Source organism: Sphingomonas sp. ID1715, assembly GCF_013044515.1.
Lineage (GTDB): Bacteria > Pseudomonadota > Alphaproteobacteria > Sphingomonadales > Sphingomonadaceae > Sphingomonas_B.
Genome location: NZ_JABEPR010000003.1, coordinates 273,502 through 327,562 on the forward strand (window position 1 = coordinate 273,502; position 54,061 = coordinate 327,562).

At 66.5% G+C, this 54,061-nt stretch carries 60 protein-coding genes and 1 pseudogene (2 of these 61 running past the window's edge); 21 read left to right on the forward strand and 40 right to left on the reverse strand.

Annotation, left to right across the window (positions count from 1 at the left end; all coding sequences use genetic code 11):
• The 4 genes in view from HJG53_RS10455 to HJG53_RS10470 are tightly spaced (at most 21 nt apart) and all read left to right on the forward strand, a layout consistent with a single transcriptional unit that may run on beyond the window.
• On the forward strand, nucleotides 1–33 hold the final stretch of the coding sequence (locus HJG53_RS10455) for a low affinity iron permease family protein (protein ID WP_171130723.1). Its footprint begins 408 nt before the window's first position; 33 of the gene's 441 nt are visible here — the last part of the coding sequence; its start codon lies beyond the left edge, outside the window; its stop codon occupies nucleotides 31–33.
• Between the two features lies 1 nt (nucleotide 34).
• Nucleotides 35–412, forward strand: a complete 378-nt coding sequence (locus tag HJG53_RS10460) for a histidine triad nucleotide-binding protein (protein ID WP_171130254.1) — start codon at nucleotides 35–37, stop codon at nucleotides 410–412.
• Nucleotides 413–433: 21 nt separating this feature from the next.
• Nucleotides 434–3,172 (forward strand): ATP-dependent DNA helicase, encoded by a 2,739-nt coding sequence (locus HJG53_RS10465; RefSeq protein WP_171130257.1) that lies wholly within the window; start codon nucleotides 434–436, stop codon nucleotides 3,170–3,172.
• Nucleotides 3,169–3,705 (forward strand): histidine phosphatase family protein, encoded by a 537-nt coding sequence (locus HJG53_RS10470; RefSeq protein WP_171130259.1) that lies wholly within the window; start codon nucleotides 3,169–3,171, stop codon nucleotides 3,703–3,705. The genes HJG53_RS10465 and HJG53_RS10470 overlap by 4 nt, the downstream gene beginning before the upstream one ends.
• On the opposite strand, the gene HJG53_RS10475 is transcribed toward HJG53_RS10470, so the two are convergent.
• The 5 genes from HJG53_RS10475 to rpmF all read right to left on the reverse strand — a co-directional run bounded on the left by HJG53_RS10475 (nucleotide 3,702) and on the right by rpmF (nucleotide 6,684).
• Nucleotides 3,702–4,049, reverse strand: coding sequence for a MerR family transcriptional regulator (locus HJG53_RS10475; RefSeq protein ID WP_171130261.1), 348 nt, complete (start codon nucleotides 4,047–4,049; stop codon nucleotides 3,702–3,704). The two genes, HJG53_RS10470 and HJG53_RS10475, sit on opposite strands and share 4 nt — an antisense overlap.
• A gap of 1 nt (nucleotide 4,050) precedes the next feature.
• On the reverse strand, nucleotides 4,051–4,374 hold the full coding sequence (locus HJG53_RS10480; RefSeq protein ID WP_171130263.1) for an integration host factor subunit alpha: 324 nt from the start codon (nucleotides 4,372–4,374) through the stop codon (nucleotides 4,051–4,053).
• A gap of 92 nt (nucleotides 4,375–4,466) precedes the next feature.
• Entirely contained in the window at nucleotides 4,467–5,426 is a 960-nt protein-coding gene (locus tag HJG53_RS10485) for a beta-ketoacyl-ACP synthase III (protein ID WP_171130264.1), read from the reverse strand.
• A complete protein-coding gene (gene plsX, locus HJG53_RS10490; protein ID WP_171130266.1) occupies nucleotides 5,423–6,472 on the reverse strand; it encodes a phosphate acyltransferase PlsX in 1,050 nt (349 codons plus the stop codon). The genes HJG53_RS10485 and plsX overlap by 4 nt, the downstream gene beginning before the upstream one ends.
• Before the next feature lie 32 nt (nucleotides 6,473–6,504).
• The gene (gene rpmF / locus HJG53_RS10495) at nucleotides 6,505–6,684 is read right to left on the reverse strand and encodes a 50S ribosomal protein L32 (protein WP_171130268.1); all 180 of its coding nucleotides are present in this window, start codon (nucleotides 6,682–6,684) and stop codon (nucleotides 6,505–6,507) included.
• A gap of 178 nt (nucleotides 6,685–6,862) precedes the next feature.
• Here rpmF and HJG53_RS10500 point away from each other — a divergent pair, with 178 nt between their 5' ends.
• Nucleotides 6,863–7,291 (forward strand): MAPEG family protein, encoded by a 429-nt coding sequence (locus HJG53_RS10500; protein ID WP_171130270.1) that lies wholly within the window; start codon nucleotides 6,863–6,865, stop codon nucleotides 7,289–7,291.
• Here the strand turns inward: HJG53_RS10500 and HJG53_RS10505 are convergent.
• Entirely contained in the window at nucleotides 7,288–7,884 is a 597-nt protein-coding gene (locus HJG53_RS10505; RefSeq protein WP_171130272.1) for a J domain-containing protein, read from the reverse strand. The genes HJG53_RS10500 and HJG53_RS10505 overlap by 4 nt on opposite strands.
• Before the next feature lie 32 nt (nucleotides 7,885–7,916).
• Between HJG53_RS10505 and HJG53_RS10510 the strand changes: the two genes are divergently transcribed.
• From HJG53_RS10510 to HJG53_RS10520, 3 genes are all read left to right on the forward strand, one after another.
• Nucleotides 7,917–8,204 (forward strand): BolA family transcriptional regulator, encoded by a 288-nt coding sequence (locus tag HJG53_RS10510; RefSeq protein ID WP_171130274.1) that lies wholly within the window; start codon nucleotides 7,917–7,919, stop codon nucleotides 8,202–8,204.
• Nucleotides 8,205–8,384: 180 nt separating this feature from the next.
• Nucleotides 8,385–8,561, forward strand: a complete 177-nt coding sequence (locus HJG53_RS10515; protein ID WP_171130276.1) for a YdcH family protein — start codon at nucleotides 8,385–8,387, stop codon at nucleotides 8,559–8,561.
• Between the two features lie 103 nt (nucleotides 8,562–8,664).
• Nucleotides 8,665–9,582, forward strand: coding sequence for a TerC family protein (locus HJG53_RS10520; RefSeq protein ID WP_171130725.1), 918 nt, complete (start codon nucleotides 8,665–8,667; stop codon nucleotides 9,580–9,582).
• Here the strand turns inward: HJG53_RS10520 and HJG53_RS10525 are convergent.
• From HJG53_RS10525 to gluQRS, 19 genes are all read right to left on the reverse strand, one after another.
• On the reverse strand, nucleotides 9,551–10,390 hold the full coding sequence (locus HJG53_RS10525; RefSeq protein ID WP_171130278.1) for a RimK family alpha-L-glutamate ligase: 840 nt from the start codon (nucleotides 10,388–10,390) through the stop codon (nucleotides 9,551–9,553). The genes HJG53_RS10520 and HJG53_RS10525 overlap by 32 nt on opposite strands.
• A gap of 19 nt (nucleotides 10,391–10,409) precedes the next feature.
• Nucleotides 10,410–11,834 (reverse strand): aldehyde dehydrogenase family protein, encoded by a 1,425-nt coding sequence (locus HJG53_RS10530; RefSeq protein ID WP_171130280.1) that lies wholly within the window; start codon nucleotides 11,832–11,834, stop codon nucleotides 10,410–10,412.
• Between the two features lie 67 nt (nucleotides 11,835–11,901).
• Nucleotides 11,902–12,825, reverse strand: a complete 924-nt coding sequence (locus tag HJG53_RS10535) for an MBL fold metallo-hydrolase (RefSeq protein ID WP_171130282.1) — start codon at nucleotides 12,823–12,825, stop codon at nucleotides 11,902–11,904.
• Between the two features lie 77 nt (nucleotides 12,826–12,902).
• The gene (locus tag HJG53_RS10540) at nucleotides 12,903–13,262 is read right to left on the reverse strand and encodes a tetratricopeptide repeat protein (protein ID WP_171130284.1); all 360 of its coding nucleotides are present in this window, start codon (nucleotides 13,260–13,262) and stop codon (nucleotides 12,903–12,905) included.
• 84 nt (nucleotides 13,263–13,346) lie between these two features.
• Nucleotides 13,347–15,659, reverse strand: a complete 2,313-nt coding sequence (locus tag HJG53_RS10545) for a ribonuclease R family protein (RefSeq protein WP_171130286.1) — start codon at nucleotides 15,657–15,659, stop codon at nucleotides 13,347–13,349.
• Between the two features lie 48 nt (nucleotides 15,660–15,707).
• A complete protein-coding gene (locus HJG53_RS10550; protein WP_171130288.1) occupies nucleotides 15,708–16,061 on the reverse strand; it encodes an iron-sulfur cluster assembly accessory protein in 354 nt (117 codons plus the stop codon).
• 78 nt (nucleotides 16,062–16,139) lie between these two features.
• Nucleotides 16,140–16,604: an SUF system Fe-S cluster assembly protein gene (locus tag HJG53_RS10555; RefSeq protein ID WP_171130290.1), complete on the reverse strand. Its 465-nt coding sequence runs from the start codon at nucleotides 16,602–16,604 to the stop codon at nucleotides 16,140–16,142.
• Complete coding sequence (locus HJG53_RS10560) at nucleotides 16,601–17,785, reverse strand: cysteine desulfurase (protein WP_171130292.1); 1,185 nt, start codon at nucleotides 17,783–17,785, stop codon at nucleotides 16,601–16,603. The genes HJG53_RS10555 and HJG53_RS10560 overlap by 4 nt, the downstream gene beginning before the upstream one ends.
• Nucleotides 17,785–18,945, reverse strand: a complete 1,161-nt coding sequence (locus tag HJG53_RS10565; RefSeq protein ID WP_368039564.1) for a SufD family Fe-S cluster assembly protein — start codon at nucleotides 18,943–18,945, stop codon at nucleotides 17,785–17,787. Before HJG53_RS10565 ends, HJG53_RS10560 begins: the two co-directional genes overlap by 1 nt.
• A gap of 85 nt (nucleotides 18,946–19,030) precedes the next feature.
• On the reverse strand, nucleotides 19,031–19,861 hold the full coding sequence (gene sufC / locus HJG53_RS10570) for a Fe-S cluster assembly ATPase SufC (protein ID WP_171130296.1): 831 nt from the start codon (nucleotides 19,859–19,861) through the stop codon (nucleotides 19,031–19,033).
• The gene (locus HJG53_RS10575) at nucleotides 19,845–20,129 is read right to left on the reverse strand and encodes a hypothetical protein (RefSeq protein ID WP_171130298.1); all 285 of its coding nucleotides are present in this window, start codon (nucleotides 20,127–20,129) and stop codon (nucleotides 19,845–19,847) included. Before HJG53_RS10575 ends, sufC begins: the two co-directional genes overlap by 17 nt.
• Nucleotides 20,126–21,595: a Fe-S cluster assembly protein SufB gene (gene sufB / locus HJG53_RS10580; RefSeq protein ID WP_171130300.1), complete on the reverse strand. Its 1,470-nt coding sequence runs from the start codon at nucleotides 21,593–21,595 to the stop codon at nucleotides 20,126–20,128. The genes HJG53_RS10575 and sufB overlap by 4 nt, the downstream gene beginning before the upstream one ends.
• Nucleotides 21,592–22,083 (reverse strand): Rrf2 family transcriptional regulator, encoded by a 492-nt coding sequence (locus HJG53_RS10585; protein ID WP_171130302.1) that lies wholly within the window; start codon nucleotides 22,081–22,083, stop codon nucleotides 21,592–21,594. Before HJG53_RS10585 ends, sufB begins: the two co-directional genes overlap by 4 nt.
• A 125-nt stretch (nucleotides 22,084–22,208) precedes the next feature.
• Complete coding sequence (locus tag HJG53_RS10590) at nucleotides 22,209–23,078, reverse strand: 3-hydroxyacyl-CoA dehydrogenase NAD-binding domain-containing protein (protein WP_171130304.1); 870 nt, start codon at nucleotides 23,076–23,078, stop codon at nucleotides 22,209–22,211.
• Nucleotides 23,079–23,196: 118 nt separating this feature from the next.
• Nucleotides 23,197–24,159, reverse strand: coding sequence for an L-histidine N(alpha)-methyltransferase (gene egtD / locus HJG53_RS10595; protein ID WP_171130306.1), 963 nt, complete (start codon nucleotides 24,157–24,159; stop codon nucleotides 23,197–23,199).
• Nucleotides 24,156–25,430, reverse strand: coding sequence for an ergothioneine biosynthesis protein EgtB (gene egtB / locus HJG53_RS10600; protein WP_174842750.1), 1,275 nt, complete (start codon nucleotides 25,428–25,430; stop codon nucleotides 24,156–24,158). Before egtB ends, egtD begins: the two co-directional genes overlap by 4 nt.
• A 42-nt stretch (nucleotides 25,431–25,472) precedes the next feature.
• Complete coding sequence (locus tag HJG53_RS18280; RefSeq protein ID WP_174842751.1) at nucleotides 25,473–26,042, reverse strand: cob(I)yrinic acid a,c-diamide adenosyltransferase; 570 nt, start codon at nucleotides 26,040–26,042, stop codon at nucleotides 25,473–25,475.
• Nucleotides 26,043–26,168: 126 nt separating this feature from the next.
• On the reverse strand, nucleotides 26,169–26,396 hold the full coding sequence (locus HJG53_RS10605) for a twin transmembrane helix small protein (RefSeq protein ID WP_171130308.1): 228 nt from the start codon (nucleotides 26,394–26,396) through the stop codon (nucleotides 26,169–26,171).
• A 9-nt stretch (nucleotides 26,397–26,405) separates the two neighbouring features.
• Nucleotides 26,406–27,254: a tRNA glutamyl-Q(34) synthetase GluQRS gene (gene gluQRS, locus HJG53_RS10610; RefSeq protein WP_217352756.1), complete on the reverse strand. Its 849-nt coding sequence runs from the start codon at nucleotides 27,252–27,254 to the stop codon at nucleotides 26,406–26,408.
• A gap of 95 nt (nucleotides 27,255–27,349) precedes the next feature.
• Between gluQRS and HJG53_RS10615 the strand changes: the two genes are divergently transcribed.
• Nucleotides 27,350–27,916 carry an HNH endonuclease gene (locus HJG53_RS10615; RefSeq protein WP_171130310.1) on the forward strand — a complete coding sequence of 189 codons (567 nt, stop codon included), beginning with the start codon at nucleotides 27,350–27,352 and terminating at the stop codon, nucleotides 27,914–27,916.
• A 66-nt stretch (nucleotides 27,917–27,982) separates the two neighbouring features.
• On the opposite strand, the gene HJG53_RS10620 is transcribed toward HJG53_RS10615, so the two are convergent.
• The 4 genes from HJG53_RS10620 to HJG53_RS10635 form a co-directional block, all read right to left on the reverse strand.
• Entirely contained in the window at nucleotides 27,983–28,429 is a 447-nt protein-coding gene (locus tag HJG53_RS10620) for a DUF3035 domain-containing protein (protein WP_171130311.1), read from the reverse strand.
• Nucleotides 28,422–28,925 carry a signal peptidase II gene (gene lspA, locus HJG53_RS10625; RefSeq protein WP_171130313.1) on the reverse strand — a complete coding sequence of 168 codons (504 nt, stop codon included), beginning with the start codon at nucleotides 28,923–28,925 and terminating at the stop codon, nucleotides 28,422–28,424. The genes HJG53_RS10620 and lspA overlap by 8 nt, the downstream gene beginning before the upstream one ends.
• A 108-nt stretch (nucleotides 28,926–29,033) precedes the next feature.
• The gene (gene ileS, locus HJG53_RS10630; RefSeq protein WP_171130314.1) at nucleotides 29,034–31,898 is read right to left on the reverse strand and encodes an isoleucine--tRNA ligase; all 2,865 of its coding nucleotides are present in this window, start codon (nucleotides 31,896–31,898) and stop codon (nucleotides 29,034–29,036) included.
• Nucleotides 31,899–32,053: 155 nt separating this feature from the next.
• Complete coding sequence (locus HJG53_RS10635; protein WP_171130317.1) at nucleotides 32,054–33,235, reverse strand: glycosyltransferase family 1 protein; 1,182 nt, start codon at nucleotides 33,233–33,235, stop codon at nucleotides 32,054–32,056.
• An 83-nt stretch (nucleotides 33,236–33,318) separates the two neighbouring features.
• On the opposite strand from HJG53_RS10635, the gene HJG53_RS10640 reads away from it, so the two are divergent.
• On the forward strand, nucleotides 33,319–34,278 hold the full coding sequence (locus tag HJG53_RS10640) for a glycerophosphodiester phosphodiesterase (protein ID WP_254447680.1): 960 nt from the start codon (nucleotides 33,319–33,321) through the stop codon (nucleotides 34,276–34,278).
• An 83-nt stretch (nucleotides 34,279–34,361) separates the two neighbouring features.
• On the opposite strand, the gene HJG53_RS10645 is transcribed toward HJG53_RS10640, so the two are convergent.
• The 5 genes from HJG53_RS10645 to HJG53_RS10665 form a co-directional block, all read right to left on the reverse strand.
• Complete coding sequence (locus tag HJG53_RS10645; RefSeq protein WP_254447712.1) at nucleotides 34,362–34,832, reverse strand: fasciclin domain-containing protein; 471 nt, start codon at nucleotides 34,830–34,832, stop codon at nucleotides 34,362–34,364.
• A 215-nt stretch (nucleotides 34,833–35,047) separates the two neighbouring features.
• Nucleotides 35,048–35,719: an anti-sigma factor gene (locus HJG53_RS10650; RefSeq protein WP_171130323.1), complete on the reverse strand. Its 672-nt coding sequence runs from the start codon at nucleotides 35,717–35,719 to the stop codon at nucleotides 35,048–35,050.
• On the reverse strand, nucleotides 35,716–36,291 hold the full coding sequence (locus HJG53_RS10655; RefSeq protein WP_171130325.1) for a sigma-70 family RNA polymerase sigma factor: 576 nt from the start codon (nucleotides 36,289–36,291) through the stop codon (nucleotides 35,716–35,718). Before HJG53_RS10655 ends, HJG53_RS10650 begins: the two co-directional genes overlap by 4 nt.
• 57 nt (nucleotides 36,292–36,348) lie before the next feature.
• Nucleotides 36,349–37,083 (reverse strand): methanethiol S-methyltransferase, encoded by a 735-nt coding sequence (mddA, locus tag HJG53_RS10660; protein ID WP_171130328.1) that lies wholly within the window; start codon nucleotides 37,081–37,083, stop codon nucleotides 36,349–36,351.
• 57 nt (nucleotides 37,084–37,140) lie between these two features.
• A complete protein-coding gene (locus HJG53_RS10665; RefSeq protein ID WP_171130330.1) occupies nucleotides 37,141–38,067 on the reverse strand; it encodes a LysR family transcriptional regulator in 927 nt (308 codons plus the stop codon).
• 127 nt (nucleotides 38,068–38,194) lie between these two features.
• Between HJG53_RS10665 and HJG53_RS10670 the strand changes: the two genes are divergently transcribed.
• From HJG53_RS10670 to HJG53_RS10685, 4 genes are all read left to right on the forward strand, one after another.
• The gene (locus tag HJG53_RS10670) at nucleotides 38,195–38,506 is read left to right on the forward strand and encodes a UrcA family protein (RefSeq protein WP_171130332.1); all 312 of its coding nucleotides are present in this window, start codon (nucleotides 38,195–38,197) and stop codon (nucleotides 38,504–38,506) included.
• Between the two features lie 118 nt (nucleotides 38,507–38,624).
• Nucleotides 38,625–39,461: a 3-mercaptopyruvate sulfurtransferase gene (gene sseA / locus HJG53_RS10675; protein ID WP_171130334.1), complete on the forward strand. Its 837-nt coding sequence runs from the start codon at nucleotides 38,625–38,627 to the stop codon at nucleotides 39,459–39,461.
• Nucleotides 39,458–40,654 carry a cystathionine beta-lyase gene (gene metC / locus HJG53_RS10680; protein ID WP_368039565.1) on the forward strand — a complete coding sequence of 399 codons (1,197 nt, stop codon included), beginning with the start codon at nucleotides 39,458–39,460 and terminating at the stop codon, nucleotides 40,652–40,654. Before sseA ends, metC begins: the two co-directional genes overlap by 4 nt.
• A 104-nt stretch (nucleotides 40,655–40,758) precedes the next feature.
• Nucleotides 40,759–41,160, forward strand: a complete 402-nt coding sequence (locus tag HJG53_RS10685) for a hypothetical protein (protein WP_171130338.1) — start codon at nucleotides 40,759–40,761, stop codon at nucleotides 41,158–41,160.
• Between the two features lie 10 nt (nucleotides 41,161–41,170).
• Here the strand turns inward: HJG53_RS10685 and HJG53_RS10690 are convergent, their stop codons facing one another.
• Nucleotides 41,171–41,644 (reverse strand): CHAP domain-containing protein, encoded by a 474-nt coding sequence (locus tag HJG53_RS10690; RefSeq protein WP_254447681.1) that lies wholly within the window; start codon nucleotides 41,642–41,644, stop codon nucleotides 41,171–41,173.
• Nucleotides 41,645–41,870: 226 nt separating this feature from the next.
• Between HJG53_RS10690 and HJG53_RS10695 the strand changes: the two genes are divergently transcribed.
• On the forward strand, nucleotides 41,871–42,803 hold the full coding sequence (locus HJG53_RS10695; RefSeq protein WP_171130342.1) for a bifunctional riboflavin kinase/FAD synthetase: 933 nt from the start codon (nucleotides 41,871–41,873) through the stop codon (nucleotides 42,801–42,803).
• Here the strand turns inward: HJG53_RS10695 and HJG53_RS10700 are convergent.
• From HJG53_RS10700 to HJG53_RS10715, 4 genes are all read right to left on the reverse strand, one after another.
• Nucleotides 42,800–43,825, reverse strand: coding sequence for a glycosyltransferase family 1 protein (locus HJG53_RS10700; protein ID WP_171130344.1), 1,026 nt, complete (start codon nucleotides 43,823–43,825; stop codon nucleotides 42,800–42,802). The genes HJG53_RS10695 and HJG53_RS10700 overlap by 4 nt on opposite strands.
• Nucleotides 43,822–44,691: a UDP-2,3-diacylglucosamine diphosphatase gene (locus HJG53_RS10705; RefSeq protein WP_171130346.1), complete on the reverse strand. Its 870-nt coding sequence runs from the start codon at nucleotides 44,689–44,691 to the stop codon at nucleotides 43,822–43,824. Before HJG53_RS10705 ends, HJG53_RS10700 begins: the two co-directional genes overlap by 4 nt.
• A gap of 68 nt (nucleotides 44,692–44,759) precedes the next feature.
• Nucleotides 44,760–45,380 carry a glutathione S-transferase family protein gene (locus tag HJG53_RS10710; RefSeq protein ID WP_171130348.1) on the reverse strand — a complete coding sequence of 207 codons (621 nt, stop codon included), beginning with the start codon at nucleotides 45,378–45,380 and terminating at the stop codon, nucleotides 44,760–44,762.
• An 82-nt stretch (nucleotides 45,381–45,462) separates the two neighbouring features.
• A complete protein-coding gene (locus tag HJG53_RS10715; RefSeq protein ID WP_171130729.1) occupies nucleotides 45,463–46,446 on the reverse strand; it encodes an NAD(P)H-quinone oxidoreductase in 984 nt (327 codons plus the stop codon).
• Between the two features lie 87 nt (nucleotides 46,447–46,533).
• On the opposite strand from HJG53_RS10715, the gene HJG53_RS10720 reads away from it, so the two are divergent.
• From HJG53_RS10720 to HJG53_RS18725, 3 genes and pseudogenes are all read left to right on the forward strand, one after another.
• On the forward strand, nucleotides 46,534–46,731 hold the full coding sequence (locus tag HJG53_RS10720) for a DUF1192 domain-containing protein (RefSeq protein WP_171130350.1): 198 nt from the start codon (nucleotides 46,534–46,536) through the stop codon (nucleotides 46,729–46,731).
• A gap of 133 nt (nucleotides 46,732–46,864) precedes the next feature.
• Nucleotides 46,865–49,180 (forward strand): ATP-dependent Clp protease ATP-binding subunit ClpA, encoded by a 2,316-nt coding sequence (gene clpA / locus HJG53_RS10725; RefSeq protein ID WP_171130352.1) that lies wholly within the window; start codon nucleotides 46,865–46,867, stop codon nucleotides 49,178–49,180.
• A gap of 152 nt (nucleotides 49,181–49,332) precedes the next feature.
• Nucleotides 49,333–49,515, forward strand: a pseudogene (locus tag HJG53_RS18725) (histidine phosphatase family protein); the annotation flags it as partial.
• A gap of 213 nt (nucleotides 49,516–49,728) precedes the next feature.
• Here HJG53_RS18725 and HJG53_RS10730 read toward each other — a convergent pair.
• Nucleotides 49,729–51,006, reverse strand: a complete 1,278-nt coding sequence (locus HJG53_RS10730) for an MFS transporter (RefSeq protein ID WP_171130354.1) — start codon at nucleotides 51,004–51,006, stop codon at nucleotides 49,729–49,731.
• Nucleotides 51,007–51,078: 72 nt separating this feature from the next.
• Here HJG53_RS10730 and HJG53_RS10735 point away from each other — a divergent pair, with 72 nt between their 5' ends.
• The 3 genes in view from HJG53_RS10735 to HJG53_RS10745 are tightly spaced (at most 56 nt apart) and all read left to right on the forward strand, a layout consistent with a single transcriptional unit that may run on beyond the window.
• Nucleotides 51,079–52,641, forward strand: a complete 1,563-nt coding sequence (locus HJG53_RS10735) for a lysine--tRNA ligase (RefSeq protein ID WP_171130356.1) — start codon at nucleotides 51,079–51,081, stop codon at nucleotides 52,639–52,641.
• Nucleotides 52,642–52,687: 46 nt separating this feature from the next.
• Nucleotides 52,688–53,281 (forward strand): hypothetical protein, encoded by a 594-nt coding sequence (locus HJG53_RS10740; RefSeq protein ID WP_171130358.1) that lies wholly within the window; start codon nucleotides 52,688–52,690, stop codon nucleotides 53,279–53,281.
• A gap of 56 nt (nucleotides 53,282–53,337) precedes the next feature.
• Nucleotides 53,338–54,061: the 5' portion of a class I SAM-dependent methyltransferase gene (locus tag HJG53_RS10745; protein ID WP_171130360.1), read on the forward strand. Its footprint extends 95 nt past the window's final position; only the first 724 of its 819 coding nucleotides appear in the window; its start codon is at nucleotides 53,338–53,340; its stop codon lies off the right edge, out of view.

Sequence of the window (54,061 nt, forward strand, 5' to 3'; positions counted from 1 at the left end):
TATCTCCGCCGCCTGCTCAACTCGCGGAGCTGATATGCCGATCGACGCGCGTGCGCCCTATGATGACAGTAATGTCTTTGCCCGGATCCTGCGGGGCGAGATCCCGTGTCGGAAGGTCTATGAGGATGCGCATGCGCTGGCCTTTCACGACATCAACCCGCAGGCGCCGGATCACATCCTGGTGATTCCGAAGGGCGCCTATGTGTCGTGGGACGATTTCTCGGAGCGCGGCAGCGAGGCGGAGATGGCCGGCTTCGTGCGTGCGGTCGGACAGGTCGCACGCGACGCCGGGCTGGTCGAGCCCGGTTACCGGCTGCTCGCCAATGTGGGCGTCAATGGCCATCAGGAAGTGCCGCATCTGCACGTCCATATTTTCGGCGGCCGTCCCTTGGGGCCGATGTTGGCCCGCTAGGGCGTTGCCAATCTGTTCTGCATGCCCCAGATCGGGCATGTGACGCCTCTCCCCTACCCTGCGCTCCACGCCAGCCATGCCGGCATCTGGATCGCCGTGCCCGGTGGAGAGGCGCGCGCGGTCGGGCGGGGCGAAGCGATCGCGCTGGCGTCCGAAACGCCGGTGATCCTGCTCAATGCGCCGCTCGTCGCCGCGCGGCTCGGCTATCCGGAGCTTTCGGGGCTCGACCTGCTGGAGCTGTTCGCGTTCGTGCATCCCGCTCGCTTCGCGGTGCCGACGCCGAAAGGCCTGGCGCGCGTGCTGGGACTGGCACCGCCGGAGGATGACGCAGCCGCGGCGCCGTTCCTGCTGCGTGCCACGGCGACCCTGCTGGCGCGGACGGAGGGAGCGGACTGGCACGAGCGGGAGGGTGCCTGGACGTCGGCCCAGTCGCTCGGGCGCTTGCGCTGGCCGTGGTCGGCAGCGGTCGCCCAGCGCATTGCCCGGCCCGAGCGGCAGGAGCGCTGGCTGTTCGCGCGGCTGCCGGAGTGGGAGGAGAAGCCGCCGCGCGCCGCGCCCCGCACCATCCATGTTCCGCCCGGCGCTGCGGTTGATCGCCTTGCCGAACTGACCGGACACGGTGCCGAGGAGCGCCCCGGCCAGCGCGCCTATGCCGAAGCCGCGGCCGCGGCCTTCGGGCCACGCGCCTCGAAAGACGGGCCGGCCATGCTGCTCGCCGAGGCGGGAACCGGCATCGGCAAGACGCTGGGCTATCTCGCGCCGGCCTCGCTGTGGGCGCGGGAGGCGGACGGCGCCGTCTGGATTTCCACCTACACCAAGGCGCTGCAGCGGCAGCTCGATCGCGAAGGCGAAAAGCTCTTCCCCGATCGCCGCGCCCGCCGCGAGAAGATGGTCGTGCGCAAGGGTCGCGAGAACTATCTCTGCCTGCTGAATCTGGAAGATGCGCTGCAGGGCGGCTTTCAGGGCCGCGCCGCGACCCTGGCGCAGCTGGTGGCGCGCTGGGCGGCCTATTCCAGGGACGGCGACATGATCGGCGGCGATCTGCCGGGCTGGCTGCCGACCCTGTTCCGCCGCAACGGCTCGACCGCGCTCACCGACCGGCGCGGCGAATGCGTGTTCGCCGGCTGCCCGCATTATCGCAAATGCTTCATCGAACGCGCGTCGCGGGCAAGCGCCGATGCCGAACTCGTCGTCGCCAATCACGCGCTCGTGATGGTCAATGCGGCGCGTGGGCGGGAAGTCGCCAATCGCCCGACCCGGATCGTGTTCGACGAGGGTCATCACCTGTTCGAAGCGGCGGATTCGATGTTTTCGGCCGCGCTGACGGGGCAGGAAACGATCGAATTGCGCCGCTGGGTCACCGGACCGGAAGGAAGTTCGCGCGGACGGCGGCGGGGACTCGCGGCGCGACTGTCGGATGTCGCCAGCTATGATGAGGAAGGCGGGCAGGCGATCGCTGCCGCGTCGGTCGCCGCACAGGCGCTGCCTTCGGACGGCTGGCTGCAGCGGATCGGGGAGGGCCAGCCCTTTGGCGCGGTCGAGGCCTTGCTCGCGGCGGTGCGGGGGACGGTCTATGCCCGCGGCCAGGGCGAGGACGCCGGCTACGGCCTGGAGACGGAGCTCGTCGACCCCGACGGCCCGCTGGTCGAAGCCGCCGCGAACGCCGCCGCTGCGCTGGAGGCGCTGCACCGTCCGCTCGTCCAGCTCGGGCGGCGATTGGAAGCGGTGCTGACCGACACGCCCGACTGGCTCGACGGTCAGGCGCGCGCCCGGATCGAAGGCGCGGTGATGAGCCTGGGCTGGCGACTGGACACGATCGCCGCCTGGATCTCGCTGCTGGGCCGCATCGGCGGGCCGGCCGACCCGGACTTTGTCGACTGGCTCGCCGTCGCCCGGGCCGAGGGCAGGGAATATGACGTCGGCCTGCACCGCCATTGGCTCGATCCGACCCGGCCGTTGGCGGAATTGGTGCTGAAGCCGGCGCATGGCGTGATCGTCACGTCGGCGACGCTGGCCAATGGCGACTGGGCCTCCGCCGAGGCGCGATCGGGCGCGCATCACCTGCCGCGATCACCGCTCCGCTTCGAGGCGCCGAGCCCGTTCGACTATCCGTCCCAGGCCGAAGTGCTGATCGTCACCGATGTCAGGAGGGGCGACCTGCCTGGATTGGCGGGGGCCTATGCCAGCCTGATCGCTGCCTCGGGCGGCGGTGCGCTCGGCCTGTTCACGGCGATCCGCCGCCTGCGCGCGGTCCATGCCCGCATCGCCGATCGCCTCGCCCGCGATGGGCTGCCGCTCTACGCCCAGCATGTCGATCCGATCGACACCGGTACTTTGGTGGACATTTTCCGGGACGACCCACACGCGTCGCTGCTCGGCACCGATGCCTTGCGCGATGGCGTCGATGTGCCCGGCCATTCGCTGCGGCTGGTGGTCATGGAAGGCGTCCCCTGGTCCAAGCCCACGGTGCTGCACGCCGCGCGCAAGCTGGCTGGCGGCGGTTCCGGCTATGAGGACCGGCAGGTGCGCGCGCGCCTGGCCCAGGCGTTCGGCCGGCTGATCAGGCGCGAAGGCGACCGCGGCAGCTTCGTGCTGCTGTCGAGCGCCTGCCCGAGCCGCCTGCTCACCGCTTTCCCGGCCGGCACGCCCGTGCATCGGGTGACACTGGCGGAAGCCGTGGAGCGGATACGATCGCGTCTTTCATCCGTCACCAAAACGGGGCATGCGGCGCGTGAGGATGAGCTGACGGGGCGGACATGAGAACACTCACCCTGCTGCGCCACGCGAAATCGAGCTGGGACGATCCGGTCCAGCGCGATTTCGACCGGCCGGTCAATCAGAAGGGCCTGCGCGCCGCCCGCACCATGGGCGAATATTGCCGGCGCGAGGCCCTCGGCTGGGATCACGTCATTGCGTCGCCCGCCGTGCGCTGCGTCGAAACGTTGGACGGATTCTGGGAAGGCTATGGCAAGACGCTACAGCCCGTCTGGGATCGCCGCGTCTACCTCGCTTCTTGCGTGACCCTGCTCGACCTGATCAATGACGCGCCGTCCGAGGCCGAGAATATCCTGCTGGTCGGCCATAATCCCGGGCTCGAAGACCTGGTCCTGTTGCTGGTGCCCGACGAGGGCGAGGAACTCCGCGACGCGCTCGAAGAGAAATTCCCGACCGCCAGCCTTGCCGTCATGGCAATCGAGGAACCGTGGGAAGATCTGGCGGCACGCAAGGCAAAGCTCACACGCTTTGTCCGGCCGCGCGACTTGGACCCGGCGCTGGGGCCCGATCAGGCTTAGGCCGCGTCCTGCTCCAGCGCCTCTGCAAGCAGGTTGCGGATGCGTTTCAGTTCGGCGAGCGGCAGCGCGACCGGGTTTGGTGCCACTTTTTGCTCGTCAGCCGCCTTTTCCGCCAAAAGCTTCTGCACGCCCTTGATGGTATAGCCTTCGTGATTGAGCAGCCGGTCGATGCGCTTCGCCAGTGCGACGTCGTCGGGCCGGTAATAGCGGCGATTGCCGGCGCGCTGCAGCGGACGCAGTTGCGGAAAGCGCGTCTCCCAATAGCGCAATATATGCTGCGGCAGGCCGAGCTCTTCGGCCAATTCTCCGATCGTGCGGAAAGCAGAGCCAGACTTGGTCGCCAAGTCAGCCCGCGGCCACGATCCGGTCGCGCAGCATCTGGCTGGCGCGGAAGGTCAGCACACGACGGGGCGCGATCGGCACTTCGACGCCGGTCTTCGGATTGCGGCCGATGCGCTCGCCCTTGTCGCGCAGCACGAAGCTGCCGAACCCGGAAATCTTGACATTCTCGCCCTTGGCCAGAGCCTCGCACATATGTGCCAGGACGCGCTCGACGATGCTCGCCGACTCGGCGCGCGACAGGCCCACCTGACGGTGCAGCGATTCGGCCAGGTCCGCCCTGGTCAGTGTGCCCGCATCGATGCGGATTTTCGGATCGGCGTCAGCCATATGAGTCCCCCACTCCAGCTTCTCCGGTAACGAACCTTAATTCGGGCGGGAAATCAATGAAGATGCGGCAGATGGATTAATCTAGGTTATATTCAGAAGCGAAGAACCGACGCGCCCCAGGTGAAACCGCCTCCCATCGCTTCCAGAACCACGACATCTCCAGCCTTGATGCGCCCGTCTCGCACGGCCGTGTCCAGCGCGAGCGGCACCGAAGCGGCCGAGGTGTTGGCGTGCTGATCTACGGTCACCACCACCTTCTCCGGCGGCAGGCCGAGCTTCTTGGCGGTGGCGTCGAGAATGCGGGCATTGGCCTGATGCGGCACGACCCAGTCGACCTCCGCCGGGGTCAGCCCGGCGGCGTCGAGCGCCTCGTTCATGACCGCTGCCAGGTTTACCACCGCGTGGCGGAAGACCTCCCGGCCCTTCATCCGCAGCTTGCCGACGGTGCCGGTCGTGGATGGACCGCCATCGACATAAAGCAGCTCATTGTGGCTGCCATCGGCATGAAGGCGCGTGGCCAGCACGCCTCGGTCGCTCTCTTCGGCGCCGAGCACGATCGCTCCGGCGCCGTCGCCGAACAGCACGCAGGTCGCCCGGTCCTCCCAGTCGAGGATGCGGCTGAAGGTTTCCGCGCCGATCACCAGTGCGGTCTCCGCCGAGCGCGCGCGGATCATGCTTTCTGCGACCGATACGGCGTAGAGGAACCCGGAGCAGACCGCCGCGACGTCGAACGCCACGCAATCGGGAATGCCGAGCGCCGCCTGCACCTTGGTCGCACTGGACGGAAAGGTCTGATCGGGGGTGGCGGTGGCGAGCACGATCAGGTCGATATCGCGCGGCTCAAGTCCGGCGGCAGCCAGCGCCACGCGCGCCGCGTCGGTCGCGAGACTGGCCGTCGTCTCGTCCTCGCCGGCGATGTAGCGGAAGCGGATGCCGGTGCGTTCGACGATCCATTCGTCCGAAGTGTCGACTTGTGCCGCCAGCTCGGCATTCGGGACCCGCCGCTTGGGCAGTGCCGAACCGGTGCCCAGAATGGCGGCGCGGCGCGTCACTTGGCAGCGACCGGTGCGGGATGATGGGCGTGGAAGCGGCTCAGATCCTCCGCGATGCGCTGGGTAATGGAGGCTCGGGCGAGCTTTGCCGCCACGCCGATCGCATTTGCCACGCCGCCGGCGTCAGCTCCGCCATGGCTCTTCACGACGATGCCGTTCAGTCCCAGGAAGACGGCGCCATTATGATTATTGGGGTCGAGATGCGTCTTCAGCATGTGAAAGGCCGGGCGCGACAGCACGAACCCGGCCTTTGAGCGCAGCGAGCTGGTGAAGGCGCGGCGCAGCAGGTCGGTGATGAAACGGGCGGTGCCCTCGACCGATTTCAAGGCAATGTTGCCGGTGAACCCGTCCGAGACGATCACGTCGGCCTCGCCGCGGCCGATGCGATCCGCCTCGATATTGCCGTCGAAGGACAGAGGCAGATAGTCGGCCTCGCGCAGCAGCGCGGCGGCCTCCTTCACTTCATCGGTGCCCTTCAGCTCTTCCTCACCGATGTTGAGGAGGCGAACGCGAGGACGCTCGAGCCCCATGACGATCCGGGCATAGGCCGCGCCCATCACGGCGAACTCGACCAGATTATTGGCGTCGCACTCGGTGTTCGCGCCGAGGTCGAGCATGACGAGATCATTGTCGCCGAGGGTGGGGAGCAGGGCGGCGAGCGCCGGCCGGTCGATGCCGGGCAAGGTGCGGAGCGCAAGCTTCGACATGGCCATCAGCGCGCCGGTGTTGCCGGCCGACAGCGCCGCGTCCGCCTTGCCCTTCTTCACCGCCTCGATCGCGATGCCCATGGACGTGGTCTTCGCGCGGCGGATGGCCTGGGTCGGCTTGTCGGTGCCGGCGATCGTCTCCGGCGCATGCAGGATCTCGGACGCGGCGCGCAGCGCCGGTTCCTTCGCCAGCGCGGCGCCGATCCGCACCTCATCGCCGACGAGCAGGAAGTTCAGCTTCGCATCGGCCGCAAGCGCCAAGGCAGCGCCTGCCGCAATGACGGGCACGCCCTCGTCACCGCCCATCGCATCGATGGCGATCCGCGGCGTCGCGTTCATCGGGGCTGGTCCTCCGCGCTTCGTCCGCGCGGTCAGGCGTCGACCGAGACGATCTCGCGGCCGTTATAGTGGCCGCAGGCATTGCACAGATTGTGCGGCTGCTTCAGCTCGCCGCAGTTGGAGCATTCCTGATAGCTCGAGACCTTCAGCGCATCGTGGCTGCGACGCATGTTGCGCTTCGAGGGCGAGGTCTTTCTCTTCGGCACTGCCATGACGGCACCTGTTCCAATCTTCTAGTCTGACAAACGCGGGCCGTCTCATCATTGCGGCATGGAGCCGCCGACCACGGACTGATCGCGAGCGAAGGCGGCGCATATATCGATTTCGCGCGCGGTTGCAAGCACTCGCGCGGCGTGCCAGCCTGACCTTCAGAACCGGGGAGGGGACAATATGATCTTGCCGATTACATTGACGATGGCGGGGGCCGCTGCGCTGATCAACATCTGGCTGGGCTGGCGGGTCGGCCAGAAGCGCATCTCGCAGAAGGTGTCGATCGGCGATGGCGGCGATCCGGCCGTCATCTGCCGCATGCGGGCGCAGGCAAACTTCGTCGAATATACGCCGTTCGTGCTGATCCTGATCGGCCTGATCGAACTGGCGGACGGCACGAGTCTCTGGTTGTGGGCCGTAGGCGCCATCTATCTGCTGGCACGGATCGGTCATGCATTCGGCATGGACGTGCAGCCGCCGGCGCGTAGCGCACTGCGCGGAATCGGCATCCTCGTCACCATGCTCGTGCTGCTCGGGCTCGGCGCCTATGCGATCGCCTTGCCGCAGCTTCATGGTATTCGCACGGAAGCGCCGCAGACTGCCGTCTAGGCGAAGGCCGGCGCTCCCCGGAGCCGCTGATAGGCCGCAATGACGCCCTGCAGCTTGGTCTCGTGTGAACGGTCGCCGCCATTATGGTCGGGATGGTAGCGGCGGACGAGCTCGGTATAGCGCTGGCGCAGCGCCCTGCGGTCGGCATCCGGCTCCAGCCCCAGCGTCGCCAGGTCGCGGCGATTCTCGCCGGAAAGTGGCTTGCCGTCCTCGCGCGGCTTGGGCGCCGCCTGGCGAAAGCGCGCGCCGATCGCGTCGAGCGGATCGGCGAAGTCGCCCCAGCGCGGCGGCCGGTCGGCGCCGGTATGGGCAAAGGCGCGGGTCTCCCGCTCCCAGCCGGCATAGGGTCGCTGCGCCGCTTCGATCTCCTCCGTGCTCATGCCGGAGAAGAAATTATAACCCGAGTTGAACTCGCGGACATGGTCCAGGCACAGCCAGCGCCACTCCGGCGGCCGGTCGCCGCTACGCAGATCGGCGGAAGGCGGCGCGCGGAACTCGCCGGGTTCGGGGCAGCCGGGCACGGCACAGGCTTCGGCCGCGTTCTCGACGCGCCCGTGAAAGCGGGTGTTCGGACGATCCTTGGACGGGCGCATTCTCACTCGGGCAAAGCGGTCTATATGGGGGCATGGACGCAAAGACGAAGGGGCCGGTTGCGGCCGAAATCGAGAAAAGATTGATCGAGGCGCTGCAGCCGCTGCGGCTCGAAGTGGTGGACGACAGCGAAAAGCATCGCGGCCATGCCGGTCATGATTCGCGGGGCGAAAGCCATTTCTCAGTGCTGGTCGTGAGCCAGGCGTTCGAGGGCAAGAGCCGCGTCGCCCGGCAGCGCATGGTCAATGCCGCCCTGGCCGATCTGCTTGCCGAGCGTGTCCACGCGCTGGCCATGGTGACCAAGGCGCCGAGCGAGATTTGATCGTTCATTTCGGCTTCAGCTTCGCTGGCATAGGAATGCGACGTGCGGGCCGGGCCCCTCTGGCGATCAGCTGATCGTGATGTCGGACCGCATCGAGTGCGCTCGATGCAATGGGTCCGGCGGAGCAAACCTCCTCCACCATGAAAAGAGCGCCTCGCAGTCACTGAACTGGAGGAGCTTATGTCACCCTTGAAAGCTTATGGACTTGCCCTGTTGCACCGGCGGCTCGACCGCGCGGTGGACGAAGAAGCACGCCGCCGGTTTCCCGATCAGGCGCGTCTTTCGCGGTTGAAGAAGTTCAGGCTCGCCGCGCGCGACCAACTCGCGCGCCTGGCTAGCAATCCGGTCCGGGCCTGACCGTCACGGGCCGGGCCATGCGCCCGGCTCCGTTTTCAGCTGAAAGCAGAGGAAGCAAGTGTTCGAGGTTCTTGCCCAGGACTGGCTCGGCAAGCCGGCCTGGATGTGGTTGTTCTTCATCGGCCTGGTCGTGGCGCTGCTCGCGCTCGACCTCGGCGTGCTCCACCGTAAGCAGCGCGAGATCGGCGTGGCCGAGAGCTTGGCCATGTCGGGCGTCTATATCGGACTTGGCCTGGCGTTTGGCGGCTGGGTCTGGTGGTCGTTGGGAGAGGCGGCGGGCCTCGCCTATGTGACTGGCTTCGTGATCGAAAAGAGCCTGGCGATGGACAATGTCTTCGTCATCGCGATGATCTTCACGACCCTGGCCGTGCCGCGGCAGTATCAGCATCGCGTGCTATTCTGGGGCATCCTCGGCGTGATCGTGTTGCGCGCCGTGATGATCGGCCTGGGAGCCACGATGGTTCAGCAGTTCGGCTGGGTCCTCTACGTCTTCGCCGCGTTTCTGATCGTCACCGGCGCGAAGATGTGGTTCGCGGCCGACAAGCCGGTGGATATCGGCAACAGCGCCGTGCTGCGTTTCGTCCGCCGCCGCTTCCGCGTGACGGAGGAGCTGCACGGCGACCGATTCTTCGTGCGCCGCGACGGCCTGCTCTACCTGACCCCGCTCCTCCTCGCGCTCATCATGGTCGAGTTCGTCGACCTGGTGTTCGCGGTCGACAGCGTTCCGGCCATTCTCGCGATCACCACCGACCCGTTCATCGTCTACACGTCGAACATCTTCGCCATTCTGGGTCTGAGGGCGCTCTATTTCGCGCTGGCGGCGATGGTGCACCGCTTCCACTATCTCAAATATGCGCTCGCGGTGCTGCTCGTGTTCATCGGCTCGAAGATCTTCGTCGCCGATGCGCTGGGGCTGGCGAAGATCCCTCCGCCGGTCTCGCTGGGTGTGACCTTCGCGATCCTAGCGGCGGGGATTGGCTGGTCGCTGTTCAGGACGCGTGGTCAGCCAGCGCCCGCGTGACGGCCGCGGCGAGGAGTTGCGGCACGCAGTCGCCGTGATGGATGTAGAGATCGGGCTCGATCGCCTCGAGCTCGATCAACGCCAGCTTGCCGTCGAGGCGACGGATCAGGTCGATACGGACGTAGAGCGGCTCGCCCGGAGCAGCGGCGAATGCGGCTTGGGCGACCGCGACGGCTTCATCGTCCGGCTGCCATGGCGTGTTCACGCCGCCGAACTGGGGCTGGATGCGGAAGTCGCTCCCTTGCGCCACCTTGCGGATGGCATGGCTGAAGGTGCCGCCGATATAGAAGAGCGAATATTCGCCCTCGGTCTGGATGGCGGGAAGGAAGGGCTGCACCATCGCGGCGGGCAGCGCCGGCGCAGCGTCGGCGCGGGTGAGCCGGTGCGTCAGATAGCTGCCGGCCGACACTTGCGGCTTCACCACCAGTTCGTCGCAACCGAACCGATCGAAGGCGGTCGAGACCGACCCCTGGTCGGCATCGCCGAACCAGGTGGGCACGGTCGGGACGCCCGCGCGCTCCAGCTCGGCCAGATAGGTCTTGCGCGTGTTCCAGCGCATCAGCGCGGCGGCGTTGAACAGGGGGATTTTGGCGGGCCAGCGATCGAGCAAGGCCAGCCACTCATCGAGCGCGGTGTGATAGCCCCAGGCGAGCAGCGCGGTGGCGGGCCGGTCTCCGGCTTCGGGCCAGGGCCGCGGCCGCAGGTCCAGCCCGGCGGCCGCGAACGCCTCGATATAGGATTTGGCCTGTTCGGCTGCCTCCGGCGCATAGGCATTGCGCGCCGGAGGCGTGAGGATGTCGACGATCATCGGCAACGAAGAAGGCGGATCAGGCGGGCTCGCCGACCACCGACTTCACTTCCATAAAGTCGGTCAGGCCGTATTTGCCGTTCTCACGACCATTGCCCGACTGTTTGTAGCCGCCGAACGGCGCGCCCGGATCGGGCGACCAGCTGTTGATCGTGACCAGGCCGGCGCGCAGCCGCCGCGCGACCTTGGCCGCTTTCGCCGGATCGCCGGAGATCGTTGCCGACAGGCCATAGGCCGTGTCGTTGGCGATGCGGATGCCATCTTCCTCATCCTTGTAGGTCATGATCGTGGCGACCGGGCCGAACACTTCCTCCTGGGCGATGCGCATGTCCGGCGTCACGTCACGGAACAGCGTCGGCCGGATATAGAAGCCGCGATTGACGCCTTCGGGCAGGCCGGTGCCGCCGGTGACGAGGGTCGCGCCTTCGTCGATCGCGCTCTGGATCAGGCCCTGGATCTTCTCCCATTGGGTGCGGTTCACGACCGGGCCGATGTGCTGGCCATCGGCGAGTGGATCGCCGACCGGCGTTGCTTCCATCATCGCCTTGATGAAGCCCGCGGCCTCCTCGACCTGGCTCTGGTGGACGAGCACGCGCGTCGGCGCGATGCAGCTCTGGCCGGTATTGGCGAGCACACCCATGACGGTCGGCGGCAGCACTGCGTTCAGATCGGCGCCTTCCAGCACCAGATTGGGCGCCTTGCCGCCGAGCTCCTGATGCACGCGCTTGACGGTCGGGGCGGCGGCGGCGGCGATGGCGATGCCGGCGCGGGTCGAACCGGTGAAGCTCACCATGTCGACATCGGGATGCGCGGAAAGGGTGGCGCCGACGGTCGGTCCGTCGCCCTGCACCAGATTGAACACGCCCGCCGGCACGCCCGCTTCGTGCAGAATTTCCGCCAGGATCGCGGCATTGGCGGGCGTTTCCTCGGACGGCTTCAGCACCATGGTGTTGCCGGCGGCGAGCGCGGGCGCGACCTTGGCGGCGATCTGGTTGATCGGCCAGTTCCAGGGGGTGATCATCGCGACGACCCCGATCGGCTCGTGCAGCACCTTGGTCGAGCCGATCACTTCCTCGAACTTGAACTCCTTCAGCGCGCGGAGCGTGAACATGAAGTGGCCGAGGCCGGCCGGCGCCTGCGCGCCGATCGACAGGCTCATCGGCGCACCCATCTCGATCGAGATCGCGCGGGCGAGGTCCGGAATGCGCGGCTTGTACGCAGCGATGATCCGCTCGAGCAGGGCGATCCGCTCTTCGACGCTCGTCTGCGAGAAGCTGTCAAAGGCGCGGCGGGCGGCGGCAACAGCCTTGTCTGCATCGGCCTGGCTGCCGAGCGTGATCTCGGTGCAGGGCTCCTCGGTCGCCGGATTGATGACTTGGTGGCGCCTGCCACCGTCGCTGTCGACCCATTTGCCGTCGATATAATGCTGCAGATAGCTCATCATGGCTTCGCTCTCCCGACTCCGGTTTGCCGTCAGATTGCGTTTCTGAACGCAACTGGCAAGCACAGAGTCAGCCGCTCCCTCCGGGACAGTAGCGAGCCTTCTCGTCCGGCGCCCCGCGCAGCCGGGTGTCGATGTAATAAGCGATCATGCCGCGCACCCGCTTCCGGTCGTCCTGCGGAACGAACTCCGCGGCATCACGCAGCCAGCCTTCGACGCAAACCTCCTTCGCGGACGAGCCCGCAGTGCAGTCGAGCAGCCTGTCGAACGCCGCCCGCCATCGGGTGAAGGCCGCGCGATCCATAGGTGCGCCATGGCCAGGGACGAGCGTGCGGAACGGCAATTTGGCGATATTGCCGAGCGCCTTGCGCCAGCCTTCCGGACACGCGGTGTCCATGAAGGGCGCAAACGTCACCACCAGATCACCGATGATCGCGAGTCGCTCTGCACGGTCGTAGAGCCACACGTCGCCCGCCGTGGCCGCATAGGGTTCGAGATGCACATCGAAGCGGCGGCCGGCGATTGTCATCGGTCCGCTTCCACGCACGACCAGCGAGGGACGGAGATTGGCGAGGTCATCCATCGCAGCCATGTCGCGCCTGATCTCGGTGACTTGCTCGGGCGGCGCCTTGCCGCTCGCGAGATAGGCTTCGGCACCGGTGCGGCTGCGCGGGAAGAAGCCTTTCAGCGCCCCTTCGACCGCGGAACTGCCGATGATGGGCACGCCCGGATAGGCGGCACGGACCTCGGCGTTGCCGCCGGTGTGATCGAGATGCCAGTGGGTGTTGACGATCGCGGCGATCGGACGTCCACGCGCCTTGGCGGCGGCGATGATTTCGTCCTGATGTGCGGGGTGACGGCCGGTGTCGACCAGCACCAGGCCCTGCGGAGCGTCGATCAGGATGGAGTTGCCGTCAGGCCCGTTGCCAGCCGGAAAGCTGCCGGGGATCAGCGTCCAGGCAGCAGCAGCGAGCAGGGCGGAGGCAGGCGCCATTCCCGCAGTCTAGCTCGACGGGTGACCACAAGTGAGCGCCCCCGTCGAACGGCGTCAGCCATTCGCCGAAGATCGGCTCAGCGCGAGGCCATCTGCCGCGCGCGCTCGAGCCCTCGCTGCGCAAGATCGTGCGACCAGACCTGGTGATTGCTGCCGGTCAACATCAGCACGTTATCGCCCGCCATCACCTGACGGTAGAGCGCGGCGGCCTGATCGGCGCGGCCGGTCTTGGCATAGACATGGGCCAGGTTGATCAGCACCGACGGTTCATAGGGCTCCTGCGCCCGCTGCGCGACGAGCCGCGCTTCCGCGCCGGCCAGGTCATCGCGCTGAATGGCGTTGAAGCCGTAGCGCTGTTCCTGTGTCTGCGCCGCGCCAGGGGTGGCGGCGAAGCCTGCAACCAGCATGGCGAGCATCATTTTACGCGAGCCGCTCATGGTTCTCTCCTGCACATGACATCCTCGTGGCAGGATCATGACACTGATGTGACAGATGTGAAAAGAAGAGATTTGTTACAGTCTCTAAGCCCTTGATTTGTGACGTATGTTCGCTGGACGACCGCGCCGCTTCATCGGCCGCGTGCGATCGGTTCGGCTGCGCTGCGGACGACTCGTCCCACCCTCCGCCAGTTCGAAGCGCAGCGAGCCGGTGACCGGATTGGCCTCGGCGAGCCGCAGCGTCAGCCGCTGACCCGGCGCGAAACGCGTTTCGGTGTCTTCGCCGGTGAGTGTCTGGCTCGCTTCGTCGTAGCGGAAATATTCGGTGCCGAGCGTCGAGACCGGCACCAGGCCGTCGCCGCCCAATCCCTCCACCGTCGCGAAGAAGCCGAAGGGCTGCACACCGGTGATCCGCGTCTCGACCAGCTCGCCGACGCGCTCCGACAGATAGGCGGCGACATAGCGGTCGACCGTCTCGCGCTCGGCTTCCATGGCCCGGCGCTCCAGGCGGCTGATCGCTTCGCCGATCAGGTCCATCGCCTCGCTCTCGCCGGCGGTCAGCGCCGTCTGCCGCACTTCGGGTTCCAGGCCATAGGCGCCGACCAGCGAGCGATGCACGATCAGGTCGGCATAGCGGCGGATCGGGCTGGTGAAATGGGCGTAGGAGCCGAGCGCCAGCCCGAAATGCCCGGCATTTTCCGGACCGTAATAGGCCTGCGTCTGGGTGCGGAGGATCTGCTCCATCACCTGCGGCCGGAACTCGGCATCGCCCACGCGTTCGATGATGCGATTGAAGGTCCCTGGCTTGATGACCTGGCCCAAGGCGAATTCCAGGTCGAAGGTCTTCAGATAATCCTTTAGCGCGACCAGTTTCTCGCGGCTCGGCGGCTCGTGATCGCGGTACATGACCGGCGCCTTCTTCGCCTCCAGCGCCTTGGCGGCGGCGACATTGGCGGCAATCATGTAATCCTCGATCAGCTTGTGCGCATCGAGCCGCTCGCGTGGCGCCACCGACATGATGCGGCCCTTCTCGTCCAGCACCACGCGGCGCTCGGGCAGGTCGAGCTCCAGCGGCTCCCGCTTCGCCCGCGCCTTGTACATGGCCCGCCAGCACGCCCAGAGGGGGACGAGGGTGGATCGGACGAGCTCCGAACTGAGCCCCTCCCCTTCAGGGGAGGGGTTGGGGTGGGGCAGACTCCTCTGGGCGAGCAGACGCTCGCCCCCACCCCCGTCCCCTCCCCTGAAGGGGAGGGGCTCAAGGTCGTCGATTGCCGCCTGCGCATCCTCATAGGCGATGTTCCTCGCGATCCGCACGACCGCCCGGGTGAAGCGCCAGGTCTTGAGCTGCCCGTCCTTGCCGATCGTCATGTGGCAGGCGAGGGCAGCTCGATCGACACCCTCTTTCAGCGAACAGACATTGGCTGAAAGCGTCTCCGGCAGCATCGGCACGACACGATCGGGGAAATAGACGCTGTTGCCCCGCTTGCGCGCCTCGCGGTCGAGTTGCGAACCGGGGCGCACATAGAAGCTGACGTCCGCGATCGCGACGATGGCGTTCCAGCCCTGCTCCGTCTCTTCGGCCCAGACCGCGTCGTCATGATCGCGCGCATCGACCGGATCGATGGCGACGATCGGCAGGTGCCGCAGATCCTCGCGCTGGCCGAGCGGCAGCTTTGCCATCCGCTCGGCCTCTTCGAGCAGGTCTTCGCGGAACAGGTGCGGGATGCCGTGGCGGTGAATGGCGATGAGCGAGAAGCTGCGCGGCTCGAACGGGTCGCCCAGCCGCTCCACGACACGCGCGGCGATCCGCGGCGGGCGACCGGTTTTCTCCGCCAGCACCAGGTCACCGACCGCTGCATCGCCATGATCCGACACGGGAAAGTCGCGCCGCTCACGCTTCTCCACGCCCTGCAGGAACCAGCGCTCGCCCTCCTTGTGCAGCACGCCGAGCATCAATTCCTCGCCGCGGGCGAGCTTCTTCATCGGATGCGCGATCCAGCCCTTGCCGGCCTCCTCGGTGCGGCTGAGCACGCGGTCGCCGACGCCGAGCGCCGACTGCTTCTTGCGTTCGCGGATGCGGAGCTTAGGCGCTGGCGCGTCCGCCTGCCACTGCTCCGGCACCGCCCAGGCCTGTCCGTCCTCGTCGACATCGACGATGCGCAGCACCGTGACCTTGGGGATGCCGCCCATCTTGTGGAAGGCGCGGCCGGGCGCACTGTCGATCAGCCCTTCATCGGCCATGTCCTTGAGCAGTGCCTTGAGCGCGACCTTGTCCGCGCCGTGCAGGCCGAAGGCGCGCGCGATCTCCCGCTTGCCGGCAGGGGCGTCCGAGGTGGCGATGAAATCGAGGATCTGCTCGCGGGATGGCAGACCAGGCACGCGCTTCGGCTTGGGCATAGGCTCTCCTATGCCTCCAACCGCTGCCCGCGCTACTTGTTTCGGCGGCTAGACCGTGAAGCTCTCGCCGCAGCCGCAGCTGCCCTTCGCGTTCGGGTTCTGGAACACGAAGCCGGCGGTGAAATCATCCTCGACCCAGTCCATCGTCGATCCGATCAGATAGAGGATCGAGCCGCCATCGACGAACAGCGTGCCGCCCGGCGTTTCGATCCGCTCGTCCAGCGGCTTGGCTTCGGTGACATAGTCGACCGAATAGGCGAGGCCCGAGCAGCCGCGGCGCGGCGTCGACAGCTTGACGCCGATCGCATCTTCAGGCGCGCGAGCCATCAGCGCTGCAATACGCGCCTCGGCAGCGGGGGTGAGGTTCAGCGCCTTCGGGCGTTCACGGGTGACAGTTGCCATAATGACCTATCTTCTCCCGTTCGCTTCGAGCGTAGTCGAGAAGCGTATCTCGACTTCGCTCGATACGAACGGAGATATTTATAACATGCCGAGTTCGAGCTTGGCCTCATCGGACATCTTGGCGGGGTCCCAAGGCGGGTCCCAGACGAGGTTCACTTCCGCGTCCCCGATCCCTGGCACGGCGCCGACGCGCAGCTCGACCTCGCCCGGCATCGATTCGGCGACCGGACAGTGCGGCGTGGTCAGGGTCATCGCCACCACGGCATGCCCACCATTGATCTCGACGCCATAGATCAGGCCCAGATCGTAGATGTTCACCGGAATCTCCGGGTCGTAGATTTCTTTCAGCGCCTCGATGACGGCTTCGTAAAGCGCGCCGCCCGGCTCCTCGCCGGACGGCTGTTCGGGCTTCTCGGCAAGAAAGCCCGCGAGATAATCGCGCTTCCGCTCAAAGCTCTCGCGCGATGCATCCTCGACGCGCGCCTTGGGCGGCGGCGCGACGCCGTCGACTTCTTCCACGCTGATCCGGCTCTGTTCGTTCATCCGAAAATCCTCGTCACGCGTTCCACGCCCCGCGCCAGCGCTTCGACATCGGCCGCGCTGTTATAGACGCCGAAGCTCGCGCGGGCCGTCGCAGGAACGCCCAGCACGTCCATCAGCGGCTGCGCACAGTGGTGGCCGGCGCGGATCGCGACCTGCCCCTCGTCCAATATGGTGCCGACGTCGTGCGGATGCACCCCCTCGATGGCGAAGCTGACGATGCCGGCCGAGTCCTCCGGCCCGAACAGCCGCACCGAGTTGATCGCCGACAGCCGATCGCGGGCGAGCTTGACGAGCGCGGTCTCGTGCGCGTGGATCGCCTCCAGTCCGATCGCCTCGACATAGTCGATGGCGGCGTGCAGCCCGAGCGCGCCGGTGATGTGCGGCGTGCCCGGCTCGAACCGCGCGGGCGGCGGCGCATAGGTCGTGCGCTCGAACGTCACCCGATCGATCATCGCGCCACCGCCCATGAACGGCGGCATGACGTCAAGCAGGTCGCCACGCCCCCACAGCACGCCGATTCCCGTTGGCCCGTAGAGCTTGTGGCCGGAGAATACGTAGAAATCGCAGTCGAGCGCCTGCACGTCGACCGGCAGGCGCGGCACCGCCTGGCAACCATCGAGCAGCAATTTTGCGCCGACGCGATGCGCCAGTTCGGCCGCCCGCCTGGCGTCGAGCACCGAGCCGAGCACGTTCGAGACATGGGCGAATGCGACCATCGCGTGGTCGGGGGTCAGTATCGCCTCGGCGGCGTCCAGGTCGATGCGACCATCGGGGGTGAGCGGGCAGACATCGATCTGCCAGCCAGCGAGCTGCCAGGGGACGATGTTGGAATGATGCTCGAGCTGGCTGAGCAGCACGCGCCGCTTGTCTGGCCAGCAATGCGCGACGAGGTTGATGCCCTCCGTTGCCCCCCGCACGAACACGATCTCGTCCGCCTTGGCGCCGATGAACCGCGCGACCCGCTGCCGCGCCGCCTCATAGGCGAGCGTCATATCCGCCGACCGCTGGTACACGCCCCGATGCACGGTGGCGTAGGTGGTGCCATAGGCGCGGGTGATCGCATCGATGACGACCTGCGGCTTCTGCGCTGTGGCGGCGGTGTCGAGATAGGCCCAGCCGGCCGGGATGGCAGGGAAATCGGCGACGAGGTCGAGAGGGCGGATGTCCAATATCGTCGCCATCACCCTTCTCCGTTCGTTTCGAGCGAAGTCGAGAAACGCGTGTCCACCTGCCCCGAGCTGGGCTTCTCGACTGCGCTCGAAGCAAACGGGTTTTGGGTGAGCCACTGGATGGCAAAGCCCAAGAACGCCTCGCGCACCTCCTCCTGCCCGACCCGTGCCAAAGCGTCGGCTACGAAAGCCCGCGTCAACAGCGCCTTCGCCTCGTCCGGCTGCACGCCGCGGCTCTCGAGGTAGAAGAGCGCGTTCCGGTCCAGCTCGCCGACCGTGGCACCGTGCGCGCATTTCACATCGTCGGCGAAGATTTCCAGTTCGGGCTTCAGGTTCACCGTCGCGGCGCGCTTCAGCAGCAGGCCGCGCAGCGACTGCTCCGCATCTGTCTTCTGCGCCCCGCGCGCGACCTCGACCCGCGCGGAGAGGCTGGCCATGGCGGTGTCGTCGGCCACGGCGCGCCAGGTCTGGCGGCTCATGCCATGCTCCGCCTCGTGCCGCACCACCACCGCCGCTTCGTGCCGCTGCTCGCCACGCGTGAGCAGCGCGCCGCCCATCTCCGCGAACGCCGCCTCGCCGGTCAGGCGGAGATGTCCGTCGATCCGGCTGCCGGCGCCGCCTTCGGCAAGCACGGTCGTGACCAGGCTCGCGCCGCGCGCGACTTCGGCTTCGTCGCGCAACGACTGAAAGCCCGATTCTTGCGCCAGCCGCACGGCGCGCATCAGCCGCGCCGACGAGGCGAGGCGGATCGCCGTCAGCCGGTTCGCCCAGCCATCGCCGATAAAGGTTTCGACGATCGTCGCGACCGCATCTTCGCCAAGGTCGATCAGTGCCGGTAGGTGATTGGCGCCGCCGGTCGCGACATGAACGATCTCAATCAGCCCCACCGCTGCGTCCCGGTCGAGCCGCAGCGTCCAGCCGGCGCCATTTGCCAGCCGTGCGAGCGGGTGCTCCGAGCGCGCATCGACCTGGCCGATCTGCACCGGACCAACGTCGCTTCGACCCGCATCCAGCCGCCCGTCGACGAACACCAGCCGTGGGCCATCGCCGAGCGCTGCAGGCAGTTCACCAGCAGCGCCGCTCGATGGCCGCTCGATAAGCGCCGGCAAGGCGGAGAGATCGGCCCAGCGCCATGCTTCGTCACGGCTTGAGGGGAGGGCGAGGGCGCTCACGCCTGTTCTGTGCTCCGGCGAAGGCCGGAGCCCTGTATCGCAACGCTCCGGCCTTCGCCGGAGCACAGAAGATAAGGCTGGATCATCACGCCGCCATCGCTCCGTAACCCTCGCGTTCCAGCTCCAGCGCGAGGTCCGGCCCGCCGCTGCGCACGATGCGGCCGCCGGCCAGCACGTGCACGAAATCCGGCCGCACATAGTCGAGCAGGCGCTGGTAATGGGTGATCAGCAGCACCGCTTTGTCCGGCTTGCGCATGATGCGGTTGATGCCTTCGCCGACCGCCTTCAGCGCGTCGATGTCGAGGCCGGAATCGGTCTCGTCGAGGATGGCGAGCGCTGGGTCGATGATGCCCATCTGCACCATCTCGTTCCGCTTCTTCTCGCCGCCCGAAAAGCCGACATTCACCGGCCGCTTCAGCATCTCCATGTCGAGGCCGAGCGCATCGGCCTGCGCGCGGGCAAGGCGGAGGAAATCGCCCGCCGACAGCTCCGCCTCGCCCCGTGCGCGGCGCTGGGCATTGAGGGCGGTGCGCAGAAACTGCACGTTGGACACGCCAGGGATCTCGACGGGATATTGGAAGCCGAGGAACAGGCCGGCGGCCGCGCGCTCGTGGGGTTCGAGGGCGAGGAGGTCTAGTTTTTCTGTTCCCCGGCGAAAGCCGGGGTCCAGGGTGTCACCCTCGGAGCTGGCGACTCCTGGGCCCCGGCTTTCGCCGGGGAACGCCGGGGTGAAAGAGACCGAACCCTCCGTCACCTCATAGCCTGGCCGCCCGCCGAGCACATAGGCGAGCGTCGACTTGCCCGCCCCGTTCGGCCCCATGATCGCATGCACCTCGCCCGCCCCGATCGAAAGATCGAGCCCGCGCAGGATCGGCTTGTCGTCGACAGTGGCGTGGAGGTTACTGATTTGGAGCATTTGACGGTTCCGTGTCGCCCTGCGATTTCTCCGCCCCGGAGGATTTTTTGGCCTCACCGCCCGCCATGTAGATCACGAGCACTAGGACGTATTGGAGCGGGAATAGCCAAAAGGAATATCCGGATCCCCACCCCAATGCTCGACCAATGAGTACGAGCACCAAAGCTGCTACGGCGGGAGCGGCACCCTTCATGAGCCAGCCAGCGCCATAAAAAGGCAGAAGTGGCAAAACGATGAAAAAGACCAAAAATGTGAATAAAGTCGTCACCCCACGCTCCCCTCTAGGCTGATCCCCAGCAGCTTCTGCGCTTCGACTGCGAACTCCATCGGAAGTTGCTGCAGCACTTCCTTGGCGAAGCCGTTGACGATCAGCGCCACGGCGTCTTCCTGCCCCAGGCCGCGAGACATCGCGTAGAAGAGCTGGTCGTCGCTGATCTTGCTGGTGGTCGCCTCGTGCTCGATCTGGGCGCTGGGGTTCTTCACTTCGATATAGGGCACGGTGTGGGCGCCGCACTGGTCGCCGAGCAGCAGCGAGTCGCATTGGGTGAAGTTGCGCACGCCTTCCGCCGTAGGGCCGACGCGCACCAGGCCGCGATAGGTGTTGTCGGAGCGGCCCGCACTGATCCCCTTCGACACGATCGTCGAGCGGCTGCCCTTGCCGAGGTGGATCATCTTGGTGCCGGTATCCGCCTGCTGGCGGTTGTTGGTGACCGCGACCGAATAGAATTCGCCGACCGAATTCTCGCCCGCCAGCACGCAGCTCGGATATTTCCAGGTGATCGCACTGCCGGTCTCGACCTGCGTCCAGCTGACCTTCGAATTCTTGCCCTGGCACAGCGCGCGCTTGGTCACGAAATTATAGATACCGCCCTTGCCCTCGGCATCGCCCGGGTACCAATTCTGGACGGTCGAATATTTGATCTCGGCATCGTCGAGCGCGACCAGCTCCACCACGGCAGCGTGCAGCTGGTTCTCGTCGCGCATCGGGGCGGTGCAGCCTTCGAGGTACGAGACATACGAGCCCTTGTCGGCGACGATCAGCGTGCGTTCGAACTGGCCGGTATTCTCGGCATTGATGCGGAAATAGGTGCTGAGCTCCATCGGGCAGCGCACCCCCTCCGGAATGTAGACGAAGGTGCCGTCGCTGAAGACCGCGCAGTTGAGCGTCGCGAAATAATTGTCGTGCATCGGCACGACCTTGCCGAGCCACTTGCGCACCAGCTCCGGATATTCACGGATCGCTTCGGAGATGGAGCGGAAGATGACGCCTGCGGCCTCCAGCTCCTTGCGGAAGGTGGTCGCGACCGAGACGCTGTCGAACACCGCGTCGACCGCGACCTTGCGCGCGCCCTCGACGCCGGCGAGCACCTTCTGCTCCTCGATCGGGATGCCGAGCTTTTCGTAGACGCGCAGGATCTCCGGATCGACCTCGTCCAGGCTCTTCAGCTCGGCCTTCTGCTTGGGCGCGGCGTAATAATAGGCGTCCTGATAATCGATCGGCGGCACGTTGAGCTTGGCCCAATCGGGCGGCGTCATCGTCTGCCACAGGCGAAAGGCCTTCAGCCGCCAGTCCAGCATCCATTCCGGCTCGTTCTTCTTGGCCGAGATGAAGCGGACGGTATCCTCGCTCAGCCCCTTGGGCGCGAAGTCCTGCTCGATGTCGGAGGTGAAGCCCCATTCATAGGTGGAGAGGCGGTCGGCAGCCTCTTGGGCTTCGGCGTTTCGCACGTTCATACCCGTATTCCGTTCGTTTCGAGCGAAGTCGAGAAACGCGCCTCCACCCGCTCTGAGACCGGCTTCTCGACTTCGCTCAAAGCGAACGGAGAGGAGAGTTCGGCGAGAGACACCTGAGCTAAGGCTCTCCGGATCGCATTGTTCATCGGCCCCCAATGCGGGCGGACCTGGCACGCGCCTTCAAGCGCGCAGTCGTGCCGGGCTTCATCGACGCATGACGTCATGGCGATCGGCCCCTCGACCGCCTCCACGACATCGGCAAGGCTGATCTCACCCGCCGGGCGGGTCAGCACGAAGCCGCCGCCGCCGCCTCGGGCCGAGCGGAACAGCCCCGCCGCTGCCAGCTTGCCCAGCAGCTTCTGCGTCGTCGGCAGGGGCACGCCCGTCTTCGCCGACAGCAAGGTCGCCGACACGCACGCACCGTCACCTGCCCGCGCGGCGGCGGACATGATCACGACGGCATAGTCGGCAAGGTTGGACAGGCGCATCTTCAGCTTACAATCGGACTGATCTTGTCCGATTGCAAGGGGGCTGGGGAAGGTCAATCCTTGTTCCCCTGCGAAAGCAGGGGTCCACCCCTGGGCTCCTGCTTTCGCAGGAGAACAGCTCTCTCTTACCGCGTCGGCACCGGCTCCGGGCCGGAATAGTCGTAGAAGCCCCGACCTGTCTTCCGGCCCAGCCAGCCGGCCTCGACATATTTGAGCAGCAGTGGCGCGGGCCGGTATTTGGGGTCGCCGGTATCCTCCTGGAACACGCGCAGGATTTCCAGCAGCGTGTCGAGGCCTATCAGGTCGGCCAGGGTAAGCGGGCCCATCGGATGGCCCAGGCCCAGCTTCACGCCCTGATCGATATCCACCACCGAACCGGTGCCGTCGCCCAGCACGAAGAACGCCTCGTTGAGCAGCGGCAGCAGGATGCGGTTGACGACGAAGCCCGGCCGATCCTGCGCGACGACGACGGTCTTGCCGATGCGCTCCGCAAAGGCGCGCGCGGTGGCGATGGTCGGCTCGGCGGTGGCCAGGCCCGGGATCAGCTCCACGAGGGCCATCAGCGGCACGGGGTTGAAGAAGTGGATGCCGATGAAGCGCGCCGGATCGGGGGCGGCCTGGCCGAGCCGGGTGATCGAAATGGATGAGGTGTTGGTGGCCAGCACCGCGTCGGACCTGAGCACTTCGCCGGCCTTGGCGAAGATGGCGCGCTTCACCTCTTCCCGCTCCGTCGCCGCCTCGACGATCAGGCCGGCTTCGGACATCGGCGCATAGTCGGCGACAGGTTCGATCAGGGCGATGGCCGCGTCGCGCGCTTCAGGCGTCAGCTTCTCCTTCGCAACCAGCCGGTCGAGCTGTTTGGCGATGCCGGCCTTGCCCTTCTCGGCCACCTCGCGGGAGATGTCGGCGAGGAATACCTTGTATCCCGCCTGAGCGGAGACCTGCGCGATGCCCGCGCCCATCTGCCCCGCGCCAATTACTCCCACTGCGTTCATTCTCTATCTCCGTCATCCTGAACTTGTTTCAGGACAAGCTTTCCGACCCGCGGCGCTTGTCACGAGCCTTGTCCCGAAACAATCCTGAAACCCGTTCTGGACGGGATGACGACTGTGATCAGGGCGCGGTCCCCGGCGGCTGGGCTTCGGCGAGGATCAGGGCGAATTGGTCGTCCGCATCCGTCCATTCCGCGATCGGCGTCCAGGCGCCGGCACGGAGCAGCAGGCGGGCATCGCGGGGGCCATATTTGTGGCTGTTCTCGGTGTGGATCGTCTCGCCGGCTGCCATCGAGAAGGGCTCGCCCTCGATGGTGAAGGACACGTCCCGGGTCGCCTCCAGATGCATCTCGATCCGCGCATAATTGTCGTTCCAGATGGCGCGGTGGCGAAAGGCGCCGACGGGAATGTCCCCGGCCAGCTCCCGGTTGATGCGGTGCAGCAGGTTGAGATTGAACGCGGCGGTCACACCCTCCGCATCGTCATAGGCGCGGGTGAGCACGTCCACATCCTTCACCCGGTCCATGCCGATCAGCAGCATCGATCCGAGCCCCAGCGTCTCGACCATCGCGCGGAGGAGGTTGACCGCCGTGCGCGCAACCATGTTGCCGATCGTCGAGCCGGGGAAGAAGCCGAGCTTGGGCAGCGCCGCGATTTCCGGCGGGGGCACGATCGGGTGCATGAAATCCGCCTCGACCGGTAGGATCGACAGCTTCGGGAAATCGGAGGCGAGCGCGGCGGCCGATTCCCGCAGGAAGTCGCCGGAGATGTCGATCGGCACATAGGCGGCGGGCTGCACCGCCTCCAGCACGTGCGGCGTCTTGGTCGATGAGCCCGAGCCGAACTCGACCACGGCGCGGCCCGGACCCACGATCCTGGCGACGTCGGCGGCGTGGCGGGCGAGTAGCGCGGTCTCGACGCGCGTGGGATAATATTCGGGCAGCGCGGTGATCCGCTCGAACAGCTCGGAGCCGGTGCGGTCGTAGAACCAGCGGGCCGGGATCGCGCGCGGGCGCAGGCGAAAGCCGGCGAGGACATCGTCGCGGAAGGCGGGATCGACCCGCTGCGGCGCTTCCGCGTTCACAGGTCCCTCGCCAGTCTCAGGCCGGTGAACTGCCAGCGCTGATGGGGGTAGAAGAAATTGCGGTAGGATGCGCGGACATGACCACGCGGCGTGGCGCAGCTGCCGCCCTTCAGCACGAACTGCCCGCTCATGAACTTGCCATTATATTCGCCGACGGCACCCGCCGCAGGCCTGAAGCCGGGATAGGGTCGATAGGCGCTGCCGGTCCATTCCCAGACTGAACCGAACATGCCGTGATCAGACGGGCGAACCGCACCGGCAGTATCGAGGAACTGGCCCTGATTCGCATCGAGGCCTGCCGCCGCATGCTCCCACTCCGCTTCGGTCGGCAGCCGCGCGCCGGCCCAGCTCGCATAGGCGTCCGCCTCGAAGAAGCTCAGGTGCGTGACGGGTGCGTCCGGATCGAGCGGCTGCATTCCGTCCAGGCCGAAGCCTTTGCCTTCTCCAATCCAATAGAGCGGCGCTTCAATCCCGTCGCGCTGCACCCAGGCCCAGCCGTCGGACAGCCACCAGCGCGGATCGCGATAGCCGCCGTCGGCGATGAAGGCCGACCAATCCGCGTTGCTGACCAGCCTCGTCGCGAGTGCGTACGGTTGCAGCAGCACGGAATGGCGCGGTCCCTCGCAGTCGAATGAGAAGCGGGGGGCGGCGTGACCCACCTCGACAACGCCGCCTTCGAACTCGCCCCACTGTGCACCGTTCGTATCGAGCGCAGTCGAGATACGCTTCTCGACTGCGCTCGAAGCGAACGGAGTTGGGGTGAGCCTGAGCGTCGAGCGTGTCCAGACAGCCGGTTTGAGCGGGTTCTGGGCGAACAGGTGCAGGACGTCGGTGAGGAGCAATTCCTGGTGCTGCTGCTCGTGATGACAGCCAAGCTCCACCAGCGCGCGCGCGGCGTCCCCGAGGTACGGCCACGCTTCGCCAACCGCCGCATCGACATGCGCCCGATAGGCGCGCACCTCGTCCAGCGACGGCCGCGTCAGCATGCCCCGCCGCGGACGGGCGTGGCGGGGGCCCTCCGCCTCGTAATAGCTGTTGAAGAGGTAGGCGTAGCGATCGTCGAACACGCGATAATCAGGCACATCGCGCAACACGAAGGTTTCGAAGAACCAGGTCGTGTGCGCGAGATGCCATTTTGCCGGCGAAGCGTCGTCCATCGACTGCACGGTGGCATCGGCGTCGGAGAGGGGCTCGGCGAGGTCGAGTGTGAGCGCGCGGACCCGCTCGAAAAGCTCCGGCGTGTCGCGTTGGAGGTGCGCGGTGGACGTCACAGCCTTAACATAGGACAGCCAGGCGTCCTTGTCGTGACACAATCAGCGGCTGGCGCCCGGCACCCACAGTACGTCGCCCCCGGAGCGGCTGGCGACCAGCCGCGCGGCGACGAAGAGATGGTCGGACAGGCGATTCAGATAGGCGAGCGCCTGCGGGTTGAGCGGCATGCCACCGGCGGCTGCAACCGCACTGCGCTCCGCCCGCCGCACCACCGCGCGGGCGAGATGCAGCGCCGACACCGCGGCCGTCCCCGCGGGCAGGATGAACGACCGGAGCGGCTCCAGCCCCTCGTTCATCGCGTCGATCTCCCGCTCCAGTCGCTCGACCTGAGCGGGCACGATGCGGAGCGTCATCTCGTCGGGATCGAACTCCTCCCCGGGCGTGGCGAAATCGGCGCCGAGATCGAACAGGTCGTTCTGGATACGGGAGAGGTCCGGCACGATGGGGTCGGACCCGAGCGCGGCAATGGCGACGCCGATGGCGGAGTTCGCCTCGTCGACATCGCCGATCAGCGCCATGCGGGCGCTGGACTTCGCTACCCGCGAACCGTCGACCAGGCCGGTCGTGCCGTCATCGCCGGTGCGGGTGTAGATCTTGTTGAGCTTGACCATGCCTTATCGATATCCTTCGAGACAGGCCTTCGCCAAGCTCAGTCCCTCCTCAGGACGAGCGAAAGAGCAAATCCGCTGATCCTGAGGAGCTGTTGAGCCTGGCGAAACAGCGTCTCGAAGGAGGGATCAGCGCGACAGCAGCATCAGCAGGGCGGCGATCAGCACGGCGATCGCCTGGAAGAAGATGCGGCCCATCATCATCTTGTTCTGTTTGAGCCCCGACGCGCTCGGGCCGCCATTGCCCGATTTCAGGTCCGCCTCCGTCGTTTTCAGGAAGGTGACGATGCCGCGCACGAGCATGGTCACGGTCGCGATCATCGCCGCGACCAGGAGGAGGGTGAGGAAGATGCTCATGGTGCTAATCTAGGCGTCTGACAGGCGGAATCCAAGCGGCGCCGCGCCGGCGCGGATCGGCTCGACTATGGCTTGCGGATCAATGCCTTGATCGCGCAGATCGGCGAGGCTGAGGGCGCCATGGCGCTTGGCGAGCCGCTCGCCGTCCGGTCCGATCAGCAGCTTGTGGTGATGGTAGGCGGGCGTCGGCAGGTCCAGCAGCGCCTGGAGCAGCCGGTGGATGTGGGTGGAGAGGAACAGGTCGCGCCCGCGCACCACGTCGGTAATGCCCTGCGCGGCATCGTCGACCGTGACCGCCAGATGATAGCTGGTCGGCGCGTCCTTGCGGGCGAGCACCACATCGCCGAGCAGATCCGGCTGCGCCTCGATCTCCTGACCATGATCCGACCAAATGAGCCTCCCGACCCGCGCCGCAGCCTGTGTCACGTCCAGCCGCCAGGCATGCGGGCGCGACGGATCGGCCTCACTCAACCCGCGGCACGTGCCGGGATAGAGCGGCCCCTCCGGTCCATGCGGCGCGGACACGCTGCGCGCGATGTCGGCGCGCGTGCAGAAGCAGGGATAGACGAGGCCCTCCGCCTTCAGCCGGTCGAGCGCGGCGGCGTAGAGCGGCAGCCGATCTGACTGGCGCACCACGGGACCATCCCAGCTCAGCCCCAGCCAATGCAGGTCCTCGACCATCCCCGCGACATGCTCCTCACGCGACCGGCCGGGATCGATATCCTCGATCCGCAGCAGGAACGCGCCGCCGCGGTCGCCCGCAAAGTCGTGCGCCAGCACCGCGCTCAGCGCGTGGCCGAGATGCAGGCGCCCGGTCGGGCTGGGTGCGAACCGCGTTGTGGATAAGCCTATGGACAAGATCGTGGATCGGGTTGACGGGCGTTATTGCGGAATGTCATTTCCGCGTAATCATCAGCGGGCAGTGCCTGCGGCAGTCAAGTGGGGAGAGGCGTTTGTACCATCCCGATCTGATCCGACATCCGGACAGCTGCCCGGCGCTTGTGCTGAACGCCGATTACACGCCGCTCAGCTATTATCCCTTGAGCCTCTGGCCGTGGCAGACGGCGATCAAGGCGGTGTTTCTCGATCGGGTCGACATTGTCGAATCCTATGAAAAGGAAGTGCGAAGTCCCACCAGCGCGATGAAGCTGCCGAGCGTCATCGCGCTCAAGCAATATGTGAAACCTTCCGCCTACCCCGCCTTCACCCGCTTCAATCTCTTCCTGCGCGACCGCTTCAGCTGCCAATATTGCGGCACCGGACGCGACCTCACCTTCGATCACGTCATCCCGCGCGCTTATGGCGGCCGTACGACGTGGGAGAATGTCTCCACCGCCTGCGCGCCGTGCAACCTGAAAAAGGGTGGCCGCACGCCCGCCGAAGCGCATATGGCCCTGTTCGAGCAGCCCTATCGCCCGACCAGCTGGCAGCTCCAGGATCACGGCCGCGCCTTCCCGCCCAATTACCTGCACGAGACCTGGCGGGACTGGCTCTATTGGGACGTCGAACTGCAGGCCTGATCCACGACAACCTTCGTATCGAGCGCAGTCGAGATACGCTTCTCGACTGCGCTCGAGGCGAACGGGTCAGGGTTGCGGCGTCGGGCTTGGAGAAGGCGTCGGAGCAGGCGCACCCCCCGCACTCGCGCGCGCATCCTGCCCGTCGCCTTCCGGCGCGGCGATGATGTCGCGGGTGACGGAACCCTTGTCGACGGCGTTGGTCTCGGGCGAGCCGACTTCGGAGCGAATCCCGGCGGGTGTGCGGTCGGCGCCGGCGCGGCTCAGCGCCGCTGCTTCCGGCACGCTGCGCGGCGCGGGGCCGCCGAACATCGCCTGCAGCGCCTGGGTCGAGCTGTCCGCTTCCTGCGGGCGCGGCGTGCCGGGGCTCGGCGGGCGCAGCGCGAAGTCGGGCGGCACCACCAAAGGCGCGCGCCGGGCGACGGCGAACTCGTCCGGCCGCGCGCGGTTCAACCCGCCGCCGCCGCATCCCGCGAGCGTCAGGGCCGCCAGGCCCAGCACAACGACATTACGCATTCACATTCTCCGCGGGTTCGCTCTTCTGACGCGCGAACAGGGCACGCAGGAGCAGGATCAGGACGCCGATGGTAATGGCAGCATCGGCGACATTGAAGACCAAAAAGGGCCGGAACTCACCGATGTGCAGGTCGAGAAAATCGACGACATAGCCGAACCGCACGCGATCGAGGATATTGCCGGCCGCCCCGCCCAGCACCAGGCCGAGCGCGATGACGTCATGACGGTTGTGCTCGCGCCACAGCCAGACCAGCACGCCGGTGCCGATCGCCGCCGTGAGCGCGACCAGCGCCCAGCGCGTCGTCTCGCTGTCGGCGGTCAAAAAGCCCATCGACACGCCGTAATTCTGCACCCAGGTCAGGTTAAAGATCGGCAGCAGCACGATCTGCCCGACCTGATCGAGCGCAAGAGGACCGGTGACGAGATATTTGATCGCCTGGTCGAGCAGGAAGACGGCCAGCGCGATCAGCAGGCCGAAGCGGCGGGTGGCATTCATCTGCAGTTCCCCTGCGAACGCAGGGGGCCAGGAGTCATCTCGGCAGGTACTTGGTGCAACTGGACCCCTGCTTTCGCAGGGGAACATGCGGTGCGGAGAGAGGCAATCTTACCCACCAACCACCTCCGTGCACCGCCCGCACAGCGCGCCATCCTCGACCACTTCCGGCAGATGCCGCCAGCAGCGGCCGCATTTCAGTCGCTCGGTGCGTGTCACGGCGATCTCATCGCCCGGCGACACCTTCGCCACGATGAACAGCTCCTCAAGTTCCGGGCCGGCACTGCCCGGTAGCGTCACCTCCGCTTCGAGGCTGGAGCGGATCAGCTTGTCGCGACGATAGGGCTCGATCGCTTCCGTCACGTGCCCGCGCAACGCCCGCAACTCCGCCCAGCGCGCCGCCAGCGCCTCGTCACGCCAGCCGGCGTCCACCTCGGGCCAGGTCAGCAGGTGCACCGAACCCGCATCCGGCGAGCGCGTGGTCCATGCCTCCTCGCTGGTGAAGGTCAACACCGGCGCCAGCCAGCGCACCAGCGCGTGGAACAGCGTGTCGAGCACGGTGCGATACGCCCGCCGCTTCGGCGCGTCCGGCGCGTCGCAATAGAGCGAGTCCTTGCGGATATCGAAGAAGAAGGCGGACAGGTCGTTATTCGCAAAGTCGCTCAGCAGCCGGACATAGCTGTTGAAGTCATAGTCACCGACTGCCTGCTTCAGCTGCGCGTCCAGCTCGGCGAGCAGGTGCAGGACATACCGCTCCAGCTCCGGCATCTCGGACGCGGGCACCCGTTCTGCCTCGTCGAAGCCCTCGAGCGCGCCGAGCAGGTAGCGGAAGGTGTTCCTGAGCTTGCGATAGGCATCGGCGGTGCCGGCGAGGATCTCCTTGCCGATGCGGTGATCCTCGGTGAAGTCGACCGACAGCGCCCATAGCCGCAGGATGTCGGCGCCATATTCGGTCATCAGCTTCAGCGGATCGACCGTGTTGCCGAGCGACTTGGACATTTTCCGCCCGTCGGACGCCATGGTGAAGCCGTGCGTCAGCACCGCGTCGTAAGGCGCCCGTCCGCGCGTGCCGCACGACTCCAGCAGCGACGACTGGAACCAGCCGCGATGCTGGTCCGATCCTTCGAGGTACAGGTCGGCGGGCCAGCGCAGCTCCGGCCAGCGGCCGCTCTCCAGCACGAAGGCGTGGGTCGAGCCGCTGTCGAACCACACGTCGAGAATGTCGGTGACGCGCCCATAGTCGTCGGCGTTGCGGTCCGGCCCCAGCAGTTCGGCGGCGGGCGTGTCGAACCAGCCGTCCACACCCTTCGCGCGAACGGCGGCGACGATGCGGGCGTTGACCTGCGGGTCGTTCAGATACTGGCCCGTCTTGCGATCGACGAAGAGCGTGATCGGCACCCCCCAGGCGCGCTGGCGGCTGATCACCCAATCCGGGCGGCCTTCGACCATCGAGCGGATGCGGTTGCGGCCCTTTTCCGGGACGAACCGGGTGGCTTCGATCGCGGCGAGGGCTTTGGCGCGGAGGGTGCCACGTTTCTCGACTTCGCTCGAAACAAACGGGGTTTGTGGGGCGCTTCCATCCCCTCCGTTCGCTTCGAGCGAAGTCGAGAAGCGCGCTTGGTCCATCGGAATGAACCATTGCGGGGTGGCCCGGAAGATGACCTTGGCTTTGGAGCGCCACGAATGCGGATAGCTGTGGCGATAGTCCGCGCTCGCGGCCAGCAGCGCACTGGCTTCACGCAGGTCCGAACAGATCGGCCCGTCGGGCGCATTGAACTTGGGGTTGATCACGGAGCCCTGGCCGCCCAGCCAGCCCCAATCCTCGCGATATTTGCCTTCGCCGGTCACCGCGAACACGGGTTCGAGCCCATTCGCCTTGCACAGCTCGAAATCGTCCTCGCCATGATCCGGCGCCATATGGACAAGGCCCGTGCCCTGATCGGTCGTGACGAAATCGCCGGGGAGGAACGGCCGCGGCTTGGCGAAGAAGCCCCCTAGATGGTGCATCGGGTGGCGGGCAATCGTGCCGGCCAGTTCGGAGCCCTTCAGCGTTCGCTTGGGCGGCTCGACGGATGCCATTGGAACACGGGCAAGGAAGTCCTTCAACAAGTTGGCTGCGACCAGGAAGAACGTCCTGAAACCGCTTAGCTTGTCGTGATAGCGCTCCTGCGTGCAGGCCTCGAAGAGAAGATATTCCACCTCCGGCCCGTACGCGATCGCCTGGTTGACCGGGATCGTCCACGGCGTCGTCGTCCAGATCACCGCATGTGCGCCGACCAGTTCCGGGATCGGGCTCTCGACGATCTCGAACGCCACGTCGATCTGGGTGGACGTGATGTCCTCATATTCGACCTCGGCTTCGGCGAGCGCGGTCTTTTCGACCGGGGACCACATGACCGGCTTGGCCCCGCGGTAGAGCTGGCCTGACTCCGCGAACTTCAGCAGCTCGCGGACGATGGTCGCCTCGGCTTCGAAGTCCATCGTCAGGTAAGGCCGGTCCCAGTCGCCCAGGATGCCGAGCCGCTTCAACTGCTCGCGCTGGGTGTCGACCCAATGCTGGGCATAGGCGCGGCATTCGGCGCGGAACTCGGCCGCAGGCACCTCGTCCTTGTTGCGCTTCTTGGCGCGATACTGTTCCTCGACCTTCCACTCGATCGGCAGGCCGTGGCAGTCCCAGCCGGGCACGTATGGCGCGTCCTTCCCCAGCAGCGACTGGGTGCGGCAGACCATGTCCTTCAGGATATGGTTCAGCGCATGGCCGATATGCATGTCGCCATTGGCATAAGGCGGGCCATCATGGAGGATGAACTTCTCGCGTCCGGCACGCGCCTCGCGCAGCCGCTGATAGAGACCGATCTCCTGCCAGCGCGCCAGAATGGCCGGCTCCTTCTGCGGCAGCCCGGCCTTCATGGGAAAGTCGGTCTTGGGCAGGAAGACGGTGTCGCGGTAATCGGGCGGGGTAGGAGCGTCGGCCATAAGGGTGCGCCGATTAGCGCCTTAACCCGCTCTCGTCACCTCTAGAGAAGGGTCGTTCTCGCTAAGAACGCCAAGGCCGCGAAGAAGGTGCTAATTTGCGAAGCGCACGAGCCAACTCTTGGCGTTCTTAGCGCTCTTAGCGAGAGCACTTGTTTCTAAGGGACCGGCCCCAACCGCGGGACGGTGCCGCCGGCGGCGCGCTGGCGCAGGATGCGGAGATAGGTGTCGACCAGGCTCTGGTTGACCTGGTCCCAGCCGAAGCGCTGCGCGGTGCGCTCGCCCGCTTCGCCGGCGGCGCGGCGGGCAGCGTGGTCGGTGCAGTAATGCGCTAGCGCATCGGCAAAGCCTTCGATCCAGCCGGGGCGGACGAGGCGACCGGTCACGCCGTCCTTGACCAGGCTCTGGCTACCGGTCGCAATCGCGGCGACCACCGGCAGTGCGCAGGCCATGGCCTCCAGCGTCACATTGCCGAACGTCTCCGTCACCGATGGGTTGAACAGCATGTCGGTGCTGGCGAGCGCGCGGCCGAGGTCGCCGCCGCTCTGCTGGCCAACGAACACCGCGTTGGGCAACCGCCGCTCGAACCAGTCGCGCGCGGGCCCGTCGCCGATCACGAGCACGCGGTGCGGCACGCCCTTGGCGGTTAGGCAGTCGATCGTGTCGGAAAAGACGTCGAGGCCCTTCTCCATCACCAGCCGGCCGAGAAAGCCGATCGCTACTTGATCGTCGGCGATGCCGAGGCCGCGGCGCCAAGCCAGGTCGCGCTTCTCGGGTGCGAAGATCTCGCGGTCGACGCCGCGGGTCCAGATGCCGACGTCATAGCTCATCCGCTGTTCGCGGAGCAGCTGGGCCATCGAGTCGGACGGCGCCACGATGGCGTCGCAGCGGCGATAGAAGCGGCGCAGGATCGCCTCGATCACCGGCTCGAGGAAAGCGAGGCCGTAATAGCGCGGATAGGTCTCGAAGCGCGTGTGCACCGATGCCACCGCCGGCAGGTTGCGGCGGCGCGAGAAGGATAATGCACGATGGCCGAGCACGTCGGGCGCGGACAAATGGAATATGTTCGGCGCGAACGTGTCGAGGTCGCGCTTCAGCCGGCGCGGCAGGCCCGTCGAGAAGCGATATTCCGGACGGCCGGGAAAGGCGAAGGATGGCGCGCCGATCAGGTCGCCGGTCGCGGGGAAGGCCGGATTGTCGATCACCGGCGCATAGACGCGCACCGCCGCACCTTGGCGCAGCAGATAGCCGACCAGGCGATTGAGCGCCTGATTGGCGCCGTCGCGTACATAATTATAGTTGCCGCTGAACAGCGCGATGCGAAGGTCGCTGGCTTGCATCGCGGGGGTGTTAGTCGCCTAATGCGCGGCGCTCAACTTTTGCGGTGCGTGCGATGTTCAGCCTCTTTGCTATGCTGCTCGCCATGAGCACGCCCTTCATTATCGGTCACCGCGGCGCATCCGGAGAGCGGCCGGAGCACACGCTCGCGGCCTATGCGCTGGCCCTGGACCAGGGCGCCGACTTCATCGAGCCTGACATCGTCCCGACGAAGGACGGCGAGCTGGTTGCCCGGCATGAGAATGAGATCAGCGGCACCACCGACGTCGCCGATCACCCCGAATTCGCGGGGCGCCGCACGACCAAGACGATCGAGGGCCAAGCCGTCACCGGCTGGTTTACCGAGGATTTCACCCTCGCCGAGCTGAAGACCCTGCGGGCCAGGGAGCGACTGCCGCAGTTGCGCGCGGCCAACACCGCCTATGCCGACGAGCCGATCGCGACGCTGGACGAGCTGATCGCCCTCGCCAAGGCGCGCGGCAAGGGTGTCGTCGCCGAGGTGAAGCATTCGAGCTATTTCGCGTCGATCGGCCTGCCCATCGAGCGAAAGCTGATCGACAGTTTCGCACGTCATGGCTGGAGCAAAGCGGACGATCCGGTCTGGATCGAGAGCTTCGAGGTGGGCAACCTCAAGGCGCTGCGCCGGATGACGAAGCTGAAGCTGGTGCAGCTCGTCGACGACAAGGGCGCGCCGGTCGATGGCGGCGCCCAAAGCTATGCGACGATGATCACGCCCGCCGGACTCAAGCAGGTCGCGAGCTATGCGGACGCGCTCGGTGCCGCCAAGGCGCTGGTCGTTCCGCGCGACGGCGAGGGACGCTCGCTGCCCGCCACGAGCCTCGTCGCGGATGCGCACGCTGCGGGCCTGAAGGTCATCGTCTGGACCCTGCGGTCGGAAAATTTCTTTCTGCCCGCCGAACTGCGCGATGGCTCCGATCCGCGCGCAAAAGGCCGTGCAGGCGACGAAGTCCGCCTGTTTGCGCGGGCGGGTGTCGACGGCATCTTCACCGATCATCCGGCCGATGCCGTAGCCACTCTTAAATAGAAGAGGGGACGGGACCCCCTGGTACCCGCCCCCTCCAGGCTGCGAGTCGCAGCCAAAGGCTCTCCCCAACAGGAGGAGAGGATTTACGGCATCAGCACCGTGTCGACGACGTGGATCACGCCGTTGGATTGCAGCACGTCGCCCTGGGTCACATGACTCATGCCGCCCTTGGCGTCGGTCAGCATGATCGTGCTGCCCATCATCGCCGCGGTCAGCGGCTCGCCCTGCACGGTGGTGAGCGTCGCCTTGCCGCCGCCGGCCTTGATCTTGGCGGCGATATCCTTGGCGGTCAGCCGCCCGGGCACGACGTGATAGGTCAGGACCGTGGTCAGCGTGCCCTTGTTCTCCGGCTTCACCAGCGACTCCACGGTGCCAGCGGGCAGCTTGGCAAAGGCGGCGTTGGTCGGCGCGAAGACGGTGAACGGGCCGGGGCCCTTCAGCGTGTCGACGAGGCCCGCGGCCTGCACGGCGGCGACCAGCGTGGTATGATCCTTGGAGTTCACCGCATTGTCGACGATCGTCTTCGACGGATACATCGCCGCGCCACCGACCATCACGGTCTTTTCATGATGATCGGCCAGTGCGGCCGACGATACGAGCGCAAGCGACAGCGCCGCGGCGGCGGCCTTCAGCGAATTCTTCATGGGTGTTCGTCCCTCTCAGCTTGATCGGCAGCAGCCGAAGCGCTGCCGGTGCCGGAGTTACGTGGCGATGGTTACAGCGGATGCAGCCGCGTCGCGGCGAAGCTGTATTTTTTCGCGACCGGCGCTCAGACGATCGACATCGTGCCGGTCATTACCACGGGACCAGTCGGCTGGCCGGTCGGCGAGCCGCCCTCCGGTTCCAGCGATACCGCCAGCGTCGCGCCGCCGGACAGGAGCGGGCGGTGGCCGCCGGCGACGATCATCGTGCGGGCATCATGCGCCGCGATGACACCCAAAGAGCGCGGCTTGCCGTCCGCCGGGATCACCCACAGCTCGGGCGTATGGCCATGCGGGTCCATGGCGACGGGCGTGACCGTCATCCGGCCCTCGCGATCGTCATAGGTGATGGTGACGGTGCCCGCGCCTTCCTTCGGCGTCAGCGCCGCCACCATCATGTGAGCGGCGGGTGCCGTGGCGACCTGTGGCGCCGGCGGCGGAACGCCCCCCTCCGGACGCAACACGATCACGCCGAGCAGGGCGGCGGCAACGGTGCTGGCCGCGAAGGTGGCAAAGCGCCACGGTCGCGCCGGATCACCGAGGTCGTTGGCCGGCAGCCGCCGTTCGATGCGCGCCCAGAGCTCGGCGGGCGGCGCGCGCTCCGGCCCAAGCAGCGGATCGAGCCGAGCGCGCCAGGCATCGACCGCCGCCGCGAAAGCTGGGTCGCTCGTCTCACGATCGCTCGCATCCGCGAGGCCGAGCGCGTGTTCGGCGGCGAGGAGATCGTCGTCGTCGGTCATCGGCACAGGCAATCGCGCAACTTGATCAGCGCGCGGCGAATGCGGCTCTTGATCGTGCCCAGCGGCTCGTCGGCGCGGGCCGCCAGTTCGGGATAGCTCGCCCCTTCCAGGAAGGCGGTGCGGACCAGGGCGGCATCGCGATCGGCCAGTTCGGCCAGGCAGCCATGGAGCCGCTCGGCCTCGCCCGCATCCTCCAACAGGGCATCGGCGCTGGGCGCCGGATCGGCAATGTCGGCTGCCTCGTCGATCGGCGCGGTCGTGCGCGTGCCGCGGGCGCGCAACCGGTCGATCGCGGTGTTGCGCGCGATCGCGGCCAGCCAGGTGATGGGGCTCGCGCGCGACGCGTCGAAACGCTCCGCCCGCCGCCACACATTCACATAGGCTTCCTGCAACGCATCCTCCGCATCCTGGCCCTCGCCCAAGATACGGCAGCAGACGCCGTAAAGTTTCGCCGAGGTGCGCCGATACACGTCATGAAAGGCGGTCCGGTCGCCTCGCGCGACCGCCGACAGGGCCAGAGCCAGGCGCTCCCGCGCCTCCTCCGCCGCCACCGGTCCCCGCACAACATCCATGCGCTACGCTACCCCCGAATCGGGGCGGCACCCTAGCGGATCGTTGCGCCGCCGCAATCAGGCGCGAGTGAAACGTGGCGTGAGCATGCCGACCGAAGCGCGGTAGCGCTCATAATCCTCACCGAACAGGTCGAGCAGGTCGCGTTCTTCGAAGCGGATGGCGATCAGCATGTAGACCGACATGCCCGCGGCGAAGAGCAGATGCCCGGCGGTCATCACCGGCGTGGCCCAGAAGGCGAGGAAGAAACCCGCATAGAGCGGATGGCGCACGAACCGATAGAAAAAGGGCTGGCGGAGCACCGGCGTCACCGTCGCCTGGCCGCGCAGATGCATCCACACCTGCTTCAATCCGAACAGCTCGAAATGGCTGATCAGGAATGTGCTGACGAGCACGATCAGCCAGCCCGCGCCGAACAGCATCCAAAGGAGCGCGGCCCCGACTGCGTTGTCGACCCGCCAGACCTCAGCCGGCATCGGCCGCCAGAGCAGGAACAGGACCCACAGCATGGCGCTTGCGAGCAGCACATAGATGCTGCGCTCGATCGGCTCGGGCACGATCTGCTTCCAGGCTCGCTTGAAGCCCTGCCGCGCCATCACCGTGTGCTGCAGCCCGAACAGGGCGACTAGCGCTAGATTGACGAGCATCGCGGTCAGCACTGGTGCCGACTCGCCGCCGGCGCTGACGGTCCTCGGCACTCCGGGCAGGTCGCCGACGAAGGCGATCAGATACAGGAAGGTCGCGAAAAAGAACGCGTAAGCAAACACACCGAATGCCAGATAGAGCGCGCGCATGGCCGCCTCCCCTGCGGGTGGAGGGCGGACTTTAGCATGATCGCGGCGGCAACGGAATCAGGCGGCGAGGCCGGGCACCTGCTGGTGTAGGCGCGCTTCGACCGACAGCGCGTGTCGCTTCAGCCGTTCGCCGAGGAAATCGAGGACGGTCCGGATGCGGGGGCTGTGGCGCTGGCGCTCGTGGGTCAGCAGCCAGATTTCCATGCCGCCGTTGGTCGTCGCGGGCAGGCAGCGCACCAGCTCGGGATCGAGTTCGGCGACCATGCAGGGTAGCGCCGCGCAACCGACGCCGGAGCGGACAGCCGCGATGATGCCGGTCACGCTGCCATGAGTCATCGCGACCGCATGCTCGAGCCCGTTTTCCTTCAGCCACAGGCCGTAATAGCGCCCGACCCGGCCGCCGCCGCCGCCGATCAGCGGATGCTGGGCCAGTTCGCGCCGGTTCCGGGGCACGCCATGCGCCTCGGCATAGCTGCGGCTGCAATAGACGGTCCACAGGTCGGTGCCGATCTTGCGGCCGACCAGTCCGCTGCCGGTCATCTCTTTCGACACGCGAACGGCAATGTCCGCCGCCCCTGCTTCAAGGTCGCGAATCTCCTCGCTGGCATCGAGCTCGATGACGATGTCGGGCCTCAGCTCGTGCAGCTCGCGCAACATTGGGGTCAGCACGCCATTGGCGTAGGATTCTTCGGTCGTCAGCCGCACGGTGCCGCCGGTCTCCCGCTTCTGTGCCGAAGCCGCATCGCCGAGCGCCTCCGCCGCCTCCTGCAGCGCGCGCGCCTCGTGCAACAGCGTTTCGCCGGCTCCGGTCAGCACATAGCCGGCCCGCCGCTTGTCGAAGAGGATGAGGCAGAGCGACTCCTCGAGTGCGGCGATGCGGCGGGCGACGGTCGTCTGGCTGACCCGCAGCATGCGCCCGGCCGCCAGCGTGCTGCCGCTGTCGGCGACTGCCACGAAGAAGCGTGCGTCGTTCCAATCGAACATGCGCGCATTCTGCACTTTTGCAGAACGGTTGCGCAACATCGTTGCTACCGCAGAACGTCCATAAGAGCCTATCTACAGTCTCACGTTGGCGCCGACGGATCCCTCACCGAACTGGATGGAGACCGTCATGAAGACCCTGTTGATCACACTCGCATTCGCCGCTGCGTTCGTGCCGGCCAATCCCGCCGCGGCGCAGCCCGCGACCCGTACCGCCGCGGTCAGCGTCGCAGGCTTGGACCTGACCACCGATCAGGGGCGGCGCGCGCTCGACCTCCGGATCGTGCACGCCGCGGCCGACCTGTGCGGCACGCCGTCCCCCGCCGATGCACGCGGCCGGATCAGGTTCGAAGACTGCCGCGACCAGCTGCGCACCGCCGCAGCCGAGCAGGCCCGCGTGCTCGCCGCACGAGCCGGGAATCTGAAAGTCGCTGCTCGCTGAGCGGCCATCGCTCCGCCTCTCCGGCACCGCAGCTTCAAAGTCCGCACGCTTGGGGACCGGGAATCGGTTCCCAAGCGTTACGGCTTTGACTAAGCACCCGGCAAAAGGAGACGCAGCGATGGACGCCCTGGTATCGACCGATTGGCTGGACAAGGAACTCGGAGCCCCGGACCTGCGCGTCGTCGATGCTACCTGGCTGATGCCGGGCGAAGGCGACGCCGCTGCCGCGTTCGAGCAGGCGCATATTCCCGGCGCCGTGTTCATGGACCTGGCGGAGCTGGCCGATACCAGCACCAGCCTGCCCAACATGCTGCCGCCGGCCGAGAAGTTCGCCAGTCGCATGCAGTCGCTGGGTTTGGGCGACGGCAGCCGTATCGTGGTCTATGATCAGTCCCCCTACAAGACGGCGGCACGCGCCTGGTGGATGCTGCGCACGTTCGGCGCGCATGACGTCGCCATCCTCGATGGCGGACTTGCCAAATGGCGGGCCGAGGCGCGTGCGGTCGAGAGCGGCAAGCCGAGCGTCCGCCACCGCCACTTCACCGCCTGGAACGATGCCAAGGGCGTGCGCACGCTCGACCAGATGAAGGCGAATGTCGGCACCCGCGCCGAGCAGGTGCTGGATGCGCGCGGCGCCTCGCGCTTTGCCGGTCAGGCGATGGAACGCCAGGGCGTGCAGCCAGGCCACATTCCGGGTTCGCGCAACCTGCCCTACGAGCAGCTCTATAACGCCGACGGCACGTTCAAGACGGGCGACGCCCTGCGCCAGGCCTTCACCGACGCCGGCATCGATCTCGACAAGCCGATCGTGACCACCTGCGGCTCAGGCGTCACGGCGGCGGTGCTGCTGTTCGGCCTGCATCTGCTCGGCAAGGATGCCGCCTTGTACGACGGCAGCTGGAGCGAATGGGGTGCGGACCCCTCGACACCGAAGGAACTTGGCGCGGCTGCGTGAGCGACTCGGGCGGTAAGGACAGGAAACCGGCCACCCGCCTCGTCACCGGCGGTCGACGGGCGGAATGGACCGGCGGTGTCGTCAACCCGCCGGTCTGGCGCGCGTCGACCATCCTCTACGACAGCGTCGCCGACCTGAAGGAGCGGCAGCGGGACACGCATCATCGCCTCTATTATGGTCGACGCGGGACGCCGACCCAATGGTCGCTCGCCGAGGCGCTGACCGAACTCGAGCCGGGCGCCGAGGCGACTCTGCTCTACCCGTCGGGCGTCGCGGCGGTGTCGACAGCGCTGCTGAGCGTGCTCCGACCTGGCGACGAACTGTTGATGGTCGACAGCGCCTATGAGCCGACGCGGCTGCTCTGTGACGGGCTGCTGAAGCGATTCGGCGTAACCACCCGCTATTACGATCCGCTGATCGGCGCCGACATTGCCGGGCTCTTCGCCGACTCTACGCGCGCCGTCTTCCTAGAAAGCCCCGGCAGCCTGACCTTCGAGGTGCAGGACGTGCCGGCGATCTGCGCGGCGGCCAAGGCGCGGGGGATTGTCACCATGCTCGACAATACCTGGGCGACGCCGCTCTTCTTCCCGGCAATCTCGAAGGGCGTCGACCTGTCGATCCTGGCCTGCACCAAATATGTGGTCGGTCATTCCGACGTCATGCTGGGATCGGTGACGGCCGCGCCGTCCGCTTGGGCGAAGCTGCGCCAGACCAGCTATCAACTCGGCCAGACCGCGTCGCCCGACGACGCCTGGCTCGGTGCTCGGGGGCTACGGACCATGGGCGTAAGACTCGCCCAGCATCAGGCGAACGGAGTGGAGGTCGCGCGCTGGCTCGCCGAACAGCCGGAAGTCGCGCGGGTCATTCATCCGGCCATCCCGGGCTGCCCCGGACATGAGCTGTGGCAGCGGGACTTTTCCGGCGCCTCAGGGCTGTTCGGGTTCGTCCTGAACGGCGGCGACGATGCCGCGCGTGCGGCCCTGATCGATGGCCTTGACCTGTTCGGCATCGGGTTCAGCTGGGGCGGCTTCGAAAGCCTCGTCATCCCCGCCGATCCGCAGAGCCTGCGCAGCGCGACCAGCTGGTCGGCGGAAGGTCCGCTGGTGCGGCTGCATATCGGCCTGGAAGATCCCGCCGACCTGATTGCCGACCTGAGACTGGGCCTCGACCGTTTTCGAGCGCATAAAAGCTGAACAAGCCGTTCCGCGCCCGTTCAGGACGAATCGGGCATTCGGGCAGGGTGGAACCGGAGCGTGTCGTTCCGCGTCGTTTCCATGTGTTTCGAAGGAGATAGAGGGTGACCAACTTGCATAGGATCACGACTGGCCTGATCGCCGGCGCGACTCTGGTGGTCGCGGCGAGCCCGGCGGAAGCGCAATATCGCTACCGCCATCATCGCAGCGGCGACCGCACCGCGCTCGCCATCGGCGTCGGTGCGCTCGGCTTGGCGGCCGGCGCGGCGCTCGCGTCGAGCTCGCGGAACCGCGGCTATTACGGCAACGGCTATTATGGCGGCCGCGGCTATTATGACGGCTATTACGGCCGGCCTTACGCCTATGGCTATGGCAGCGGCTATTATGGCCGCCCCTATGGCTATGGTTACGGCTATGCCGCGCCGCGTGCGCGCTGCTGGACCGACCGGCAGTGGGATGACTGGCGGGGCCGTTGGCGCCGCGTTCGCGTCTGCGACCGCTACTAGGTCCTGACGATCAGCGGAGGGCGGCGCGAGGGTTTGCGCCGCCCTTCAGCGATGCGAACTGGCTCGCCGGCGACTTGGCGTAGACGAACCCGAAGGTCGGATAGGTGGTCTGGCCGACATCGCCCATCGAGGCGTACCACACCTTGACCCGGCTCCAGTCGCCCGCGTCCGACACGTCCACTACGCGCACGTCACGCTCGACGCCCCCGCGCCGCGACCAGTTGGCGTGAGTCACCTTGATCTCGCGATCCGAGACGATGCCGCTCACCATCGCGACATGGCCGACGCGCATCTTGGCGTGCGGCTTCATCACCATCACGCTGCCGACTTGCGGCGTCTGCCCGCGATCGTAGCGGCCCGCTGCCTGGCCCCACCAGGTGCCGGCATTGCCGTAGATCTCAATGCCCGAAACCATCCGGGCAAAGGGCGCGCACTGCCAGAACTGAGCGCTGGCCGGCGTCGCGCCGAAAAAGGATGCAAGCATCAAAAGCGCGCCGAACATGGCGCTGCGACCGTTTTTCATATTGGAAGAGTGTCCCCGCTCTCGCTGACATGGCTGTAGGGAAGGGTTCGGCCCGGCGTCATCCGCCGTGCGTCGAGTCGAGCCTGTGCCAGGGTGAGCGGGAGGAACTTTTCAGCTCGTCGCGCATGCGGATCGGCTCACCGGCGCTGCTTGGAACCCGCGAGGCGAATCTCTATAGCCCGACCTCATGGAGCGGCTGGAGGGCAGCTCGGCGGTTCCGGCCCAGCTGCGCGGCGGGATCGTCGCGCTTGGCAATTTCGACGGATTTCACCTGGGGCATCAGGCAGTTGTCGGCCGCGCGATCGAGCGCGCGCGGGCCGAAGGCCGGCCGGCGCTGGTTGCCACCTTCGACCCGCATCCGGTCCGCTTCTTCCGCCCCGACGCGGCACCATTCCGCCTGACGACGCTCGAACAGCGGCAGCGCCTGTTCGCCGCCGCCGGCGCCGACGCGATGATCGTGTTCCACTTCGATGCCGCCTTGGCCGCCTTGTCGGCTGAAGCCTTCGTGGCGGAGCGGCTGGTCGGCCTGATCGGGGCCGCAGGCGTGGTGACCGGCGAGGATTTCACCTTTGGACAGGGCCGCAGCGGCAATGCCGAGGTGCTGAGCCGGCTTGCCGGGCAGCAGGGGTTCTCGGCGGAAGCGGTGGCGCCGGTGCGATTGGGCGGTGAGCCCGTTTCCTCCAGCCGCATCCGCGCTGCGCTCCAGGAAGGCGATTGCGCCACCGCCGCGCGGCTGCTGACCCGGCCGTTCCGGATCGAAGGCCCGGTGCAGCATGGGGACAAGGTCGGCCGCACGATCGGCTATCCGACCGCCAACATCGCGCTCGATCGCTATCTGCGGCCGCGCTACGGCATCTATGCGGTGCGCGGATTGCTGCCGGATGGGCGCGTGCTGGACGGTGCGGCCAATGTCGGCATTCGCCCCACCTTCGACCCGCCCAAGGAACTGCTCGAAGCCTATTTCTTCGATTTCGACGAGGATCTGTACGGCCGGACGATCGAGGTCGAGTTCCACGCCTTTCTGCGGCCGGAAGCCATGTTCGACAGCCTCGATGCACTCACCGCGCAGATGAACGCGGATTGTGCCGAGGCGCGGCGCATCCTGTCTACAGTCCCTTAGGCTGCAATCTCTCGGTTGCTGACCGGCACCAGCGCGTCGAGGAACTGTCGCGCGCTCGCTTCCCAGGTGAAGCTTCGGCCATAGCGGCTGCAGTCGGCTCGATCCCGCGTCAAAGCCGCGGCGATCGCCGCGTCCAGATCCTCGCGCATTGCACCGACCTGCTCCGTCAGCACGTCGACCGGTCCGGGAACCGGAAAGGCCGCGACCGGCGTGCCGCAAGCGAGCGCCTCGATCATCACCAGCCCGAAGGTATCGGTTCGGCTCGGGAAGACCAGCACATCGGCGTCTGTATAGGCGCGGGCGAGCGCCGGGCCGGAGCGCGCGCCGATGAAGTGCGCGTCCGGAAAGCGCCGTTCCAGCTCCGCACGTGCGGGGCCATCGCCGACCACGACCTTGCTGCCGGGGTACCGCGTGGCGAGAAATGCTTCGATATTCTTCTCGACAGCGACACGCCCGACATAGAGCTGGATCGGGCGGGCGAGCTCAGCAAACTCCGATTGCGGCGGCGACGTGTGGGAATCGAACATGGTCAGGTCCACGCCGCGTCCCCAATGTTTCACATGGGCAATGCCGTGCGCGGCCATGGCGGTGCGGATCGATGGCGTGGAGACCAGCACTGCCTGTGCGGGCGCATGAAACCAGCGGATATAGCGCCAGAACAGGCCCGCAGGCAGTCCGGTGCGGGCGGCGACATAGTCGGGGAATTGCGTGTGATAGGCGGTGGTGAATGGCCGGCCCTGCTGCAGGCACCAGCGCCGTGCGGCAAGGCACAAGGGTCCTTCGGTCGCCAGGTGGACCGCCTCGGCTCCGAAGGCGGCGATCCGCGCGCCGACCGAGCGGGAACTCGCCAGCGCCAGGCGAATTTCGGGATAGGTCGGGCAGGGCACCGAACCATAGAGGTCGGGCGAGATCACCAGCAGCTCGTGGCCCATCGCCGTCAGCTCGCGCCCGACCGCCTGCAGCGTTCTCACCACGCCGTTCACCTGCGGGCTCCACGCGTCGGTGACGATCGCGATCTTCACGCGGCGATCGCCAGTTCGCGTGACGCCTTCTCGCCGGCCTTGCGCGCGGCGATCTCGTCGGCCCAGTGCAGCACCTCCATGCGGCCGTCGAAATGCTCGACCAGCGCCGTGCAGCCCTCCACCCAATCACCGTCGTTGTAGTAATCGATGCCGCCGATCTTCCGCATCTCGGCGGTGTGGATGTGGCCGCAAACGACGCCGTCGACGCCGCGGATGCCGGCTTCGTGCGCCACCACTTCCTCGAAGCGGCCGATGAACTCGACGGCGTTCTTGACCTTGTGCTTGGCCGTCTTCGACAGCGACCAATAGGGCAGGCCGAAACGCTGGCGGACGAGGTTCACCGCCACGTTGAGCTTCATCAGCAGGTGGTAGGCAGCGTCGCCAACGAAAGCGAGCCAGCGATGGGCGAGCATGATCGCGTCGAACTCGTCGCCGTGCAGCACGAGCAGCTTGCGACCGTCGGCGGTCTCGTGGATCGCCTTGCGCCGGATCGCCACGCCACCGAAGTCGAGGCCGGTGAACTGGCGGAACATCTCGTCGTGGTTGCCGGGGATATAGACCACGCGCGTGCCGCGCTTGGCGCGCTTCATGATGCGCCAGACCACATCGTTGTGGCTGGCCGGCCAGTAGAAGCGCTTCTTCATCCGCCAGCCGTCGATAATGTCGCCGACCAGATAGAGCGTGTCGCTGTCGGTGTGGTCGAGAAAGTCGATCAGCATATCCGCGTTGCAGCCGCGGGTGCCGAGATGGATGTCCGAGATCCAGATGGTCCGGAACCGTTGGCGCGAAACCTGCGCCTCGGGTCGATCCGGCTGGCTCATGGCGAAAAGGTCCGCTTCGAGCGGAATGCGAGTAATGGCGTTCATGGCGCGACCCCTGCTGCTCTCGCTGGGGCGCCTTACTCGCCGAATGTTACGGCCGGACTCGCCGGGCGTTACGAGTTCATGACAATATGCGCCGGCCGGGCCGCTACATCGCCGAGCCAGCGGCGCAGATGCGGATAGGGATCGAGCGCGAACCCGCCCTCTTCCGCGACATGGGTGTAGGCGTAGAGGCAGATGTCGGCGAGGCTGAAGCCATCGCCCGCCAGCCATGGAGTGCGGGCCAGCTGTTCTTCCATCAGCTGCAGCGCGGCTTCGCCGGCCGCTTGTTTGGCGTCGAGCTGGCTGCGCTGGGCATCGCTGAGCCGCTCCTCGCCGACGAAGCAGCGCCAGAAGCGGAGCGTGGCGACGTTCGGCTCGTGATTATATTGTTCCCAGAACATCCAGCGCAGCATGTCGGCGCGCCCGAAGCGATCGGTCGGGATCAGGTGCGACCCGTCGGCGAGCCAGAAGCAGGCGGCATTGCTTTCGGGCAGGAAGCGATTGCCGATCTGCAGCACCGGGATGCGGCCATTGGCGTTGACCGACGCCAGGAACCCCGGCGTCCGGGTCTCGCCGGCCATGATGTCATAGTTGCGGCGGGTCAGCGGCACGTCGAGATGCGCTGCCGTCAGCCTGATCTTGTAGCAATTGCCCGATCGTGCATCCTCGTGAAGCACAAGCTGTCCGTCCATACGGCCCTCCCGTTCAGGCGAGCCATGTCGATGCTGCGCCGCCGGAGCCAACAAGTTTCGACAAAGGGGCGATAAGCTCCGGTTATGGGCCGATCGTCAGGACGATCTTGCCGACATGGTCGCCAGCTTCCATGCGTTCATGTGCCCGGGCGGCTTCGGCGAGCGGGAAGGTCGTGTCGATCACCGGCTTCAGCCTGCCCTCGCGCACGTGCGGCCACACCATGCGGTCCAATTCGTCGGCAACCAGCTGCTTGAAGTCTTTGGAGCGCGGGCGGAGGGTCGACCCGGTCAGGGTCAGGCGCCGCCGCATGATGTCGAAGATCGGGATTTCGGCGGTGGCGCCGCGCTGCACGGCGATCGAGACATGCCGTCCTTCCTCCGCCAGGCATTGCAGGTTGCGCGGCAGATAGTCGCCCCCCACCATGTCGATGACGATCTGCACGCCCCGGCCGCCGGTCGCCGCCTTCGTACGGGCGACGAAATCCTCGGTCTTGTAGTTGATCGCCTCCGTAGCCCCGAGATCCAGAGCGCGCGCGCATTTCTCGTCCGATCCGCAGGTGACGATCATCTTCAGCCCGAACAATTTGCCAAGCGCTATCGCCATGGTGCCGATGCCGCTGGTGCCGCCATGGACCAGCACCGCATCGCCATCGGCTGCAAAGGCGCGCTCGAACAAGTTCACCCAGACGGTGAACAGGGTTTCGGGCATCGCTGCCGCGTCGACCATGGTGAGGCTGTCCGGGACGATCAGGCACGACCCGGCCGGTGCCACCGCATATTCGGCATAGCCGCCGCCGGCGACGAGCGCGCAGACGGGCTGCCCGATCAGCGCTTCCTCGGCCAGGCCGTTGGCGCCGACCACTTCGCCGGCGACTTCGAGCCCCAGGATCGACGGGGCGCCCGGCGGCGGCGGATAGCCGCCCTTGCGCTGCAGTACGTCGGGTCGGTTCACACCGGCGGCCGCCACCTTGATCAGCACTTCGCCTTCGCCCGGCACCGGGACCGGCCGCTCGACTGGCTGGAGCACCTCGGGACCGCCGGGCGCCCCCGGATCGATCGCGACCATCGTCTTCGGCAAATCGATCACACTCATCCCCAGATTGCGGCTCCCCGCTAATTGACTCGTGGCGCGAACGGGTCAACTTTCCCGCCGATGGATCTCGACGATATCCTGCCCAAGCGCCCCGACGACCCGCTGACCATGCTGGTCCGGCAGGATCTCGATCCCATGTCGGTCGAGGAACTGAACGGGCGGATCGCCATCCTCGAAGCCGAAATCGCCCGCGCCAAGGCCCGGATCGAAAAGTCGGTTAACCACCGGGCAAGCGCCGACGCGCTATTCAAGCGATGACGCGAGGCGGGCGGTCTCGATCGTTTCGGCGGCCGGATCTCCCGCGATTCCGCGCTCTTGATGAACTCGATTGCCGCCCCGACATTGTTGTGAAGCGGTGCCCGGCATCCGCCGGGTCCCAGGAGTGACTTGAATGCCTTCTTTTGCCCCCGCGCTCGAGACCACGTTGCACAAGGCGCTGACGCACGCGTCCAGCCGCCGCCACGAATATGCGACGCTCGAGCATCTGCTGCTGGCCCTGACCGACGATGCCGATGCGTCGAAAGTGATGGTGTCGTGCGGCGTCGACCTGTCCGAGCTGAAGGACGCGGTGACGCATTATCTCGATACCGAACTCGAAGCACTGCGCGTCGAGGGCGAGACGGACCCGTCGCCGACCAGCGGCTTCCAGCGTGTCGTGCAACGCGCGATCCTGCACGTCCAGTCGTCGGGCCGCGACGAAGTGACCGGCGCCAACGTGCTCGTCGCGCTTTTCTCCGAGCGCGAAAGCTATGCCGTCTATTTCCTCCAGCAGCAGGACATGAGCCGTCTCGATGCGGTCAGTTTCATCAGCCATGGTGTCGGCAAGGGCAGCACCGCGCCGGAAGCGCGCGAAGTGAAGGGCGCCGAAGAGGAAAAGGCGCAGAAATCCGACGGCAAGCAGAAGGCCGAGAGCGCGCTCAAGCAATTCTGCGTCGATCTCAATGCCAAGGCCAAGGAAGGCAAGGTCGATCCGCTGATCGGCCGCGGCCCCGAAGTCGATCGCACCGTGCAGATCCTCTGCCGCCGCTCCAAGAACAACCCGCTCTATGTGGGCGATCCGGGCGTCGGCAAGACGGCGATTGCCGAAGGCCTGGCGCGCAAGATCGTCGAAGGCGACGTGCCCGACGTGCTGAAGCCGGCGGTCATCTACTCGCTCGATATGGGCGCGCTGCTCGCCGGCACGCGCTATCGCGGCGATTTCGAGGAGCGGCTGAAGCAGGTCGTCAACGAGCTCGAAAAGCTGCCGCACGCGATCCTGTTCATCGACGAGATCCACACGGTGATCGGCGCCGGCGCGACTTCGGGCGGCGCCATGGACGCATCGAACCTGCTGAAGCCCGCCCTGTCGGGGGGTACGATCCGTTGCATCGGCTCGACCACCTATAAGGAGTTCCGCAACCACTTCGAGAAGGACCGGGCGCTGCTCCGGCGTTTTCAGAAGATCGACGTGAACGAGCCGACCGTCGAGGACACGATCAAGATCCTGTCCGGCCTGCGCTCGGCCTTCGAAGGCCATCATTCGGTCAAGTACACGCCCGACGCGATCAAGTCGGCCGTCGAGCTGTCGGCGCGCTACATCAATGACCGCAAGCTGCCGGACAAGGCGATCGACGTGATCGACGAAGTCGGCGCGATGCAGATGCTGGTGGCGCCGAACAAGCGCAAGAAGGTGATCACGCCCAAGGAGATCGAGGCGGTGATCGCGACCATGGCGCGCATTCCGCCGAAGACCGTCTCGTCTGACGACACCAAGAGTCTGGCGAGCCTCGAGACCGACCTGAAGCGGGTGGTGTTCGGCCAGGATCTGGCGATCGAGAAGCTGTCCTCGGCGATCAAGCTCAGCCGGGCGGGTCTTCGCGATCCGGACAAGCCGATCGGCAACTATCTGTTCACCGGCCCCACCGGCGTCGGCAAGACCGAGGTCGCGCGGCAGCTTGCCTCGATCATGGGCATTCCGCTGCAGCGGTTCGACATGTCCGAATATATGGAGCGCCATTCGGTCAGCCGACTGATCGGCGCGCCGCCGGGCTATGTCGGCTACGATCAGGGCGGACTCTTGACCGACGCGGTCGACCAGCAGCCGCATTCGGTGCTGCTGCTCGACGAAATCGAGAAGGCGCATCCGGACCTGTTCAACATCCTGTTGCAGGTGATGGACAACGGCAAGCTGACCGACCACCACGGCAAGACCGTTGATTTCCGGAACATCATCCTGATCATGACGACCAATGCCGGCGCGTCCGACATGGCGCGCGAGGCGGTCGGCTTCGGCAACGTCACCCGTGAGGGCGAGGATGAGGAAGCGGTGAGGCGGATGTTTACGCCGGAATTCCGCAACCGCCTCGATGCGATCGTTCCCTTTGGCTATCTGCCGCCGGAAGTGGTCGCCCGCGTCGTCGACAAGTTCATCCTGCAACTGGAATTGCAGCTGGCCGACCGCGACGTGCATATCCAGCTCGATGACGAGGCGAAGGCGTGGCTGACTGCGCGCGGCTATGACAAGCTCTATGGGGCACGGCCGATGGGCCGGCTCATCCAGGAGAAGGTCAAGCAGCCGCTCGCCGAGGAGCTGCTGTTCGGCAAGCTGGTCCATGGCGGCGAAGTGAAGGTCCATCTGAAGGACGACGCCCTCGCTTTCGAAATGGTCAGCGCTCCGCCCAGAAAGCCGCGGAAGAAAGGCGCCAAGGCGGAAGACGCCAAGGCTTGAGGCGAAGGACGGGCGGTGCTTCGAACGAAGCGCCGCCCGATTTGCGTCCGGGCCGGTGAACGGCCTAGCCTGCACGGATGAAGAAGCGTCTCGTTGCGGCGATTGCCGGCATTCTCCTCACCGGCGCCGCTCATGCCGGTCCCGTCTATGTGATGCGCCACCTCGAGCGCGACGCGGGCAAGGACCCGTCGTTGAACGCCACGGGCGCGAAACATGCCGAAGAGTTGGCGCGGTGGTTTCGGCAGGTGCGGCCCAAGGCGATTTTCGTGACGCCTTTCAAGCGGGCGCAGGAGACTGCGGCTCCGCTCGCCAAACGGCTGCGGATCACGCCCGTCACCTATGATCCGGCTAAGCCGGAGGCGATGCTGGCTCAGGCGAAGGCGACGAAAGGGCCAGTGCTGATCGTCGGACACTCGAACACCGTGCCGAAGATCGTCGAGGCGCTGGGCGGTCCCGCAGGTCCGGACCTCGCCGACACCGATTACGGCCGTATCTGGATTGTCCAGGACGGCAAGGTCACCGTAGCGGAACTCGGCAAGCGGCAACGCCTAGTCTTCAGTTATCCGGCTGTGGTCGCGGGTGTCGCGCATGCGGAGATAGACGATCAGCGAAAGACCGATCATCGCGGTCACATAGGCGTAGAAGCCGCGCTCCCAGCCCATGTCTTTGAGCCATAAAGCCAGTGCCTCGGCGGTGCCGCCGAACAGCGCATTGGCGAGCGCGTAGGGAAAGGCAACGCCGAGCGCGCGGATGTGCGCGGGAAACATCTCCGCCTTTACCACCCCGCTGATCGCGCTGTATCCGGAGTTAATCAGCAACAGGCCGGCCACCACTGCGAAGGCCATCCAGGGGCTTTGCACGGTTTCCAGGAACACGAAGGCCGGCCACGTTGCGGCGACCCCGAACACGCCGAACCCCACGAGGAGCGGCTTGCGGCCGATCCGGTCCGATAGCGCGCCGGCGAGGGGCTGCACGGCCATGAACACGAACAAGGCGGCGGTCATGATCGCGCTCGCCGTCTCGCGGCTGAAGCCGGACGTGTTGGCGAGGAATTTCTGCATGTAGATCGAATAGGCATAGAAGGCGAGCGTGCCGCCGGCGGTCAGCGCCATCACTGTCAGCGCCTCGCGCGGATGCTCGCGGAACAGGACGAGCGCGCCCGATCTCGGCCGCCCTTCGGTTTGCGCGTTGCGGAAGCTCTCGGTCTCGACCAGCCGCCGCCGCAGCCAGAACACCACCACTGCCAGCGCTCCACCGATGGCGAAGGGGATGCGCCAGCCCCAGGCGTCCATCTGCGCTCCGGTCAGCAGCGACTGGAGCAGGACCAGCAGCGCCAATGCGGTGAGTTGGCCGCCGATCAGCGTGACGTACTGAAAGCTCGACCAGAAGCCGCGATGCTTCCGCCCCGCCATTTCCGACATGTAGGTGGCGCTCGCCCCATATTCGCCGCCGAGGCTCAGCCCCTGCGCCATGCGCGCGACCATCAGGATCGCGGGCGCCGCAAGGCCGATCTCCGCATATGTCGGCGTCACCGCGATGGCGATGCTGCCCGCGCACATCAGGGTGACGGACAGCGTCAGCCCCGCCTTGCGGCCGTGCCGGTCCGAATAGACGCCCATCAGCCAGCCGCCGATCGGCCGCACGAGGAAGCCCAGCGCGAACACCAAAGCCGTGTTCAACAGCTCGAGCGTGCGGTTGTCGCTGGGGAAGAAGGCGCTCGCGAAATAGAGGGCGAAGGCCGAATAGGCGTACCAGTCATACCATTCGACGAGGTTGCCGGCCGAACCGCCGATGATCGAACGCAGGCGGTGGGGATGGGCCGACATCGGTCCTGTTTATCGTGCCCTCGCCAAGGAGCAACTTGGCACGCTGGCCCACGTCCGGCAAAGGCGCTCGCCATGACCGATCTCCGCACCGCCGCGATGGCGTCCAAGGCCTGGCCCTATGAGGAAGCGCGCAAGCTGCTGAAGCGCGGCACGCCGGACAAGGGCTATGTGCTGTTCGAGACCGGCTATGGCCCGTCGGGGCTGCCGCATATCGGTACTTTCAACGAGGTGCTGCGCACGACCATGGTGCGCAATGCTTTCCACGCGCTGTCGGAAGTGCCGACCCGGCTGATCGCCTTTTCGGACGATATGGACGGGCTCAGGAAGGTGCCGGACAATGTGCCCAATCAGGACATGCTGCGCGATCATCTCGGCAAGCCGCTGACCCGCATCCCCGACCCGTTCGGCAAGTTCGAGAGCTTCGCGCACCACAATAACGCGATGTTGCGCGAATTTCTCGACCGCTTCGGTTTCGAATATGAATTCGCCAGCTCGACCGAATATTACGCGTCGGGCCGGTTCGACTCGGTCCTGCGCACGGTGCTCGAACGCTACCAGGCCATTCTTGACGTCATGCTGCCAACGCTCCGCGCAGAGCGGCGCGCTACCTACTCGCCGGTGCTGCCGGTCAGCCCCAAGTCGGGCGTGGTGCTGCAGGTGCCCGTCGAGGTGGTGGACCCCGCCGCCGGCCTGATCCGGTTCGAAGACGAAGGCGAGATGGTCGAGCAGTCGGTGTTCGGCGGCCTCGCCAAGCTGCAGTGGAAGGTCGACTGGGCGGCGCGCTGGGTCGCGCTCGACGTCGACTACGAGATGGCGGGCAAGGACCTGATCGACTCCGTTATCCAGTCCGGCAAGATTGCCCGCGTGCTCGGCGGCAAGCCGCCCGAGGGCTTCAACTATGAGATGTTCCTCGACGAAAATGGCGAGAAGATCTCGAAGTCAAAGGGCAATGGTCTCAGCCTCGAGCAATGGCTGACCTATGGCACGCAGGAGAGCCTCGCCTTCTTCGCCTATCGCGAGCCGAAAAAGGCCAAGCAGCTGCACATGGGCGTGATCCCCCGCGCGATCGACGAATATTGGCAGTTCCGCGGGAATTACCTGGCCCAGCCGATCGAGCAGAAGCTCGGCAATCCGGTCCACCATATCCATGACGGCAAGGTACCCGACGCGACGCTGCCGGTGACCTTCGGCCTGCTGCTGAACCTTGTCGGTGTGATGGGCGCGGATGCCACCGAAGCGCAGGTCTGGGGCTATCTCGGCAATTATGTCGAGGACGCTTCGCCCGAACGTTACCCCGACCTCGCCAGGCTGATCGGCCACGCGCTGGCCTATAACCGCGATTTCGTCGCGCCGACGCTCAAGCGCCGCAAGCCCGTCGGCGTCGAGATCCCGGCGCTGCAGCGGCTCGATCGCGAGCTCGCCGCGCGGTCAGCCGACGCCAAGGCCGAGGACATTCAGAACATCGTTTATGCGATCGGCAATGAAGGCGGCTTCGAACAGCTGCGCGACTGGTTCAAGGCGCTCTACGAGACGCTGCTCGGCTCCTCGCAAGGACCGCGCATGGGCAGTTTCATTGCGCTCTACGGCGTCGAGAACACCCGGCGGCTGATCGCGGAAGCGCTCGCCGCCGATTGACAGGGCGCTTGCCCCTGCTGTCTGTTCGCTTGCGGGGAGGCAAGGGATGCGGGCGTCCACTTTGTTCGGCTTCGGCTTGGCAGCAGCATCGGCTGCGGTGCTGCTTGCACTGGCGGTGCACGGAACGGGCGCAGAGGGCTGGCTCTACGCCGCCCGCTGGACGGCACGGCTCTCGGTCCTGATCTTCGCCACCGTGTTCGCGGCGAGCGCCATGTGCCGGCTCGCCGGCCCCGTCGCCCGGACATTGATGACCAACCGGCGCGGGCTCGGGCTGAGCTTCGCGGCCGCCCATCTGGTCCATCTCGGCGCGCTTACGCGCTGGTTCATCGTCTCGGGCGAAGAGCCGGCGCTCATCAGCATCGTAGGCGGCGGCCTCGGTTATGCGCTGATCGTCGCGATGGCGCTGACCTCCACCGATGCCGCGCAGCGGAGGCTCGGCCGCTGGTGGAAGCGGCTGCACCTCATCGGCACCTGGTATGTCTGGCTGATCTTCTTCCAATCTTATCTGGGGCGCCTGCTCGAGGGGACGGAGCGGATGGCGCAGGGCGCCTATGGCGTTACATTGCTGCTGCTGGCCCTGGCGCTGCGGCTCGCGCCCCTGAAGTTGCGACGGCACGCCGCGTCCGGGTCGCTTGGTTAACGGCTCGGATACCTTGTTCGCTTAGGCAGGCTCTCCTGATCCCTGGGAGAGAGTTGATGGCCGACCTGCTGATCCATTCCATGGCGGAGTTCGCGCCGATCATCGCCGGTGCGCTGCAGGTCACCGAAGCCGCCAACATCGTCGAGATCGGCGCAGAGTTCGGCGGCACCACGCCGCTGCTGGCGGCGCAGGCGGCCGAGCGCGGCGGCACGCTGACCAGCATCGATCCGTCCCCCAAGAACGAGTTTATCACCTGGGTCGCAGCCAATCCGCATGTCCGCCACCTGGCTTCTCCCAGCCTCGACGTGATCGCAGGCTGCGAGCAGGTCGATGCCTGGTTCATCGACGGCGACCACAATTGGTATACGGTCTATCACGAGCTCAAGGAAATTGACGAGGTCTGCCGGCGCGACGGCAAGCCGATGCTCGTCTTCCTGCACGACGTGGCATGGCCCTGCGGCCGGCGCGATTCCTACTACGCTCCCGATCGCATTCCGCCTGAGTTCCGCCAGCCCTATGACTATGAAGGGGGCACCGTCCTCGACCGCACCCAGCTGCTGCCCGGCGGCGGCTTTCGTGGCATGGGCCAGTTCGCCTGGGCCACGACCGAGGGCGGACCGCGCAACGGCGTGCTGACCGCCGTCGAGGACTTCATGTCCGAAGCGGGACGCGAAATGGCCTTGGCGCAGGTTCCGGCGGTGTTCGGGCTGGGCATCCTGTTCGACCACGCCGCACCGTGGGCCGAATCGCTCGGCCGCTTCGTGCTGCCCTGGCATCGCA

Bases quoted from the DNA above. Each gene is read 5' to 3' on its own strand.
- HJG53_RS10605 (WP_171130308.1), bottom strand. From the start codon at position 26,396: ATGAGCATCTTCCTCACCCTCCTCCTGGTCGCGGCGATGATCGCGACC.
- sufB (WP_171130300.1), bottom strand. From the start codon at position 21,595: ATGAACGTGCGAAACGCCGAAGCCCAAGAGGCTGCCGACCGCCTCTCC.
- HJG53_RS10530 (WP_171130280.1), bottom strand. From the start codon at position 11,834: ATGATGAGCTATCTGCAGCATTATATCGACGGCAAATGGGTCGACAGC.
- HJG53_RS10525 (WP_171130278.1), bottom strand. From the start codon at position 10,390: ATGATCGTCGACATCCTCACGCCTCCGGCGCGCAATGCCTATGCGCCG.
- HJG53_RS10550 (WP_171130288.1), bottom strand. From the start codon at position 16,061: ATGGCAACTGTCACCCGTGAACGCCCGAAGGCGCTGAACCTCACCCCC.
- HJG53_RS10555 (WP_171130290.1), bottom strand. From the start codon at position 16,604: ATGAACGAACAGAGCCGGATCAGCGTGGAAGAAGTCGACGGCGTCGCG.
- HJG53_RS10650 (WP_171130323.1), bottom strand. From the start codon at position 35,719: ATGACCGACGACGACGATCTCCTCGCCGCCGAACACGCGCTCGGCCTC.
- HJG53_RS10730 (WP_171130354.1), bottom strand. From the start codon at position 51,006: ATGTCGGCCCATCCCCACCGCCTGCGTTCGATCATCGGCGGTTCGGCC.
- HJG53_RS10510 (WP_171130274.1), top strand. From the start codon at position 7,917: ATGGACGCAAAGACGAAGGGGCCGGTTGCGGCCGAAATCGAGAAAAGA.
- HJG53_RS10500 (WP_171130270.1), top strand. From the start codon at position 6,863: ATGATCTTGCCGATTACATTGACGATGGCGGGGGCCGCTGCGCTGATC.
- HJG53_RS10665 (WP_171130330.1), bottom strand. From the start codon at position 38,067: ATGTTCGATTGGAACGACGCACGCTTCTTCGTGGCAGTCGCCGACAGC.
- HJG53_RS10470 (WP_171130259.1), top strand. From the start codon at position 3,169: ATGAGAACACTCACCCTGCTGCGCCACGCGAAATCGAGCTGGGACGAT.
- HJG53_RS10515 (WP_171130276.1), top strand. From the start codon at position 8,385: ATGTCACCCTTGAAAGCTTATGGACTTGCCCTGTTGCACCGGCGGCTC.
- lspA (WP_171130313.1), bottom strand. From the start codon at position 28,925: ATGAATGCCACCCGCCGCTTCGGCCTGCTGATCGCGCTGGCCGTCTTC.
- HJG53_RS10480 (WP_171130263.1), bottom strand. From the start codon at position 4,374: ATGGCTGACGCCGATCCGAAAATCCGCATCGATGCGGGCACACTGACC.
- HJG53_RS10690 (WP_254447681.1), bottom strand. From the start codon at position 41,644: ATGCTTGCATCCTTTTTCGGCGCGACGCCGGCCAGCGCTCAGTTCTGG.
- HJG53_RS10545 (WP_171130286.1), bottom strand. From the start codon at position 15,659: ATGCCCAAGCCGAAGCGCGTGCCTGGTCTGCCATCCCGCGAGCAGATC.
- rpmF (WP_171130268.1), bottom strand. From the start codon at position 6,684: ATGGCAGTGCCGAAGAGAAAGACCTCGCCCTCGAAGCGCAACATGCGT.
- HJG53_RS10640 (WP_254447680.1), top strand. From the start codon at position 33,319: ATGAGCACGCCCTTCATTATCGGTCACCGCGGCGCATCCGGAGAGCGG.
- HJG53_RS10635 (WP_171130317.1), bottom strand. From the start codon at position 33,235: ATGCAAGCCAGCGACCTTCGCATCGCGCTGTTCAGCGGCAACTATAAT.
- HJG53_RS10560 (WP_171130292.1), bottom strand. From the start codon at position 17,785: ATGGCGACGATATTGGACATCCGCCCTCTCGACCTCGTCGCCGATTTC.
- HJG53_RS10465 (WP_171130257.1), top strand. From the start codon at position 434: ATGCCCCAGATCGGGCATGTGACGCCTCTCCCCTACCCTGCGCTCCAC.
- HJG53_RS18280 (WP_174842751.1), bottom strand. From the start codon at position 26,042: ATGGTCAAGCTCAACAAGATCTACACCCGCACCGGCGATGACGGCACG.
- HJG53_RS10715 (WP_171130729.1), bottom strand. From the start codon at position 46,446: ATGGTCGCGATCGATCCGGGGGCGCCCGGCGGTCCCGAGGTGCTCCAG.
- HJG53_RS10520 (WP_171130725.1), top strand. From the start codon at position 8,665: ATGTGGTTGTTCTTCATCGGCCTGGTCGTGGCGCTGCTCGCGCTCGAC.
- HJG53_RS10645 (WP_254447712.1), bottom strand. From the start codon at position 34,832: ATGGTCGGTGGCGCGGCGATGTATCCGTCGAAGACGATCGTCGACAAT.
- mddA (WP_171130328.1), bottom strand. From the start codon at position 37,083: ATGCGCGCGCTCTATCTGGCATTCGGTGTGTTTGCTTACGCGTTCTTT.
- clpA (WP_171130352.1), top strand. From the start codon at position 46,865: ATGCCTTCTTTTGCCCCCGCGCTCGAGACCACGTTGCACAAGGCGCTG.
- HJG53_RS10460 (WP_171130254.1), top strand. From the start codon at position 35: ATGCCGATCGACGCGCGTGCGCCCTATGATGACAGTAATGTCTTTGCC.
- HJG53_RS10590 (WP_171130304.1), bottom strand. From the start codon at position 23,078: ATGAACGCAGTGGGAGTAATTGGCGCGGGGCAGATGGGCGCGGGCATC.
- HJG53_RS10710 (WP_171130348.1), bottom strand. From the start codon at position 45,380: ATGGACGGACAGCTTGTGCTTCACGAGGATGCACGATCGGGCAATTGC.
- HJG53_RS10705 (WP_171130346.1), bottom strand. From the start codon at position 44,691: ATGAACGCCATTACTCGCATTCCGCTCGAAGCGGACCTTTTCGCCATG.
- HJG53_RS10535 (WP_171130282.1), bottom strand. From the start codon at position 12,825: ATGGCGCCTGCCTCCGCCCTGCTCGCTGCTGCTGCCTGGACGCTGATC.
- HJG53_RS10695 (WP_171130342.1), top strand. From the start codon at position 41,871: ATGGAGCGGCTGGAGGGCAGCTCGGCGGTTCCGGCCCAGCTGCGCGGC.
- HJG53_RS10720 (WP_171130350.1), top strand. From the start codon at position 46,534: ATGGATCTCGACGATATCCTGCCCAAGCGCCCCGACGACCCGCTGACC.
- HJG53_RS10740 (WP_171130358.1), top strand. From the start codon at position 52,688: ATGCGGGCGTCCACTTTGTTCGGCTTCGGCTTGGCAGCAGCATCGGCT.
- plsX (WP_171130266.1), bottom strand. From the start codon at position 6,472: ATGAACGCGACGCCGCGGATCGCCATCGATGCGATGGGCGGTGACGAG.
- HJG53_RS10620 (WP_171130311.1), bottom strand. From the start codon at position 28,429: ATGCGTAATGTCGTTGTGCTGGGCCTGGCGGCCCTGACGCTCGCGGGA.
- HJG53_RS10505 (WP_171130272.1), bottom strand. From the start codon at position 7,884: ATGCGCCCGTCCAAGGATCGTCCGAACACCCGCTTTCACGGGCGCGTC.
- HJG53_RS10655 (WP_171130325.1), bottom strand. From the start codon at position 36,291: ATGGATGTTGTGCGGGGACCGGTGGCGGCGGAGGAGGCGCGGGAGCGC.
- HJG53_RS10670 (WP_171130332.1), top strand. From the start codon at position 38,195: ATGAAGACCCTGTTGATCACACTCGCATTCGCCGCTGCGTTCGTGCCG.
- ileS (WP_171130314.1), bottom strand. From the start codon at position 31,898: ATGGCCGACGCTCCTACCCCGCCCGATTACCGCGACACCGTCTTCCTG.
- sufC (WP_171130296.1), bottom strand. From the start codon at position 19,861: ATGCTCCAAATCAGTAACCTCCACGCCACTGTCGACGACAAGCCGATC.
- HJG53_RS10540 (WP_171130284.1), bottom strand. From the start codon at position 13,262: ATGAGCGGCTCGCGTAAAATGATGCTCGCCATGCTGGTTGCAGGCTTC.
- HJG53_RS10585 (WP_171130302.1), bottom strand. From the start codon at position 22,083: ATGCGCCTGTCCAACCTTGCCGACTATGCCGTCGTGATCATGTCCGCC.
- sseA (WP_171130334.1), top strand. From the start codon at position 38,625: ATGGACGCCCTGGTATCGACCGATTGGCTGGACAAGGAACTCGGAGCC.
- HJG53_RS10735 (WP_171130356.1), top strand. From the start codon at position 51,079: ATGACCGATCTCCGCACCGCCGCGATGGCGTCCAAGGCCTGGCCCTAT.